Here is a 56,129-nt window from a genome sequence, read left to right on the forward strand (position 1 = left end):
CGCCACACGGTAGACGGTATTCCGGACGTTCTACTTCCGGTACCTGCCGGAACCGCTCTAATCTGCTCGGGTGCCGACCGAACTCAGCCCCACCGCGCGGGCCCTGCGCGCCATGGAGGTCCTCCGGCAGCGTCCCGGCGTGACGGCCGGGGAGCTGGCCGCGGCCCTGGGCGTGACCGAGCGCGCCGCCCGCCGGTACGTCGGGATCCTGCGGGAGGCCGGCATCCCCGTCGAGTCGGCCAGAGGCCCCTACGGCGGCTACCGGCTCGGCCGCGGCACCAGGCTGCCGCCGGTCGCCTTCACCGAGCCCGAGGCGCTGGCCCTGGTCATGGCGGTGTTCGACGGCCAGCCGGCCGCCACCGACCCCGACGACCTGGTGGGCACCGCCCTGTCCAAGGTCATCCGGGCCCTGCCGGAAGGCGTCGGACGGCAGGCCGCCGCGCTGCGGGAGCACGCCTCCGCCGCGCCCGACCGGTACGCGGCCCGTCCCGGCGTAGCCGTGACCAGCGCGCTGGTCGCCGCGTCCGCGGCCCGGCGGCGCGTCCGCATCGCCTACCGGAGCGGATCGGGCACGGAGTGGGAGGCCGAGGTCGATCCCTGGGCGGTCGTCGTCCGGTACGGGCGCTGGTACCTGCTGTGCCACTCCCACCGCGCCGGCGCGATCCGCACCTACCGGGTCGACCGCGTCCGGGCCGTCCACGAGACCGTCCACGGCTTCCGGCCGCCCGACGGGCTGGACCCGGTGGCGGCGCTGGAGGAGAACCTGGGCGCCGGATGGGCGTACGCGGCCCGCGTGGTCTTCGGCGCGCCCCTGGCCGAGGTGGCGCCCTGGGTGCACCCGCCCATGGGACGGCTCGAACCGCATGACGAGGGCTGCGTGCTGGTCGGCAGCACGGGCAACCCGGCCATGTACGCCCAGGAGTGGCTGCCGGCCGTGCCGTTCGCCTTCCGCGTCGAGGGCGGGCCGGAACTGCGCGCGGCGGTCGCCCGCCTGGCCGCCCGCCTGGCCGCCGCGCTGCCCGGCTAGGCCGCCGCCCGCCCGGCCGTGCGGTGCCGGCGGACGCGCGCGCCGAGGATCAGGGCGGCCAGCACGGACGCCGCCGCCGAGGCCAGCAGGATCGCGCCCTTGGCCTGCGTCAGGTGGGCCGGCTCGGTGTAGGAGAGCTCGGCGATCAGCAGCGAGACGGTGAAGCCGATGCCGCCCAGCACGCCCACCCCGGCGATGTCGCTCCAGCCCAGCCGCGGATTGAGATGGGCGCTGGTGAGGCGCGCGGTGAGCCAGGCGGCGCCGACGATGCCGAGCGGCTTGCCGGCCAGCAGCCCGGCCAGCACGCCCCACGTCACGGTCCCCGTCCAGAAGCCGCCCGCCCCCGACAGGGAGATCCCGGCCGACAGCAGCGCGAACACCGGCAGCACCACCCCGGCGCAGAACGGCCGCAACGCGTGCTCGGCGCGCTGCGAGGGCGGCTCCTGCTCGCCGGCGCGCGGGCTGGTGCGCATCAGCAGGCCCATCGCGACGCCGGCGATGGTGGCGTGCACCCCGCAGGCGTGCACCAGCGCCCAGATCAGCACGGCGAGCGGCCCGTACAGCAGCCACGCGGGCAGCGCGCGGCGCACGGCGGTGACCGCCCGGCCCCGCCCGTGCTGCAGGTACGCCCACACGCCCAGCGCGGCGGCGGCCCCGGCCAGGGCGGCGAGGTTCAGCCCCGAGGTGTGGCCGACGGCGATCACGACGACCGCGCACACGTCGTCCACGGTCGCCAGCGTCAGCAGGAACGTGCGCAGCGGGGCGGGCAGGCCGCGGCCCACGACGGCCAGGACGGCGAGCGCGAAGGCGATGTCGGTGGCCATCGGCACGCCCCAGCCGCGGGCCGCCTCGCCCGGCGCGGCGGCGTTCACCGCCAGGAACAGCAGCGCCGGGACCACCACGCCGCCGAGCGCGGCCACCACGGGCAGCGCGGCGCGGCGCGGGTCGCGCAGCTCGCCGTGCACGAGCTCCTGCTTGAGCTCGTTGCCGACGATGAAGAAGAACACCGCCAGCAGCCCGTCGGCGGCCCACGCCTGCGCGCTCAGGCGCAGGCCCAGCCACTCCGGGCCGAAGGTCCACGTGCGCAGGGCCTCGTAGGAGCCGGCGAGGGACGAGTTGGCCCAGGCCAGCGCGGTCAGGGCGGCGACGATGAGCAGGACGCCGCCGACCGCGTCGGAGCGCAGGGCAGTGATGATCCGCGAGGAGGCAGACATGAAGGGAGAACTCCAGGACGGTACGGGTGACGATCGGGCCGCCCGATGCGCGGCCCGGGCCTCATGGCGACCCGCGCACCCGGATCACGTACGGGGGCGGGCGCTCAGCGGCCCTGCGGCGGGCGGATGCCCGCGATCACGCCCCACGTGCTGACGTAGCCGTTCGTGCCGACCGGACGGAACTCCAGCGGGCGCAGCGGGCGGGCGTGCCGCTCGCGTGCGAGGCGGAGGCAGGAGCGGAAGTGGAGGCAGGAGCGGAATTCGCGCACCTTGCCTCCCTTTTGTCCAATCGTGTCCCCCTCCTACCCTACAAGTTCCCGCCGCCCCTTGAATCCGGTACCCGGGTACGGGGTTACCGTCGGGACATGACCGCAGACCTGCCCCTCTCCCCCGGCTGGACGCCGTCGGCCTGCACGCTGCCCACCGCCGGACGGCCGCTGCGGGTGGCCGAGTTCGACGAGCTGTTCGCGCGCTCGGTGCGCTCGGTGCGCCGCCCCGCGCCCGACCGGCTGGAACTCGACCTCGTCCCCGACGGCCCCGGCGCCGACGCCTCCGGCGTGGCCGCCCGTGCCGCCGGGCTGGCCGCCCGGGAGAACGCCTGCTGCTCCTTCTTCACCTTCACCCTCACCATCGGGGACGGCGGCCTGACGCTGGCGGCGACCGTGCCCCCGCGGCACACCGGCGTCCTGGACGCCCTCCAGGCCAGGGCCGGGGGACGGCCCGCGTGAGCCCCGAGGAGCCGTACCTGCGCAGCGGGCAGGTGGCCGCGCGGGCCGGGGTCAACCTCCAGACCCTGCGGTACTACGAGCGCCGCGGCCTGATCGCCGAGCCGCGGCGCAGCCCGGGCGGGCACCGCGCGTACCCGCCGGGGACCGTCGCGCTGCTCACCGTGATCAAGGCCGCCCAGCGGCTCGGCTTCACCCTCGACGAGATCGCCGCGCTGATCGGCGCCGGCCGCCGCGGCCACCCCACGGCCGGCCTGCGCGCCCACGCCCAGGCCAAGATCGACGAGATCGACGCGAGGATCGCCGACCTGGCCACCGTCCGGGAGTCGCTGACGCGGGTGGTCGCCGCCGGCTGCGACAGCCTGACCGGCTGCACCGGCCCCGGCTGCCCCCTGCCCGCCGCCGCCCTCGCGGATGCGGTGTACTGACCGTCATGACGATGATCCGCTCACTGCTGCTGTTCGCCCTGGCCGCGCTCGCCGAGATCGGCGGCGCGTGGCTGATCTGGCAGGGCGTGCGCGAGCAGCGCGGGCTGCTGTGGATCGGCGGCGGCGTCGTCGCCCTCGGCCTGTACGGCTTCGTCGCCACCCTCCAGCCGGACGCCAACTTCGGCCGCATCCTGGCCGCCTACGGCGGCGTCTTCGTCGCCGGGTCCCTGGTGTGGGGCATGGTCGCCGACGGGTTCCGCCCCGACCGCTGGGACGTCATCGGCGCCCTGATCTGCCTCGTCGGCGTCCTGGTCATCATGTACGCTCCCCGCGCCTGACCCCGGCCCCGGGGCGCGCGTCCGCCATGACACGGCGCATGTCGGCGACGGCCCGCAGTGTCCCGCGCAGGGTGCCGGTCACCTTCGAGCGGCCCGCGCGGGGCAGGTAGTCCACGTCCGTCTCGCCGATCCGCCAACCGGCCGCCGCGGCGCGCAGCACCGTCTCCAGCGGGTAGCCGAAGCGGCGGTCGGCCGTCCCGAGCGACAGCAGCGGCACGCGGGCGGCCGCCCGCATCGGCCCGAGGTCGCGCAGCGCCACGCCGGTGCGCCGGCGCAGGCTCCGGGCCAGGACGGCGTTGCCCAGCCGGGCGTGCGCGGGCCAGACGCCGGCGCCGCGCGGCCGCCGGCGTCCGAGCACGAGGTCGAGCTCCCCGCCGAGGACGGGCCCGGCCACCCGCGGCAGCTGGGCGGGATCGAGCGAGGCGTCGGCGTCCATGAAGCAGACCAGGTCGGCGGAGGAGGCCAGCAGCCCGGCGTGGCAGGCGGCCCCGAACCCGCGCACGGGCTCGGCGACCACCCGCGCCCCGAGCTCGCGGGCGACCCGCGCCGAGCCGTCGGTGGAGCCGTTGTCGACGACGATCGGGCGGTAGCCGGCGGGCATGCGGCCGAGCACCCAGGCGAGCGCGGCCTCCTCGTTCAGGCAGGGCAGGATCACGTCGATCGTCATGACCGGGCGAACTCCGCCATCCCGGACTCGAACCCGATCGCGGCGCGGAAGCCGAGCTCGGCCTCCGCCCGCCGGGGCGAGGCGACGATGTGCCGGACGTCGCCCAGCCGGTAGCCGCCGGTCACCCGCGGGCCGGGGCCGCCGCACCCGGCGGCGAGCACGCGGGCCATCTCGCCCACGGTGCGTGGCGTGCCGGAGGCGATGTTCCAGGCCCTCAGCCCGCCGGGCGGCAAGGACGCGGTCAGGGCCGCGAGGTTCGCCGTGGCCACGTCGCGCACGTGGACGAAGTCGCGGAGCTGGCGGCCGTCCTCGAACACCGCCGGCGCCCGGCCGGCCCGCAGCGCCGAGCGGAAGATCGCGGCGACCCCGGCGTACGGGGTGTCGCGCGGCATGCGGGGCCCGTAGACGTTGTGGTACCGCAGGGCCGCGACGGTCCCGCCGGTCTCCCTGGCCCAGTTGGCGGCCAGGTGTTCCTGGGCGAGTTTGCTGGTGGCGTAGGCGTTGCGCGGATCGGGCGGGGCGTCCTCCTCGACGGGCGCCCAGCGCAGGGGCTCGCCGCAGCGCGGGCAGGGCGGCTCGAACCGGCCGCCGTCCAGGTCGTCCGCGGTCCGCGGGCCGGGCCGGACGTCGCCGTGCGCGGCGCAGGCGTAACGTCCCTCGCCGTAGACGACCATCGAGGAGGCCAGCACCAGCCGGGTGATCCCGTGCCTGGCCATGGCGGCCAGCAGCACGGCGGTGCCGAAGACGTTGACGCAGGCGTAGGCGGGCAGGTCGGAGACGTCCACGCCCAGGCCCACCTTGGCCGCCTGGTGCACGACGGCCTCGACGCCGGGCAGCAGCGCGTCCAGGGCCTCGGCGTCGCGCACGTCCGCGCCGGTCCGCGTGTCGAGGCCGACGACGTCGTGACCCGCCGCCTCCAGTGCCTCGGCGACGTGGCCGCCGATGAAACCGGCCGAGCCGGTGACCATCACTCTCACGCCGCCGACGGTAACCGCCGGGCCGGGCGGACCGAAGCCGCGTTCGCGGTTCGTAAGGGTTCTTACGAACGACGAACGTGAACCGCCGCGGCGGCCCCGGACCGGCCTGCGGATGCGAGGCTGCCGCCGTGAACCGGAACACGACGGCGGCCGCCGGGACGCTCGCCGCCCTGGCGGCCGTGGTGCTGCGGCTGGTGACGGGCCCGCCCCACCTGGGCTGGTACCTGGCGGCCTGGGCGCTGTTCGCGGCCGCGCTGTGGCAGACCGCCCGGCTGCCGGAGCGGCGGACGGCCGTCCTGGTCCTGGCCGGCGGGATCACGCTCGCCGCGACCGGCCTGGCCGCCCCGCCGAGCAGCAGCACCGACTCCTTCCGGTACGCCTGGGACGGCCGGGTGCAGGCCGCCGGCATCTCGCCCTACGACCACCCGCCGGCCGACCCGGCGCTCGTCCGGCTGCGCGACGACTGGCTCTTCCCGGCCGCCTGCGACGCCCCGTCCCTGTGGCCCCTGCCCGGCGGCGGCTGCACCCGGATCAACCGTCCCACCGAGCCGACGATCTATCCGCCGGTCGCGCAGGGCTACTTCCTGCTGGTCCACTGGTTGTCGCCGGACGGGGTGCGGCACAAGGCGCTCCAGCTCGGCGGCTTCGCGGCGGCCGTGGCCGTGCTGGCGATCCTGTGCCGGGCGGCGGGGGCCCGGCGGGCGGCGTACTGGGCGTGGTGCCCGGCCGTGCCGGTGGAGGCGGTGAACAACGCGCACGTGGACATGCTGGGCGTGCTGCTGGTGGTGCTGGCCTTCACCGCCGTGCGGGGGCGCGGCGCGCTGCTCGGCGCGGCCGTGGCGGCCAAGCTGCTGCCCGTGACCGCGCTGCCCGGCGCGCTGTCCGGGGTGCTGTCCGGGGTGCTGCCCGGGGGCCCGGGTGGAGGCTCTGGTGGAGGTGTGGCCTGGCGGCGGGTGCTCGGCGTCGTCGGGCCCGCCGGGCTCGTGATCGCGCTGTCCTATCTGCCGTACGTGCTGGTCTCAGGCGCCTCGGTGGCGGGCTACCTGCCGGGTTACCTCAAGGAGGAGCGCTACGACGGGCCCGGCGGCGGGAACCGTTATGCCGTCCTGCGGCTGTTCGTGCCGGACGGGTGGGCGCCCTGGGCCGCGGTCGCGCTGCTCGGCCTGGTCGTCCTGGCCGTCCTGCGGTACGGCGACGCCGACCGGCCCTGGCGCGGCGCGCTGCTGGTCAGCGGCTCCCTCCTGCTGCTGTTCACCCCCGGCTACTCCTGGTACGCGCTGCTCGTCGTCGCCCTGGCCGCGCTGGACGGCCGGTGGGAGTGGCTGGGCGTCGCCCTGGCCGGCGCGGTCGCCTACACCGCCGGCCCGGCGGCCCCGGGCACCCCCGGCACCCCCGCGTACGCCGCGGCCGCCCTCGTCGTGCTGGCCGGCTGGGCCGTACGGCGGTCCCGCGGCGATCACCTGCTGTCATCGGCACGGAAGGACTGAGGAAGCTGAGTCGTCCCACGTTCGAGCATCTGCCGCAGATGGTCCTCATCGCCAAGGAGCCCGTGGCCGGGCGCGTCAAGACCCGGCTGACGCCCCCGTACAGTCCGGCCGAGGCCGCCGCGCTGGCCGAGGCCGCGCTCCGCGACAGCCTGCGCGCCGTCGCCGCGACCCCGGCCGCCCAGCGGGTCCTCGCTCTCGACGGCCTGCCGGGCCGCTGGCTGCCCCCCGGTTTCGTGGTGATCCCGCAACGCGGCGCCGGCCTGGACGAGCGCCTCGCGGCGGCCTTCGCCGACGCCCACCGGCTGCGGCCCGGGCCCGTCGTGCTCATCGGCATGGACACCCCGCAGGTCACGCCCGAGCTGCTGCGCGAGGCCGGGGAGGCGCTGGCCGACCACGACGCGGTGTACGGCCCGGCGGCCGACGGCGGCTTCTGGCTGCTGGGGCTCCGGCGGCCGGACCCGGCGCTGCTGCTCGGGGTGCCCATGTCGCACCCGGAGACGGGCAAGGTCCAGCTCGACCGGCTGGTCCGCGCCGGGCTGGCCGTCCACCACCTGCCCGAGCTGATCGACGTCGACACCGCCACCGCCGCGACCGAAGTGGCCTGCCAGACCCCCACCTCCTGCTTCGCCACCACCCTCAGAACGCTGCACCGGTGATCGGGGAGATCTACGCGGCCGCGCTCGCGGGTGAGCGCGCCGAGATCGAGTACCTGGACGGCACCCGCGCCGAGCTGGCGGCCGCGCGCTGGTTCGCGCCGATCGACGGCGACGAGGAGATCCTGAGCCGCTGCCGCAGCCCCACGCTGGACATCGGCTCCGGCCCCGGCCGGCTCACGGCGGCGCTGACCCGGCGCGGCGTCGCCTCGCTCGGCATCGACGTCACGCCGCACGCCGTCGCCCTGACCCGCCGGGCGGGCGGGTTCGCCCTCCTGCGGGACGTCTTCGACGACGTTCCGGGCACCGGCCAGTGGGCGACGGCGTTGCTCGCCGACGGCAACATCGGCATCGGCGGTGACCCCGCGGCGCTGCTACGGCGGGTCCGGCAGCTCGTACGGCCGGGCGGCACCGTCCTGGCCGAGCTCGCACCGCCGTGGACGCGCAGCCGGGTCGACCGGGTACGGCTGCGCGTGGGCGTGCGCGCCGGGGACTGGTTCGGCTGGGCGACCGTCTCGGCGGCCGACATCGCGCGCCTGGCCGCGAACGCCGGGTTCACGGCCGCCCACTGCCGGCCGACGCACGGCCGCTGGCTGGCCCACCTGCACTGACCTCCAGCCCTCACCGCCCACGTCCCACCGACACCGGCGTCCGACCAGCCGCCGCCCACGACCCATCGGGGCTGGCATCGGGCCAGGCCCCACCGCCCACCGTCCGCGGCCCGGCCGGCACCGGCGTCCGGCCGAGCCGCGGCCGCCCAGGGCGCGCCTGGATCAGCGTCCGGTCGGGACGGCCGGTCGGCGTCGCTCAGTCGTCGTCGCCGTCGTCGTCGCTGCCGGTCGTGCCGTGGTCGTCGGCGTCGTCGTCGCTCTTGGCGGTCTGGTCGTTGTTCTGGTCGGTCTTCTGGGCGTCCGTGCTGTCGTCCGAGCGGTCGTCGGCCTGGTCGTCAGCGTGGTCGTCGATCTCGTCGTCGGTCTCGTCGGCGAGGACGGTGCCCTTGGCGGCGTCCACGGTGATCTCGCGCTCGGTGCCGTCGGCGGCGTCGATGTCGATCTCCCAGACCTGGCCGGCGTCCTCGTTCTCCAGCTCGGCCGAGGTGACCTTGCCGCCCGGCACCTTCTCCAGCGCCGTCTTCTCGGCCTGCTCCCGGGAGATCGCCGGAGCGGGCGCGGACGTGCCGGCAGGGATGGGGGTGGAGGCGGTGGCGAAGGCGGTGCCGACGCCGGCGGCGAGCACGCCGGCCGTGGCCAGTCCAGCGATGATCATGGGCTTACGCATGCGGAATCACTCCGTCGTTCGGTCGTCGTCCTGACGCCTCCCAGAGTGGCCGCCGGGACGATAGCGACGAACTGCGGGAACCCTAACGTCCGGTTAAGACGCCGAACGGCCCCCACGACCCCGACGGACCTACTCGTAACGGGCGCGGCGGGCGATCTTCTCGAACCCGAGACCGCCGAAGAGCGCGGCCGAGGCCGGGTTGTTGACGTTGACGTCCAGGAAGACCTGACCGGCGCCGCCGTCGCGCATCCGTCCGAGCGCCGCGACGGCGAGCGCCCGCGCCAGCCCGCGCCGCCGCCACCCTGGCACGGCCCCGACCTGGATCAGGAACTCCTCCGCGCACGCCACGAAGCCGACGGCGACGTCGCCCTCGAACGCCACCAGCGAGCACCCCGGCAGGAACTCGTCATCGACCAGCCAGTCCACCCACTGCTCCCGCGTCCACCCGGGAAAGCCCGGACGGTCCGCGAAGGACGCGGAGTACGCCTGGTGGAAGGCCCCTTCGGTGAGTGGGGACCACTCCTCGACCGTCACCCGCGCCGGCATCGGGACGTCCGGCAGCGGCCGGGTCAGGTCGCGCCGGAAGACGTCCTCGGCGAACGCCTGGCGGAAGCCGCGCGCCAGGAAGAGCTCGTGCGCCTGCGGGGTCAGCGACTCGGTCTCCAGCCGCACCTTCCCGGGCTCGGCGGCCAGCCGGTCGAGCAGGCCCGCCCCCAGCCCCCGTCCCCGGTGGCCGGGGTCGACCAGGCCGGTCGCCGCCGACGTCTCGCCCACCGGCCGCACGGCCCCGCAGGCGACCAGCCGCCCCTCCATGAACGCGCCCACCGCGGTGTCCGTGACGTACCGGCGTTCCAGGAAGGAGGGCGACGCGGGGGCCGGGAGCCCGCCGTCGCGCGCCGCGCACCTGCCGGCCAGCTCGGCGATCGCCGGCAGGTCCGTGGCGGACAGCGCGGCCCATTCGATGGTCACCGTGGCCTCCTTCGCGTGCGGATGATCAAGTATGGCACCACGCGGAGCCGCACTGGAGAGGAGCCCGGTCAGCCGCTTCGGGGGACGCAGTCGAGGACGACGTTGCCGAGCGGCGTGTGACGCACCCCGGCCACGTCGAGCCCGGCCGCGTCGGCGAGCGTGGTGTAGTCGGCGACGGTGCGCTCCCGGCCTCCGCTGATCACGAGCATGCGCAGGTTCATCTCGGCGAACATGGCCGGATCGTCGCCGGCGCCGCCCCGGGACTCGATCACGACGACCCGTCCGTGCGGCCTGGCCGCGTCGGCGCAGCGCCGCAGGACGCGCTCGGCGTCGGCGTCGTCCCAGTCGTGGATCACGCGCCTGAGCACGTAGACGTCGCCGCCCGGGGGCAGCGGCTCGAAGAAGCTCTGGCCGGCGAACGCGCACCGCCCGTCCAGCCCGAGCCCGGTCAGGTACCGCCGGCCCCGCTCGAGCGTGTCCGGCAGGTCGACGAGCGTGGCCCGCAGCCCCGGGTGGGCGCTCAGCATCTCGGCGATCAGCGCGCCGGTGCCGCCGCCGACGTCGACCACGTGCCGTACGCCGGACCAGTCGTACCCCTCGGCCGCGTCGGTGAGGTCGTCGGCGCCGGCGGCCATCAGGGCGTCGAACGACTCGCCGACCTGCTGATGGGCGGCGAGATGGTGCCAGATCGGGGCGCCGTGGACGCTCTCCCACGCGGGCCGCCCGGTGCGGACGGTGTGCAGCAGGCCGGTGAACGCGACGTCCATCTGCCCGCCGAAGCCGTCGAGGTCGAGCCGGTCGCGCATCATGGAGGGGTGGCCGGCGGCCAGCAGCGCGGCGGGCTCGTTGACCGCGAACACGCCGGGCTCCCGTTCGGCGTAGACGCCGTGGCAGGAGAGGTGGCGCAGCAGCCGGCCCAGGGCGTCGGCGTCGGCGCCCGACCGGCGGGCCAGCTCCTCGACGGGCAGCTCGTCGCCGCCCATCAGATCGGTCAGGCGCAGGGTGGCCGCGACGCGCACGGCCATCGGGGTGACCATGTCCGTGACGGGGGCCAGCACCTCCCACGCCGCCTGCCACGCCGTCGGGTGGACGGTCTCGTCGCCGGTGCCTGTCACGGCCGCAGCCCCCTTCTCCCAAAGGATCAAGGCTCGCCCGCAACCTACCACGCGATCCCGGCCCCGTCCGGTCCCGCGCGAAAAGCCCAGTAGGTCCCGCGCGCAAACCCAGCCGGTCCCATGCGGAAACCCCGGCCCGTCCCGCGCGTCCCCCGGCGGGGGGCGGCCTCCGGGGGGCGTCAGCCCAGGAGCCTGGAGAACAGGGCCCCGAGACCGAGGCCGCCCAGGAGCGACCTCGGCCGGTCCTGCTCGGTGGTCGCCGCCGACAGGGGCACGTCGGCAGCGGGGCAGGCCGCCGAGGGCCGGCCGGTCAGGACGTCCAGCGTCCTTCTGACGCCGAGCGCGTCGAGCAGCGACACCCGGGACGACGAGCTCGTGACCGACATGCCGTCGTCGCCGGCGCGGACGGTCGCGGTGCCGTCGGTGACGCACGTCTCGGGCCGGTTGACCAGCGCTTCGAGCACCGCCGTGGCTCCCGCGGCGTCCAGCAGGGACGCCGGCTCCGCCTCGGCCGACGAGCCGGCGTCCGGCAGCCCGGTCTCCGCCCAGCCGGTCCCCGACGCCCCGATGTCCGACGTGCCGGTGACAGACGTGCCGGTGTCCGACGTGTCGGCGGCCAGGGAGGTGGCGGCCGGGGAGGTGGTGGCCGGGGTGCAGTCCAGGGCGGCGGCGACGAGCGGTTCCAGGATCCGCCGGGCCAGGGTGTCGCCGTCCCCCGCGGCCGGCCCGGCCTCCTCCGTGCCGCTGTCCGGCCTGCTCACCCCGATCTCCTGCTCGACGTCGAGCAGGAAGGCGTCGAGCACGCCGGGGAACTCGGCGGCCTCGGCGAACGACGCGTCCGCCGACCGCGGGAGCGCCCCGGGCCGGTCCGCCGGGCGGACGAGCCCCTGCAGGAACGTCCGCACGGCCGAGGTGTCGAGCAGCGCGCCCGCCGCGACCGAGGGCCCGCCGGTGACCTCCAGCCGGGCGGCGACGCACGGAGCAGCGGCCCTGCTGCCGTCCTCGGCCGCCGCCGGGCCCGCCGCCGTCAGCAGCCCCGTTGCGGCCAGGCCGAGGACGGCGATCGTTCTCTTGCACATGGGTGTCTCCCTGCGACGTTACGTGATCATCCGCAGCGATCATTACCCATTGCAGTGGATCAACTACTCTATGAATGTTTCTAGCCCTCTTTACCCGCCGAAACCGGGTCACCGCGCATGCTCTACCGTCTGCTGAGCGAGCGACGTCGAGCGGAAGGACCCTCATGAGCCCCCTGAACGGCACCGGCCCGAGCGCCGAGGAGCTGACCGAGCGGGTGCACGCCCTGCTCGCCTCCCCCCGGCCCTGGTCGGTCACCCAGATCGGCGACCCCGTGCTGCGCCGGACCGCCGAGCCGTACGACGGCCAGCTCTCCGACGCCCTCCTGCGCGACCTGCTCGACGCGATGTTCCGACACCTGCCGGGCGTGGGCGTGGGCCTGGCCGCGCCGCAGGTCGGCATCCCGCTGGCGCTGGCGGTCATCGAGGACCCGGCCGAGCTGCCGCCCGACCTGGCCGCCGAGCGCGAACGCGTTCCGCAGCCGCCCCTGGAGCTGGTCAACCCCGTCGTGACGCCCCTCGGCCCCGGCTTCCGGGCGTTCTACGAGGGGTGTCTCAGCGTGGAGGGGCTGACCGCCGTCGTGCCCAGGCACGCGCGGGTACGGCTGTCGGCCCTCGACGGGGACGGCCGCCCGTACGAGAAGGAGCTGTCCGGCTGGCCGGCCCGCATCGCGCAGCACGAGACCGACCACCTGAACGGCGCGATCTACCTGGACCGCGCCGACCTCCGCTCGTTGTCGACCACCGCCAACCACGAACGGCTCCTGGCCCCCCGCCCCTGACGCCGCCGGGTCACACGCTCCCGGTCACACGCTGCGGATCACCGAGACCACGATCCCCAGCACCACGGCGCGGTCGCCGTCGATGACGTCGTAGCGGGGGTTGCGCGGTTCGAGCAGGACGTGCCCGTCGCGCCGCCGGTAGACCTTCACGGTGGCCTCGCCGTCGATCATGGCGGCGACGATCTGCCCCGAGTGCGCCTCGGGCTGCTGCCGCACCACCACGATGTCGCCGTCGCAGATGGCCGCCTCGACCATCGAGTCGCCGCGCACCCGCAGGCCGAACACGGTGCCGCGGCCGGTGAGGTCGCGGGGCAGGGTCAGGGTGTCGTCGAGGTGCTCGTCGGCGAGGATGGGCGCGCCCGCGGCGATGTCGCCGACCACGGGGACGCTCACCAGCTCGGCGGGCGGCTCGGCCGACGGCGGCCGCAGGAACAGGCGCACGTCGATCGGGCGGGTCATCGTCGCGCCGCGGCTGAGGAAGCCCTGCTCCTCCAGGCTCCTCAGGTGTTTCGAGACCGACGAGGGCGAGCGCAGCCCGACCGCCTGGGCCAGCTCGCGGGTGCTCGGCGGGTATCCGCGTCTGACCACCCAGTCGCGGATCGTGGCCAGGATCCGCTGCTGTCGTTGCGGCAGGGCCGAGACGTTCAGGTGCTCGAACGTGTCATGGTCGTCGTAGGTGGTCACAGGGGAATGCTAGAGGCCGGCCGGCCGGTGCGGTGGCGGCCGCCGGCGGAACGGGCGATCCCGGCCGCGAGGGCGCAGGCCGCCGTGCCCGCCAGGACGAACAGCCCGGTGTCGCCGGCCAGGTACTCGGCCACCACCACGGGCCGGTCGGTGACGACGGCGTGCTCCAGCAGCAGGGCGAACGTCGCGTTGTGCGCGAAGTGGGCCAGCACGGCCGGCCACACGCTGCCGGACATGACCCGCAGGTACCCGAAGAGGAACGAGAACGCGATCACCGACCCGCCGAACAGCGGCAGCACGACGGCCCGCGCCCCCTCGGCGTGGTAGTACGGCGTGAACAGGATGTACGGCAGATGCCAGGCGATCCACACCACCCCGGCGACGAGCATGGACGTGCGCTCCCCCAGCCAGGCGAGCCGGGGCTGCAGGTAACCCCGCCAGCCGATCTCCTCGGCGAAGGCCAGGATCGGCCCGGTGACGAGCACGGCCGCCACCGACTGCGCCCAGTCGCCCCGCGGCGCGGTGAACCGCCCGAACCCCAGGACGACCGCGCCCGCCGTGGCCAGCAGGCACACCCCGGCGGTGGCGGCGACGGCGGCCGGCCAGGCGCGCAGCCCGGCCCGCCCGAGGCCGAGGCGGCGCAGCCCGTCCCTGGAGAACCCCTCCCGGGTGACGACGAACAGCAGCACCAGCACGGTGAGCAGCGGCGACAGGGCCAGGACGAGCCCCTCCGCGACGCGCGCGGTGCCGGCCGAGACGGCGAGCACGAGGACGATGTAGACGATCGACGTGACGCGGTCGTCGAGCTGTCGGAACACGGGCGGACCTTCCTCCGGGGGCGGGCTCCGCCAAGTGTTCAGGAGCCTGCTCCCGCCGCCCATCGGCCGAAGATCCGAATCGCCGCCCCGCCTCTGCCACCCGGGGACTACGACCACCGGCTGAGAGCCGGTAATCGCGTTGCGCCCGCGCCGGGGCGCGTGTCAGGGTCGTGGCTTCCTGGCAGGCAGTGATGACGGCGCTGGTGGTGCGGCATGAGGTATGCGGGGCTCGCGCTCGCGTTCGGGTCCTCGTCGTGTTTCGCGTTCTCGGGGCCGATGGCCAAGTACCTCGTCGCGGCCGGGCTGACGCCGATCGAGGCCGTGTGGGCGCGGATGGCGGCGGCCGGGCTCCTGCTGCTGGGCGTGCTGGCCGTGGTCCGGCCCGCGGCGTTGCGCATCCCGCGGGCCAGGTGGCCGTTCTTCGCGTTGTACGCGGTCGTGGCGGTGGCCGGGGTGCAGTCGCTGTACTTCGCGGCGATCACCCGTCTGCCCGTGGGGGTCGCCCTGCTGCTGGTCTACATGGCCCCGGTCATGGTGGCGGCCTGGGTGCGGCTGGTCCGGAAGGTCCGGCTGCCCCGGGCGGCCTACGCCGGGGCGCTCGTCGCCCTGGCCGGCCTCGGGATCGTCGCCGAGGTCTGGCACGACCTGCGGCTGGACGCGCTGGGCCTGGCCCTCGGCCTGCTGGCCGCGGCCTGCTCCGCCGGATACTTCCTGATGAACGACAGCTTCGGGGACGACGTCGACCCGCTCGGGCTGGTCGCCTGGGGCATGGCGGGCGCGGCCGTCGCGCTGGTCCCGGTCGCCCGCCCGTGGGCGCTGCGGTGGGAGGCGTTCACGACGTCCGCCACTCCCGCGCCCGGCGCCCTGACGCTGCCCGTGCCGGTGGCCTTCGCGTGGATGGTGGTGGTCGCCAGCGTGGTGGCCTACATCCTCGGGGTGAACGCGGTGCGGCGGTTGTCGGCCGCCGTGGGCGCCACGGTGGCGTCGCTGGAGGTCATCGGCGGCGCGCTGGCGGCCTGGGGGGTGCTCGGCGAGGGCCTGGGCGGGCTGCAGATCGCGGGCGGCGTGATCGTGCTGTCCGGCGCGCTCCTCGCCCAGACCGCGACCCGCCGCACACGACCATCCCGGGCGACGGGGCTGGACGGCGACAAAGAGGTGACCTCGGGAGCAATGAAGTGCTGACACTACTGTAAGTAGTTAATTCACTACAACGGGTATTTACAAGGGGAAGCAACGACTGTCCCATCCCCGTCCCGAGGAAGGAGGTGGAGCCTTGCGTGTCCTGATCCAGCTCCGCCCCGCCCGTGAAACCGTCGAAGCCGTCCTCGACCCCGGTGTGACCGCCACGGTCGCCGACGTGGCAGGAGAGCTGCCGGGAATCGTCCTGGACCAGGCGTTCGCCCCGGTGGCCCTGCCGCGCGCGCTGCCCGCCCCGCATTCGGGCGGCCTGCTGTCGTCGCTCAACCGGCCGCTGGGCTTCTCCCTGTCGGCCGAGCACGCCAGCGTGCTCGTGCGCGGCGAGCTCTCCGACGACGACGTGCCGTCCAGGCTGGCGTTGTTGTCGTCGTCCGTACGCGAGGTCGTCGGCGTGTTCGCCGACCCGTCCATCCATCCGAACCTGACCTGCGCCGACACCGGCCCGGTCGGCGACTGGCACGACGTCGAACGGCTGCTGCACGCCTCCGACCTGCGCGCGGCCGGCTACGACGGCCACGGCGTCAACCTGGCGGTGGTGGACGGCGGCGTCAACGCCGACCACGTGAGCACCAAGCTCGGCCGCCAGGTCACCCTGGACGCCGGGCACAGCTGGGCACCGCCCGGCGTCACGCCCACGCCGGGGCGCTACCCGGTGGAGCACGGCAGCCTGTGCGCCTTCAACACCCAGCTCGCCGCCCCGCGCTCGACGCTGCTCGACATCGCCGTCCTGCAGAGCAGGAAGGGCACGGTCGAGGGCATGCTGTCCGACGCCGTGGCCGCCTACACCCACCTGCGCGGGCTCCTGGAGGCCATGCCGGCCGAGTCCCGCTCGCTGGTCGTCAGCAACAGCTGGGGCCTGTACAACCCGGAGCAGGACTTCCCGCCCGGCCACCCCGGCAACTACTCCGACAACCCGATGCACCCGTTCAACGTCATGATCTCCAGCCTGGAGCACGCCGGGGCCGACATCGTGTTCGCGGCGGGCAACTGCGGGCGCGACTGCCCGGCGGCGAGCTGCGGGTTCACCGACATCGTGGGCGGCAACGGCCATCCGAAGGTGGTCACGGTGGCCGGGGTCGACACCCACGGGGAGCGCGTCGGCTACTCCTCGCAGGGGCCGGCCCGGCTGGGCGACCACAAGCCCGACCTGGCCGCCTACACCCACTACGCCGGCTCCGAGGCCAGCGGCCCCGGCACGCCCGACACCGGCACCTCCACCTCCTGCCCCGTGGTGGCCGGCGTCATCGCCGCCCTGCGCACCCGCCACCCGTCCACCAAGTTGTCGCCCGCGCAGCTTCGCACGCTGCTCAACCGCACCGCCGAGGACCGCAGCACGGTCGGCTTCGACCACGACTACGGGTACGGCATCGTCAACCCCGCCGGCGTCCTGGCCGCGCTCCGCTCGCACCGCACCAGGGCCGCCTGAACCGCGACGGCGCCGCGCACCCGTGGGTACGCGGCGCCGCCGTCCGCCGGGGAGGGCCGGTGGACGAAGGGTCAGCCGTGGTTCCAGACCGAGGAGATCCGGTCGTTCCACCCGCTGGGGACGAGGTTCGGGATGTCGGAGAAGGGCGGCACGATCAGCGAGCTGCCGCCGAAGTTGATGTGCTCGTAGTAGCGGACCGTGCAGTTCGTCCCGCCCATGGAGCTGATGACGTCGTTCCAGTCGTGCAGGTGCAGCGGGCCGTGGTGGACGTCGGTCAGGTCGTTGTAGGCCTGGCGGGCCGGGCACCAGAACCAGTCGCCGGCGTACTCGACGTGCTCGAACATCTGCACCTCGCCCCGCGTGGCCGGACGCGGGTCGCGCAGCAGCGCCGCGGCCCACAGCGCGCCGTTGACCGCGGTGTCGTCGGTGACCGCCGTCAGGCGCTCGGGGTGGTAGAGGTAGGTCAGCGGGCGGCCGTCGAACCGGGTCAGGTCCGCCGGGTCGTGCTCGACGCCGTCCACGACCACCGCCATGGCGGGCGCGGGGTGGGTGATGGGCGCGTTGGCGAGCGCCGCCGCGGCCCGGGGCCGGGCCAGGGCGCGGGCGGGGTCCGCCGGCACGGGCTTGGCCGAGCGCGGCGCCCTGACCGCCTTGGCGACGAGCTGCTCCAGCGTGGTGATGTCGTGGTCGCGCAGGAGGGCCAGCACGTCGGCCTCCTCCAGGCCCCCGACGTGGTCGGAGAAGTCCAGGAAGCGCTCGACCTGGCGGCGGGCGGGGGTTGAGATCTGGGTCACGGGTGCCTCCCCTTGGTAGTGCTGCGTACTCCCTCATGGTCGGGCGGGGCGGCGGCGCGGGCAGCCCCCCAGTGTTGGGGATGGCGGTCAGGCGGTGAAGGCGGCCATGAGCTCGTCCCGGCCGCTCGCGCCGGTCTTGCGGAAGATCGCTTTGAGGTGGTCGTGCACGGTGTGCCCGGACAGGTCGAGCAGCCGGGCGATCTGCTTCGGCGCGGCTCCGGCGCACAGCAGGTCGAGGACGCCGCGTTCGCGCGGGGTGAGGGCGTACCAGTCGCAGAACGAGGGCAGCAGCAGGCCGCCGGTCGCCGCCTGGATCACCACGGCCACCTCGCCCGTGCCGTCCTCGTCCAGGGTCTGGCCCTCGACGGCGAGCCAGCGGCCGTACCGGGCCGCCGGGGCGCAGATGATCGGCCGGCCGGCGTCCGTGCCGCGCGCGTGCTCGGCGGCGTCGGCGGCCAGGGCGGTGACGAACGTGTCGGCCAGCCAGGCGTGCGGGCCGTGCCGGTCGGGGCGGCGCAGCCGGTCGAGCCACGCGTGGGCCTGCGGCGTCACGGCGCGGACGCCGCGGTCGGGGCCGACGACGATCACCCCGGCGGGCAGGGCGGGCACGGTGGGGGCGAGCGGGGCGGCGGTGACGTACCTGCGCAGCGCGGTCATCAGGGCCGGGGCGAGCAGCGTCGCCCCGCGCCGGTCCTCCTCGGTGAACGGCACGGCGTCGCAGGCGCGGACCAGCCCGAGCAGGCCCCACACGCCGCCGCGCCCGTCACGCAGCAGCAGCCGCAGCTCGCAGGAGGCGCCGCAGGCCGCGAACGCCCGCCGCGCCCCCTCCGCGGCGCCGGCCACCGCGACCGGCACCCGCAGCCGGGCCAGCGACGCGGGCCGGCACGGGTCGCCGTGGGCGCGGCGGTGGGCGAGCAGGGAGACGGCCAGCTCGCGTTCGTAGCGGTGCCAGAAGCTGAACGAGCCCTGCCCGAGCCCGGTCGCCGGGCTGGTGCCGACCAGCCTCAGCGCGTCGTGCGGCAGCAGCGGGGCGATGGCGGCGGACACGGCGGCGCCGACGTGCTCGGCCGCGACGCCCCGGTCCATCAAGGTGCGCACCTCGTGGAGCACGCGGTCCTGGCATGAGCTCACGCGGCCAGGTCAGCACGCCACGACCCTGCCCGGCAAGCACAGGGTAGCCATTCGGCTACGTCAGGTCACATTCAGCCGCCGCAGCTCGTCCTCGGTCAGTTTCAGGGCCGTCGCCTCCGCCGACGCCCGCACCGACTCCGGCCGGGTGGCGCCCGGGATGGGGACGACGTGCTCGGAGTGGGCCAGGTGCCAGGCCAGGCAGACCTGCTGCGGGGTGCGTCCGCGTTCCTCGGCCACCTCGTGGAAGGGGGTGCGGGGCGGGGCGGCGCCGGGGCCGTCCAGGGCGCTGCGGGCGATGCCGCCGAGGGGGCTCCACGGCAGGAAGGCGATGCCGAGGCGGTCGCACAGCCGCAGCTCGGGCAGGCTGTCGCGGTGTTGAGGGCTGTAGCGGTTCTGCACGGAGACCAGGGAGTCACCGAGGACGGCCCTGGCCTCGTGGATCTGCTCGCAGGTCACGTTGGAGACGCCGGCCGCGCGGATGAGGCCCGCGTCGAGGAGGTCGCGCAGCGCGCCCACCGACTCCGCCCACGGGACGTCCGGGTCGGGCTTGTGCAGCTGGTAGAGGCCGATCGCCTCGACGCGCAGGCGGCGCAGGGAGCCCTCGCAGGCGGCCCTGAGGCGGTCGGGACGGCCGTCGACCGTCCAGGAGCCGTCGCCGGGACGGCCGCGCCCGCCCTTCGTGGCGACCAGCACGCCGGAGGCGTCGCCGGACCAGGTGGCCAGGGCCTCGGCGACGAGCTCCTCGTTGTGGCCGCGCTCGCCGGCGTGCCAGTGGTAGGAGTCGGCCGTGTCGATCAGGGTGAGGCCGGCGTCGAGGGCGGCGTGCACGGTGGCGATCGCGCGGACGCGGTCTGGGCGGCCCTCGATGGACAGCGGCATGGCGCCCAGGCCGACGGCGCCGACCTCGGCGGTTCCGACGCGGCGGGTGATCATGGTCGGTCAGCCTTCCGGGAGGAGGTCGGCGACGGCTCGCGGCAGCCAGGCCGCGACGTCGGTGAACGTGAAACCGAGCGCGGCGGCCCGGCCGGCGTCGATGGCGTAGGAGCGGTCGAAGGAGAACGGCGAGGCGGGCTCGCCGCCGGTCACCACGCGGTGGACGGGCGCCGGCGAGCCGGTCGCGGCGGCGACGGCCGCGCACAGGCCGGTGACGGTCAGCGTGTCGGGCGAGGCGGCGTTGAGCGCGCCGGTGACGTCGGTGCCCGTCGCCGCCCAGTGCAGGAACGCGGCGATCTCCGCGTGGTGGACGAACGACGTGGGGGCCGGGTCGCGGTGCACGGCGACCGGCAGCCCGGCGCGTACGCGGTCCACGTAGTGGCGCAGCCGTCCGGTGAAGTCGGCGTCCCCGCCGCCGAGCACGTGGGCGCTGCGCACGGCGAGGAACGGGAAGGCCGGGTCCCGGGCGAACACGGCCTCGGCCTGGCGTTTGCCCTCGGCGTACGCGGCCGCCTCGCCGAGCAGCCGGGACAGGGCGTCCGGCGATCCCCACGGCAGGCCGCGGTCCACCGGCCAGGACGCGGCCTCGACCGTCTCCTCGCGGACCGGGGCCGCGGCCGGGGGCAGCGGGGACGGCGAGGTGGCCGGGTCGTAGACCTCCATGGTGGAGGTCATCACGTAGCGGGCGGTGCGGCCGGCGAAGACCCGGCGGGCGACGTCGGCGTGCGAGGGCGTGTAGCAGACCTGGTCCACGACGGCGTCGAAGGCCCGGCCGTCCAGGGCGCGGGCGAGCGCCGCCGCGTCCGCCCGGTCGGCGACGACGTGCTCGGCCCCGGTCGGCGGCGCGGCCGAGCCCCGGTTGACCACGGTCACGCGGTCCCCGCCGGCCAGCAGCAGGCGGATCAGGCGGCGGCCGAAGTAGCGGTTGCCGCCGATGACGCAGATGTGTCGCATGCGGCCAAGACTGGCCCGGACGGCGTCAGCAGTGGTAGTGGTGACTTGCTGGCCTCGTGTTAAGGAGAACTGTTGATCGACGCCCATCGGCTCAGGGTGCTGCGGGAGGTGGCCGCGCACGGCAGCTTCAACCGGGCGGCGGCCGCGATGCTGCTCACGCCGTCCGCCGTCTCGCAGCAGATCGCCGCGCTGGAACGGCAGCTCGGCACCCCGGTCGTCACCCGCAGCACCCGCGGCGTGGCCCTCACCGAGCCGGGCCGGCTGCTGGTGGAGACGGCCGAGACGATCGCGGCCGAGCTGCGGCACGCCCGGGAGCGGATCGACGAGCTGGCCTCGGGGCGCCGGCGGCTGACCGTGGCCACCTTCACCAGCGGCGGCCGCGCGTTGCTGCCCGGCGTGCTGGCGCGGTTCGTCGCCGCCCATCCCGACGTCGCGACGAACGTGGTCGAGCGGGAGCCGGAGGACAGCCTGCCGCTGGTCCGGCGCGGCGAGGCGGACCTGGCCATCGCCTACCACTTCGACGGGCCGCTGCCGGTGCTGCCCGGCGACCGCACGGGGCTGGCCTGGACGCCGCTGGCCGAGGACCCGCTGTCGGTGGCGCTGCCGGCCGCCCATCCGCTGGCCGGCCGGGCGTCGCTGGACCTGACCGAGCTGGCCGAGCAGCCGTGGGTGATCGGCTGCTCCAAGACCGAGGCGTTCCTGCGCGGGTACGCCGCCGCGGCCGGGTTCGAGCTGCGGGTCAGCGGCTCCACCACCGACTACCACCTGGCGCAGGCGCTCACGGCGGCCGGGCTGGGCGTCAGCCTGGTGCCGTCCATCTGCCTGGCGCGCGACACGCCCGGCCTGGCCGTCGTGCCGCTGAACCCGCCGCGCCCGGCCCGCTACCTCGGGATCGCCACCGCCCCGCGGCGCGACCACCCGCTGGTGCCGACGCTGGTCGAGTGGCTGCGCGAGGAGGCCGCGGCATTGGGACGGCAGCGGACCGATCCTGTCCGCCGGTGATGTCACAGTGTCCCGGGGAACCTTTCCCGCACCGAACGGAGTGATTCATATGAGCCGCCATGTCCAGATCACCTTCGACGCCCACGACCCGAAGGCGCTGTCGACGTTCTGGCGTGACGCGCTGGGCTACGTCCACCCCGGCCCGCCCGGGGTCGAGCTGCCGCAGGGCGCCGACCCGCTGGCCGCCTGGGACGACTTCCTGGCCGGGATGGGCGTCCCCGAGGAGGAGCGCGACACGCGATCGGCCATCGAGGACCCCGAGGGCCGGGGCCCCCGGGTGTTCTTCCAGCGGGTGCCGGAGGGCAAGGCCGCCAAGAACCGCGTGCACCTCGACGTCCGGGCGGCTCCCGGGCTGCGCGGCGAGGAGCGCATGGCGGCGCTGGAGGCCGAGTGCGAGCGGCTGGTCGGGCTGGGCGCGACGCGGGTGCGGCGACACGAGCCCGAGCCCCCGTTCGCCGCCGGCCACATCGTGATGACCGACCCCGAGGGCAACGAGTTCTGCCTCGACTGACCGTCCAGGACGTCCGGCTGACGAATCAGTCGTCGGCACATCTGCATGGCACGATGACCAGCGTGCCCGCTTCGATGTGGGTCACCTTCTTCGAGCCGAGGCAGAATCGGCATTTCAGCGTCTCGGCGATCCATGGGTCGGACCATACGTTGTGCTGCCAGGCCGGCGGCGGCCCGTCCGGGGGCGGTTCCGCGCCGCGCCCGGCGGGCTCGTTCTCGCCGCCCACCTGGCCGAGGCCGCCGCAGTGCGCAGGCTGTCTGTCGCCTGACGGATCTGGTTGCGCTCACCTCAGTCGCGGGGGGAAAGCAGAAGGCGAGTGCTGCGAGAATGGCCGCATGGCCAAGCTGACCGGAGCTCAGATCGCACAGGAGGGGCCGGCGGGGTGGGCGTACCTGCTCGGCAGCCTGCACACCCGACTCCACACCGGCACGTTCGCCGCCGGGCTCGCGCTCGTCGACGCCATCGGGGCGGCGGCCGAGGAGATGGACCACCATCCCGACCTCGACCTGCGCTACACCCATGTCGACGTCCGGCTGTCCAGTCACGACGCGGGCGGCGTCACCGAGCGCGACCTGCGGCTGGCGCGCGCGGTCACGACGCTCGCCGCCGACGCCGGGGTGCGCCTCGACCCGGCGTCCGTCTCGGTGCTCGAACTCGGCCTCGACACCCCCGCGCGGGACACGGTCCGGCCGTTCTGGGCGGCGGTGCTGGCGGTGCCCGCCGACGACCGGGGCGAGCTGCAGGACCCGGCCGGCGCGCTGCCGGGCGTGTGGTTCCAGCCGTCCGGCGACGAGGAGCCCCGCCAGCGCTGGCACTTCGACGTGTGGGTGGAGCCCGCGCAGGTCCAGCCGCGGATCGACGCGGCGCTGGCGGCGGGCGGGCGGCTGGTGCGCGCCGACGGGGCGCCGCGGTTCTGGGTGCTGGCCGACCCCGAGGGCAACCACGTCTGCCTGTGCACCTGGCAGGAGCGCGACTGAGCCGCGGCGGCGGTCAGCGCGGCCGTCGGGCAGCCCGGCGCGTGGTCAGCGAGGCCCGTCGGGCAGCCCGGCGCGTGCCTGGGCGAGCAGTTCGCGGGTGCGCGGCAGGCCGGCCAGGCGGGCGGCCAGCGCGTCCAGCGTGACGGCCAGCACCCGGGCCGGCACGCCGCGCGCCGTCAGCACGTGCGCCATCCAGCTGACGAAGGACGTGAACAGGCCGGGGTCGTCGACGTAGGCGGCGGCCTTGAGGTAGTCGACGACGTAGGCGACGTCCTCGGCGGTGTGGCCGGTCGGCTCCTCGCCCGCGGTGACGGGCACGTGCTCGTCCAGCTCCTGCATCACGCCCCTGACCAGCTCGGGGGCCCGGTCGGTGAGCGCCGTGTACTCGGGGCCGGCCAGGTGCGGCGGCCGTCCGGGGCTCAGCCCGGTCGCGGCCCGGCGCGGCGGCGGCCCGGCGTCGAGCAGGTCGGCGGCGGCCCGCGCGTCGGGCGCCCAGGCGTCGGCCCCGAGCAGACGGGCGTAGCGGCCGTCGGGCCCGAAGGCGGCGCCGCCGACGAGCACGGGCGCGCCCGCCGCCTGGCAGGCGCTGATGGCCGCGTGCGCGGCGGGCAGCCGGGTGGCGATCGACCCGGACAGCGCGACCGCGGCCGGGGCGGTCCTGTGCACGTGCACGACCAGGTGCGCGGTCGGTACGTGCGCGCCCAGGTAGTCCACCTGCCAGCCGCGCAGCCGGAGCACCTCGGCCAGCAGCCGGGCCGGGAAGGTGTGCCACTCGCCGTCCACGCACGCCACGCTCACCCGCCCCCTGGCCGGGCCGGTGCGGTGGCCGCGCGCGCCCGGCTCGTGAGCCAGCACGGCCAGCACCCGCTCGTGGACGGCGGTCGCCGTGTGCTCCTGGGCGACGGTGAGCCGGTTGGCCGCCCAGTCCAGGCCCACGCGGGCCTGCGCGACGGCGACGACGTCCAGGAGCATGGTCTCCAGGGGCACGCCGGCGTCGAGACCGGCCCGCGCGGCGTCGATCGCGGCGTACTCGTCGCCGGACGTCGCCGCCGTCCGCAGCGCCTCGACGCAGCGCTCGATCTCCTCCCGCGGGCCGGGGGCGCTCACGCCGGAAGACCTCCGTCCGGGCCGTCCGGGCCGTCGGGGGCGTCGGGGGCGTCGGGGGCGTCGGGGGTCTCGCGCGGCGCGCCGATGGCGACGATGGCGATGTCGTCGCGCTCCCGCTCGCCCGCCCACTGGGAGGCGAGCATCTGGACGCGTTCGGCCAGCGCGGCGGCCGGCATGCCGGCGCACTGCCGCAGCTCCTCGCGCAGCCGGTCGTCGCCGAACATCTCGTCGCCCAGCGGGCCTCCCCTGGCCTCGATGACGCCGTCGCTGTAGAGCAGGCACGTCTCGCCGGGGGCCAGGAGCACCGTCTCGGTGACGCTGTTGATCTGGTCGAGCAGGCCGATCAGGGTGCCGCGGGTGCGGGCGTCCTCCACCCGGCCGTCATTGCGGACGATCATCGGCGGCGGATGGCCGGCGCTGGTCAGCCGCAGCTCCAGCCGGTGGCCGCGGCGCTCGACCCCGGCCAGCACCAGCGTGACGTAACGCGGGCTGGGACCGGCGAGCAGCACCTCGTTGAGCCGTTCCAGCACGCGCTGGTGGTCGTCGGCCAGCGGCAGCAGGGCGCGCAGCGTGTTGCGGATCTTGCCGGTCAGCACGGCGGCCTCCAGGCCCTTGCCGGAGACGTCGCCGAGCACCACCAGCGCCGCCCCGCCCGATCCGGCGACCGGGTGCACGTCGTAGAAGTCCCCGCCGACCAGCGCGCCGTGGCCCGCCGCCCGGTAGCGGGCCGCCACGTCGGCGACGTCGAGGTACGGCGTCATCGGCGGCAGCAGGTCGGCCATCAGCGTCTCGGCGATGGCCCCCTGCTCGGCGTACACGCGGGCGATGGAGATCGCGGTGCCGGCCCGGGCCACGAACAGCCGGGCGAACGCCTCCTCGGCGGCGGAGAAGCCGGCCGAGGAGCGCAGCAGGATCAGCGCGCCCGCGGGCAGGCCGTAGCCGGGCAGCGAGATCACCACCACGGAACGCGTGTCGTCCCGCCCCTCGCCCAGCACCCAGCCGGGCGCCTGCCCGGGGTCCACCCAGCGGGCGGGCACCGGCGGGAAGGCCCGCAGCGCCTCGGCCAGCCCCGGCATGGAGCGCGGGTCGATGTCCAGGTTCCGGCGCACGGACGCGCCGCCGGCCTCGTGGTAGGCGACCTCGTAGCGGCGCGGGCCCAGCGGCACGACGGCCCGGGCGGCGTGGGCGAGGTGCCGCACGGCCAGGCGGGCGACCGCCTCCAGGCAGCGGTCGAGGTTGAGCGAGGACAGCAGCTCGGTGGCCGCCGCCACCATGGACGCGGCCGAGTCCCGCTCGCCTCGCAGCACCTCCATGGCCCGTTCCGACGCGGTGACGTCGACCAGCCACCAGGTGACGCGGTCGCGCCCGGCGCGCACGGGATGGGCCTCGAACACCCGCTCCCCGACCGGCCCCCGGACGGGCTCCGGCCTGCTCCCGGCGTCGGGTGACGCGGCCAGACGGGCGCACAGGTCGTGGTGGGCGCGGGCCAGCCAGTCCGGCGCGATCCGCGTCGCGTCGCCCAGCAGCGACCGGGCGGCGGCGTTCGCCCGCTCGACGGCGCCCGACGCGTCGGCGACCAGCATCGGGTACGGCGTGTCCTCCCCCAGCATGCCGATCGCGCCCCGTTCGTGAACACCTACGAGATTTTCACTCTACTGACGTGACCTGCACGGCTTTCCCGACGCCGAATCGTCTTTGTCGCATTTTTAGCCGCGTTACCTTCGGCGCACGCTCCCGCCCCCGTCTGCGGACGCGTGTGCCGGAGCGGTGGCCGGGTGGTCTACCGTCTGATCGTGCTCGCCTCACACCATGTCCCCCGCCCGGCCGCGCACGGCGGGGGCGCGCCATGAGAAGCCTGCGGCTGACGGGCGCCTTCCTGTCCCGGTTCCACCATCCGGCGCAGGTCATCGCGACCGGGTTCGCGGCCCTCATCCTGACCGGCACGGCCCTGCTGACCTCGCCCATGGCCACGGCCACGGGCGAGTCGGCCGGCTGGCTGACCGCGCTGTTCACCGCGACGTCCGCGGCCTGCGTGACCGGCCTGGTCGTGGTGGACACCGCCACCCACTGGTCGGTGGCCGGGGAGGTGGTGATCGCCATGCTGGCCCAGGTGGGCGGGCTGGGCATCATGACGATGGCGACGCTGTTCACCGTCCTGGTCGCGGGCCGGCTGGGGCTGCGCGCCCGCATGTTCGCCCAGGCCGAGACCAAGACGCTGAGCATGTCCGACGTCCGGCGCGTGGTGCGCAACGTGGTCATCTTCAGCCTCGTCTCCGAGCTGATCGTCGGCGCCGTGCTCACCGCGCGCTTCGTCACGGGTTACGGCGAGCCGCTGGGCCGGGCGATGTACCTGGGCTGGTTCCACGCGGTGTCGGCGTTCAACAACGCCGGGTTCGCGCTGTGGCCGGACAATCTGATGCGCTTCGTCACCGACGCGTGGATCTGCCTGCCGATCGCGTTCGCGGTGATCGCGGGCGGGCTGGGCTTCCCGGTGGTGTTCGAGCTGGCCCGCGCCTGGCGCCGGCCCAGCCGATGGTCGGTGCTCACCCGGGTCACCGTCGGGGTGACGCTCGTCCTGCTCGCGGTGGGGACGCTGGTCTTCCTGGTGACCGAGTGGCGCAACCCCAGGACGCTCGGCGGGCTCGACGACTCCGGCAAGCTGCTGGCCGCGTTCTTCACCGGGGTCATGCCGCGGTCGGGCGGGTTCAACAGCCTCGACATCGGCCAGCTCTACCCGAGCAGCCTGCTCGCCACCGACCTGCTGATGTTCATCGGCGGCGGCAGCGCCGGCACGGCGGGCGGCATCAAGGTCACCACGTTCGGGCTGCTGGCGTTCATCATCTGGGCCGAGCTGCGGGGCGAGCCCCGGGTGAACATCGGCCACCGGCGCCTGGCCGAGTCCGCGCAGCGCCAGGTCATCTCGATCACCATGATCGGCGTCGTGCTGGTCGCCGTCTCCACCTACCTGCTGCTCGCCCTCACGCCCCACAGCCTGGACCAGGTGCTGTTCGAGGTGGTCTCGGCGTTCGGCACGAACGGGCTGTCCACCGGCATCACCGCCGACGCCACGCCCGCCGGGCACCTGCTGCTGGCGGCGCTGATGTTCATCGGGCGCATCGGCCCGCTCACGCTGGGTTCCGCGCTCGCCCTGAAGGAGCGCACCCGTCGCTACGAACTACCCGAGGAACGTGTCATCGTTGGCTGACAAGAAGACAGACCCCGTCGTGGTCATCGGCCTGGGCCGGTTCGGCACCTCGCTCGCCCTGGAGCTCACCCGGCGCGGCACCGAGGTCCTGGCCATCGACAACCGGCCCAAGGTCGCCCAGAGCCTGGCCGGGCAGATCACGCACATCGCCACCGCCGACTCCACCGACCTGGAGACGCTGCGGCAGCTCGGCGTGCCCGACTTCTACCGGGCGGTGGTGGCCATCGGCGGCGACCTGGAGGCCAGCATCCTGACCACGTCGCTGCTGATCGAGCTGGAGATCGACGACATCTGGGCCAAGGCCGTCAGCCGCCAGCACGGCCGGATCCTCGGGCGCATCGGCGCCCATCACGTCGTCTTCCCCGAGCACGACATGGGCGAGCGGGTGGCCCACATGGTGACCGGCCGGATGCTGGACTTCATGCAGGTGGACGAGAACTTCGCGATGGCCAAGACCCGGCCGCCCAAGGAGTACATCGGGGTGCCGCTCGGCCGGTCCAACCTGCGCCGCAAGCACGGCGTCACCGTGGTGGCGGTCAAGAGCGCGGAGGAGGAGTTCACCTACGCCGGTTCCGACACCGAGCTGGGGTACGGCGACGTGATCATCGTCTCCGGCCGCACCGAGGACGTCGAACGCTTCGCCGACCTCACCTAGCCGGAGGGTCGTCGGCGGGGCCCAACGGGGCGGGCCGATGTTGGCCGGGGCGACAGGCCCGTCCGGGTCGTGGTTGACGATGATGGGCGGTCCGTCCGACCGGAGGCAGCCACCATGACACCACGTCGTACCCCGTCCGACCGGGCCCGCGAGGCCGCGATGATCGCCGACATCGAGCGGCTCGTACGCTGCGAGTCGCCGTCCGGCGACCTGGCCGCGGTCGCCCGCAGCGCCACGGCCGTGGCCGAGCTGGGCGCCGCCCACCTGGGGGCCGAGGCGGAGCGCGTCGTCATCGACGGGTGCACCCACCTGCGGTGGCGGTTCGGCGGCGAGCCCAGGGTGCTGCTGCTCGGCCACCACGACACGGTGTGGCCGGTCGGCTCGCTGGAGCGGCACCCGTTCGAGGTGCGCGACGGGATGCTGCGCGGGCCGGGCTGCTTCGACATGAAGGCCGGGCTGGTGATGGCCTTCCACGCGCTGGCGGCGCTGGACGACCTGGACGGCGTGACCGTGCTGGTCACCGGCGACGAGGAGCCCGGGTCGCCCACCTCGCGGCGGCTGGTCGAGGACGAGGCGCGCGGCTGCGCGGCGGCGCTGGTCCTGGAGGCGGCCGGTCCCGGCGGGGCGCTCAAGACCGAGCGCAAGGGCGTCTCCCGGTACGAGGTGCAGGTGCGGGGCCGGGCCGCGCACGCCGGGCTGGAGCCGGAACGCGGCGTGAACGCGACGGTCGAGGTGACCCACCAGGTCGCGGCCGTGGCGGCGCTGGCCGATCCCGCGCTGGGCACGACCGTCACCCCGACCCGCCTGGAGTCGGGCACCACGGTCAACACGGTGCCCGCGCGGGCCCGCTTCGACGTGGACGTACGGGTGAGGGACGCCCGCGAGCAGGACCGGGTGGACGCGGCGATGCGCGGGCTGCGTCCGGTGCTGCCCGGCGCGGACGTCACGGTCGGCGGCGGGCCCAACCGGCCGCCGCTCCCTGCGTCGGCGTCGAAGGGCCTGTTCGAGCGGGCGTGCCGGCTCGCCGGCGTCCTCGGGATCGGCCCGCTGACCTCGGTCGCCGTGGGCGGGGCCTCCGACGGCAACTTCACCGCCGGGACGGGCACCCCCACCCTGGACGGCCTGGGCGCGGTCGGCGGCGGCGCGCACGCCGACGACGAGCACGTGCTGGTCGCGGAGCTGCCGGGCCGCACCCGGCTGCTGACGGCCCTGGTCGCCGACCTGCTGGCCGCAGCGCGGTGACCGCCCCTCACAAGGGGGCCCTGGACGCTGTTGTCCGGGCGGACGAACCGGACGCCGCCGCCCGGTGCTCGCCGACCAGCTACGGGACGAAGGCGGCTGCGACCATGACCGGCGTGACTGATCTCATCCGTGACCGTCGCGACTCCCGGCCCGTCGAGGCCGCGTGCGCCGCGGCGCAGGCCGCCGCCGACGGCGCGGGCATCGACATCCGCCCCCTGGACAGCGTCGGCGAGCTGGAAGCCGTCCGCCGCCTGTACGAGCACATCTGGCGCACCGGCGAGAACAACCCCCCGGTGACGGCCGACATGCTGCGCGCGTTGTCGAAGGCGGGCAGCTACGTGAGCGGCGCCTTCGACGGCGACCGGATGGTGGGCGCGTGCTTCGGCTTCTTCTCGCCTCCGGCGCGCGCCGCCCTGCACAGTCACATCGCCGGCGTGCTGGCGGGCATGCAGGGCCGCAACGTCGGGTTCGCCATGAAGCTGCACCAGCGGGCCTGGGCGATGCTGCGCGGCGTCGGCGAGATCTGCTGGACCTACGACCCGCTGGTGCGCCGCAACGCCTACTTCAACCTGGCCAAGCTGGGCGCCGACCCGGCCGAGTACCTGCCGGACTTCTACGGCCCCATGGACGACGACATCAACCGCGCCGACGCCACCGACCGCGTCCTGGTCCGCTGGCGGCTGGGGACGCCCGTCGTCGAGGCGGCCTGCGCGGGCCGTCCGGCCGTGGCGGACGCGGCGGCGGCCAGGGCGGCGGGCGCGGCCGTAACGCTGGAGGCGTCGGCGGCGGGCGGGCCGCTGGTCCGGTACGCCCGCGCGGCCACCGTCCTGGTCGGCGTGCCCGGCGACGTCGAGGCGATGCGCGAGAGCGACCCGGCCCGCGCCGCCGACTGGCGCAGGGCGCTGCGGGACGTGCTGGGCGAGCTGCTCGAACAAGGCGGCCGGGTACGCGGCTTCGACCGGACAGGCTGGTACATCGTGGACAGACAGGAGACGGAGTGAAGATCACCGGTGTGGAGGTCCGCACGGTCGAGATGCCGCTCGTGACGCCGTTCCGCACGTCGTTCGGCACCGAGACGGTACGGCGGGCGGTGCTGGTGCGGGTCGTCACCGGCGAGGCCGAGGGCTGGGGCGAGTGCGGCGCGGGCACGGCGCCCCTGTACTCCTCGGAGTACACCGACGCCGCCGCCGACGCGCTGACCCGGTTCCTGGTCCCGGCGCTGGCCGGCGTGGCGGACCTGGACGCGCACAAGGTCGCCCCGGCGCTGGCGGCGTTCAAGGGGCACCGGATGGCCAAGGCCGCGCTGGAGACGGCGGTCCTGGACGCGGACCTGCGCGCCCGCGGCGTCCCGCTGGCCCACGCGCTCGGGGCGGTGCGCGACAGCGTGCCGTGCGGGGTGTCGGTGGGCATCACCGGGTCGATCCCGGCGCTGCTGGACGCCGTCGCCGAGTACCTGGACGCGGGCTACCTGCGGATCAAGCTGAAGATCGAGCCCGGCTGGGACGTCGAGCCGGTCCGGGCCGTGCGCGAGCGGTTCGGCGACGTCCCGCTCCAGGTGGACGCCAACACCGCCTACGGGCGCGGCGACGCCCGGCACCTGGCCGGGCTGGACCCGTTCGGCCTGCTGCTGATCGAGCAGCCGTTCGCGCAGGACGACCTGCTCGGGCACGCCCGGCTGGCCGAGCGGATCACGACGCCGATCTGCCTGGACGAGTCGATCGTCTCGGCCCGCGCCGCCGCCGACGCGATCGCGCTCGGGGCCTGCCAGGTGGTCAACATCAAGCCGGGCCGGGTCGGCGGCCATCTGGAGGCCCGGCGCATCCACGACGTGTGCGCCGCGCACGACGTCCCGGTGTGGTGCGGCGGCATGCTGGAGACCGGCGTGGGCCGGGCCGCCAACGTGGCGCTCGCCGCGCTGCCCGGGTTCCTGCTGCCCGGCGACACCTCGGCCTCCGACCGCTACTACCGGACCGACCTGACGCCGCCGTTCCGCCTGGAGGACGGCCACCTCGCCGTGCCGACCGGCCCGGGGATCGGCGTCGCCCCGATCCCGGAGGTGCTGGAGGAGGTCACCGTCGCGACGACGTGGGTGCCGATGCCGTCCTGATCTGTTGGTCGGTTCCGACAGGTCGGCCGGTGGCATTTCGTCGTCCCGGACGAACGATGTGCCACCAGGGCGGCGCTAGCGTCGGGAGCGTGCTCGTCCCCGTGACCGGCCTCCCGCGTGCCAGCCTGGGCCGCGTCCTGGAGGAACTCGGTACCACCCTGCTCCAGGCCGTCTGCGGCGACGCCGGGCTCGCCCGCGACATCGGCGGCGTCGTCATCCACGACCCGCTCGACGAGCCCGAGCTGCCCGCCGACGCGCTCGTCCTCGGTGTCGGCCTGCACGACCCGGCCGAGATCGCGCAGGTCGTGACCCGGCTCGGGCGGCACGGCGCCGCCGCGCTGGTCGTCCGCGCGCCCGTCGTCGCCGACGAACGGCTGGTCGCGGCGGCGGGCCGGGCGGGGGTGGCGGTGCTGGCCTTCGCCCGCGGCGCGTCCTGGACGCACCTGGCCGGCATGCTGCGCGAGCTGACCTCCGACGGCGGCCGGCTCGGCCCCGACGCCCACGCCTCGGGCCGGATCGGGTCCGGCGACCTGTTCGCCGTGGCCAACGCCATCGCCGCGCTGCTCGACGCGCCCGTCACCATCGAGGACCGCCACTCGCGGCTGCTGGCCTTCTCCAGCCGCCAGGAGGACACCGACACCTCCCGCGTACGGACGATCCTGGGCCGCCAGGTCCCCGAGCAGTACACCCGCATCCTGGAGGAACGCGGCGTCTTCCAGGCGATCTACCGCAGCGACCGGCCCGTCTTCGTGGCGCCCCTGCCCGACCCCGAGGGCCGGCAGCCGCCCGCGCTGCCCCGGGTGGCGATCGCGGTGCGCGCCGGCGACGAGATCCTCGGCACGATCTGGGTCGTCGTCCCCGAGGCGCTGGGCGAGGAGCGCAGCCAGGCGCTCTACGAGGCGTCCAAGCTGGTCGCGATGCACATGGTGTGGCAGCGCGCCGACGCCGACATGGAACGGCGGCTGCGGGCCGAGCTGCTGGGCACCGCGCTGGAGAGCGGGCCCGGCTCCCTGGAGGCCGCCCGCCGCCTGGGGCTGAAGGACGAGCCCGCGGTCGTCCTGGCGCTCACCGTCGTCGGCCCGGCGGGCGAGAGCCCGCTGCCCGCCCAGCTCGCCGCCGAGCGCAAGCGGCTCGCCGACGCCTTCGCCATGCACCTGTCGGCCGTGCACCCGCGGGCCGCCGCCGCGCTGGTCGGCGACGTCGCCTACGGCATCCTGCCGCTGCCGCAGAACCGGCAGGACGCCGACGAGCGCGCGGTCCTGGTGGCCACCGAGTTCCTGGCCCGGGTCGGCTCCCGGCTGCGCCCGCTGGTCGGGGTGGGCCGGCCGGCCGGGGACAACTCGGCCCTGGCCCGCTCGCGTTCGGGCGCCGACCGGGCGCTGCGCGTGCTGCGCTCGGGCGGCGCCGGGCGGCAGGTGGCCCGCCTGGACGACGTGCACGTGGACGCGCTGCTGCTGGAGCTGGCCGACCTCGTGCCGCGCGGCGACGTCCCCAGCGGGCCGATCGCCCGGGTCGTCGCCTACGACAAGGAGCACCAGACCAGCCTGGTCGAGACGCTGGACGCCTGGCTCGACGCCTTCGGCGACGTCTCGGTGGCCGCCGCCGCGATGTTCGTGCATCCCAACACGTTCCGCTACCGGCTGCGGCGCGCGGCCGAGGTGGGCCGGATCGACCTCGGCTCCCCGGACGCGCGCCTGTCGGCCATGCTGCAGCTGCGCCTGATGTCGATCAGGTCCGCGCCGGACGACTGACCGGGCCGCGCAGGCCGAGCGTGCCGATGAGGAAGGCCAGCCATTCGGCGTCCTGGGCGACCGCCACGTCGTGGGGGGTGGCCGCGCCGTGCCCGGCGTCGTCGAAGACGTGCAGCAGGACGGGCTCGTCCCCCTGCTGGGCAGCCTGGAGGCGGGCGGCGAACTTGCGCGCGTGCCAGGGACGGCAGCGCGGGTCCGTCGCCCCTGCCTGGAGGTAGACCGCGGGGAAGACGCCGGGGCGCACCCGCTCGTACGGCGACATCCGCAGCAGCCGCCGGACCTCCTCGGGGTCGTCCGGGTCGGCCCACGCCTTGCGGATGACGAAGTCGAGGTACGGGTCGCGGGTGCCGCCGATCAGGTCCAGCAGCGGCGCCCGCGGCAGGACGGCCCGCCACAGCTCGGGCCGGCTGGTGACGGCGATCCCGCACATGAGCCCGCCGTCGGAGCCGCCGGTCAGCGCCAGCCGGTCGGCGGCCGTCACGCCCTCGGCGATCAGGTGCTCGGCGACGGCCACCAGGTCGGAGTCGCGGACGTGCCGCCGCTCCCGGTGCGCGGCCCGGTACCAGTCCCCGCCGAACTCGCCGCCGCCGCGCAGGTACGCCTGCACCAGCACGCCCCCGGCGGCGACGAAGGCGGCCAGGTCCGGCTGGTACTGGGGAAGCAGGGGCACGTTGGCCGCCCCGTACGCCGAGACGAGCACCGGCGCGGGCCGCGCCGGGTCGAGACCGGCCGGGCGCACCACGTGGTACGGCACCGCGACCCCGTCGGCCGCCACCGCCTGCCCCTCTTCCACCTCGGCGTCGAGCGTGACCGCCGGGGCCGACAGGGTGTGCGGCGCGCCCTGGCCGGGCCGGTGCCGGTAGACGCCCCAGGAGCTGGTCAGCGTGGAGAAGGCGAAGACGAAGTCGGCCGCGGGCACGCCGGTGGCCAGGGCGGTCAGGGCGAAGAAGGGGGCGGCGAGCGCGCCCCGGCCGGGCAGCGGCACCTCCCCGGCGACGGCGCCCGCGCGGTCGAGGATCCGCACCCGGGCGAACGTCCGGTCGAACTCGCTGAGGTACAGGTGCTCGCCGACGGGCGTGAGCGAGCGCAGCACGGTCTCGCCCTCGGGGACCAGCTCCGTCCATCCCGACGGGTCGTCCGGGTCGGCGGCGTCGAGCGGGATGGCGACCACCCGGCCGCGCGGCGCGCCGACGTCGGTCACCGCCACGTAGCGGTCGCCGACGACGTGACCGGCGACCGTGCCGGCGCAGCGGGTGACGAAGGACCGCCACGCGGACCCGGGCACGGACAGGTCGCGGACGGCGCACGGGATCGGGCTGCCCACCCGGTGCGCGGCCACGGCCCAGCGGCCGTCCGGGGAGAACTGGACGAGCGTGTACTCCCGCGAGCCCGCCGGGACCGGGATCGGCTCCACAACGGTCTCCCCCGGCGTCCCGAGGCGATGGCTGAACACGGCCTGCCGGAACTCCTCCGGGGGGCCGGTGAGCGCGAGGAAGGAGAAGCCGCCGCTGTCGGGCGTCCAGGAGACGCCGCCGGCCCACGCGCTGTGCAGGACCTGGCCGGGCTCGTCGAGCGTGCGGCCGGTGTCCACCTCGACGAGCCGGATGGTGTTGTGCTCGCTGCCGTCGGTGCACACGCCCAGGGCCAGGACGCGGCCGTCCGGGGAGGGCGCCAGCCAGGACAGCACCGCGTCCTGCGCGCCGCCGAACCGCGCCAGGTCGGCCACCGTCCGGCCGGGGCCGTAGGGCTCGTCGGCGACGACCACGGTGGACGCCGTCCCGCCGGGCGGGGTGACCGGGCGGAACCAGCGGCCGGCCGCGTGCCTGGGCAGGGCCGGGCGGGATCCGGCGTCGAAGGCCAGGATCAGGTCCCGGACGGCCGCCGGGTCCTGCCCGTCGTAGGCGACGGCGGCGGCCAGCTCGGCCTGCCGCCGCTGCCACCGCCGCACCTCGGGCGTCTCCTCCTCCAGCCACCGGTACGGATCGGGCACGCGGACGCCCGCGACGTCCTGGACGACCTCGACGGTGCGCGCGGGCGGATAGGAAAGGGTCACGACAACTCCGGCGATTCAGGACGGGCAGGACGGGCGGCGGCGAACTCGGCCTGGAGCCGTTCGAACGCGCCGGGGACCCGGCTGACCCGGCGGACGTGGATCAGGGCGTCGTAGGCGGCCGGGAAGTCGTCCACCGGGTCGAGGCCGCCGCCGGCAAGCGTGCCGTCGATCCCGTCGAACAGCTCGCCCGGCGCGCGGCGCAGGTCGACGACGGTCACGGGCGGGCCGAGCCGGTCCAGCGGCGCCTCGACGCAGTTCGGGGGCAGGGTGCGCGCCTCCAGCGAGACGTCGCAGTCGAACGGGCGCGGGGAGCGCTGCGTAAAGCGCACCTCCGGGCCGGAGCCGTAGGTCGTGCCGACGACGACCATGTCGTCTCCCAGGGACGCGGCGAGCAGGCCGCCCAGCGTCGGCCGGCCATGGAAGGGCGAGCGCCGGACGTGCGAGTTGTGGGCGCTGACGACGATCCGCTGCTCCCGTTCGAGCACCCATTCCACGGTCTCGGCCATGAACCGGTCCCGGGGATAGGGCGCGCCCGCCGGCCCGGCCTCCCCCGCCTCGGCCTCGTCGGCGAAGGCCTGGAGGGAGGCCGCGCACCGGCGCAGCACCGGGTCCGCCGACCCGAGCGCGCGCCCGGCCAGCTCGCGCAGCCCCGCGAGCAGGCGGGCCCGGCCCGCGGCGGGCATGGCCGCGTACCGGACCGCCGCCTCGGTACGGCCGCCGAGGTCGCTCAGGATCAGCAGCTCCTCGTCGCCCGGCCCGGCCGGCATGCGGTCCAGGCACGCGCGCACGGCCGGACCGGGCGAGGTGGACGAGCCGGGCAGGTCCATGCCGTAGAAGGAGACCCGCCCCGGGCCCGCCGAGTTGCGGCGGCGCATCCAGCGCAGCTGCCGCCGCATCGGCTCGCACTCGCCGAACCGGTAGGTGATGCCGTCGCGGGCGACCGTCGCGGCCGCGCCGGGCCCGCCGTGGACCCAGGCGTCCACGGCCAGCCCCTCGGCGAAGCCGGACTCCATCACGAACGCCGAGAACCCCAGCTCGCGGACGAGGATGCGGAACAGCCGGTCCTTGAGCCGGTAGAACTCGGTGACGTTGTGCGCCCCCTCGCCGACGGCCACCACGCGGGCGTCGCCGACCAGCTCGCGCAGCGTGCGGGCGTCCGCGACGGCGGCGGCGGCCGGGTCGAGGTGGCGCAGCGGCCGGGCGAAGGCGTCGCGCGTCATGCGTGGAAGTACCAGAGCTCGGGCGTGTACAGGTAGCTGAGCAGCGCCCGGAACGACGACTGCGGGCCGGACAGCGTGTCCTTCCACACGACCAGGGTGTGCGGGGTCGGGAAGAACAGCACGGGCAGCTCCTGGGCGATCTTGGTCACCTCGGCCGACAGGGCCCCGGCGTCGGCGCCGAAGGTCGAGGCGTCGATGAGCCGGTCCACCTCGTCGTCGCGGTAGCCGCCCAGGTTGAAGCTGCCCTTGGCGTTGAACACCGTGTTGCTGCTGGGGTAACCGGCCGCCAGGTAGAGCGGCCCGTAGTCCTGCATCGCCCACTCGTTCTTGTTCGCGGGCGCGAAGGTGTTGCCGTAGTTGGCGTACATGTAGGTGAGGGACTTGGTGACGATCTTGACCTCGACGCCGAGCTTCTTGGCCGCCGAGGCGAAGGCGACGTCCCGGGCGCCGACGTAGGCGGGGGTGTTCGCGGAGGCCAGGGTGAAGCTGATCTTCTGGCCGCGCGGGATGCCCGCGCCGCACTCGCCCGGCCCGGTGCCGGGCCGCACGCAGGTGGTGGCGCCGTTCGGGACCACCTGCCAGCCGTTGTCGGTGAGCAGCTTGGCCGCCGCCGCCGGGTCGTGCGGGTACGGCGGCGCGTCGCCGAACGCCGGCGGGTACGGCGAGCCGCTGCCCGCGGTGCTGTAGTTGGGCGAGCCGGCGCCGTTGTAGATGCCCCGGCCGGCGATGTAGCCCGGCTGGTCGATCAGGCGCTGGAGGGCCTGCCGGACGTACGGCTGCGCGACGATCTTGTCGAAGCCGTTGACGGTGTTGCCGAAGTTGATGGTCAGCGAGTCGAAGCGGGCGGGCGCGGGCGCGCCGTAGACGTTGAACCCCTTGGCCTTCAGCGCGCCGATCTGCGTGATGAAGCTGGAGTCGAGCGTGCCGACGGTCAGGTTCCCCGCCTTGAACTGGTTGAGCACCGCGGCGGCCGAGGTGAACGCCTTGAAGTCGACCTGGTCGAGCCGCGAGTCACCGGGCCCGCTGTAGGACTCGTTGGGCGCCAGCGAGAACGAGCCGGTCGTCGGGTCGAAGCTCTTGAGCCGGAACGGGCCGTTCACCACCTGCCACAGCGGGTTCGTGGCGAACGTGGACTGCGACTCCGACTCCTTGGTGAGGTACTTGTAGATCGCCGTGGCGTTCTTCGGCTTGGTGTAGTCGAGGTGCGGGCCGCCCGCGCGGTCGATGTCCCACGCCTTGGACGGCATCACGTACAGCAGCGTCAGCATCGACATCAGGTACGACGGGTTGTACGCCGTCTCCAGTTCGAGGGTCAGCGTGTCGGGCGCGGCGGCCTTGGCGGTGACCCCGTCGGGGAACTGGCCCGGGGTGTAGAAGCTCCAGTTGGCCGGGCTCTCCGCGAGCGCCGCCTTGAGCAGCGTCAGGGAGAAGACGACGTCACCGGCGGTGACCGGGTTGCCGTCGGACCACTTGTAGTCCTTCATCTTGATGGTCACGGTCTTGCGGTCGGTGCTGTAGGCGGGCGGCTCGGCCAGGCTCAGCTCGGCGTCGGCCACCTGGTCGCCCTCGCCGCTGGGCCGGTAGAGGGAGCGCCACATCAGGCCGCGGGCGATGACGGTCCCGTTGGCGGCGGCCGGCGGGTAGGGGTAGATGTAGTTCGGGCTGAGGCCGGGGGTCAGCGCGACGGTGACCGTGCCGCCGTCCTTGGGCTTGCCCGACTGCGCCGGCTGGCTGGCGTACTCCGCGGCGGGGTCCTTCGCGGCGCCCCCGCCGCCGGTGCACGCTGTGGCGAGCACCGCCACCGCGGCGGCGAGCGCCACCGCCAGGCGTGCTCGCTGCTTTCCGGACACGTGCGTCATTGCAGGCTCCCTACATGTGGGGGTGGAGATGTCAGTCGGCGTTCATCGGTCGGCGGACGTCAGTCGGCCCGGCGCCCGACGGCGTCGCGCAGGGCGTCGGCGAGCAGGTTGAGCGCCAGCACCGTCAGGACGATGCAGCCCCCGACCGGGTAGATCAGCCACCAGTAGTCGGCCGAGATGTAGGCGACGCCGCCGGCGAGCTGGCTGCCCCAGTCCTCGGTCGGGTACGTCAGCCCGAACCCGAGGAAGCCCAGCGCCGCCACGACCAGGATCGCGTCGGCGACCTGGAACGTGATGTTGACGATGATCACGCCGAGCGCGTTCGGGATCAGGTGGGTGAGGATGAGCCGCCGGCGGGAGGCGCCCATCACCCGCGCGGCCAGCACGAACTCCCGCACCCGCAGCGTCAGCACCTCGCCGCGGACCAGCCGGGCGGAGACCAGCCAGGAGAACCCGCCGATGACCAGGCTCAGCGACAGCGCGTCGGCGTGGAAGCGGGCCGACAGGATCAGGACGAAGAACAGGAACGGCACCGAGAGCATGACGTCGACCAGGCGCATGAGGAAGCCGTCCACGACGCCGCCGGCCAGGCCGGCGACCGCGCCGTACAGGGTGCCGATCGCGGTGGCGAACAGGGCGGCGAGCAGGCCGATCTGCAGCGACAGGCGGCCGCCGGCCATCAGCCGGCCGAGCACGTCGAAGCCGTTGGCGTCCGTGCCGAGCGGATGGCCGGGGCCGGGCGGCAGGGCCGCGTTGACCAGGTCCACGTCGATCTGGTTGGTGCGGTAGAGCAGCGGCCCGAGGAAGCAGAACCCGGCGATCAGCAGCAGGAGCAGGCCGCCGGTCAGGCCGAGCGGGCTGCGCCGCAGCCCGCGCAGCACCGAGCGCCGGCTCCGCGCCGGGACGGCCTCGGCCTCGGGCCGGGCCTCCACGTTCTGTGTGGTCATTTCGTCAGCTCGATTCGGCGGTCGGCGGCGGCGACCACGAGGTCGGCGACGAAGTTGCCGGCCACGGTCAGGACGCCCCCGACGAGGGTGTAGGCGAGCAGCACCGGATAGTCCTCGCGTTGCAGGCTGTTGAGGAACAACAGGCCGAGGCCGGGATAGTTGAACAGCGACTCGACGATCAGGTTGCCCGCCAGGAGGGTGGGGATGAGCGTGCCGACCAGGGTGACCAGCGGCAGGCAGGCGTTGCGCAGCAGGTGGCGCAGCAGGATCAGCCGCTCGGGCAGACCCTTGGCCCGCGCCACCCGGATGTAGTCCTGGCCGAGCTGGTCCAGGGCCGAGGAGCGCTGGTACTGCGCGAAGACCGCGACGCTCGCCGCGGCCAGCGTGATGACCGGCAGCGCCATCGCCCGCGGATCGGTGAGCACGACCCAGGGCGAGTGCGACTGGGACGCCTCCGCCGGGAAGATCGGCAGCGCCTGGCTGAAGACGGCGATGAGGATCAGCCCGAGCAGGAACGACGGCGTCGCGTAGAGCACGTACGAGACCGCCGTGAGCAGCCGGTCGGCGACGCTGTTGCGCCGGACCGCCTGCAGCACGCCGAGCGGCACGGCGATCACCAGCGCCACCGCCAGGCCGGCCGCCGAGAGCATCGCGCTGCGGCCGGCGTTCTGCCCGAGCAGGGTGGCCACGTTCTCGTTCAGCTTGTACGACCTGCCCAGGTCTCCCCGGGCGAGCTGGCCCAGGTAACCGACGTACTGGGCGAGGACCGGGCGGTCGTACCCGTGCTGCCGGTTGAAGTCGGCGACCGCCTCGGGCGAGGCGCGCTGCCCCAGGACCACCCGCCCGGGGCTGTCCGAGACGAGGTGCAGCAGCAGGAACACCACCGCGGAGATGCCGAGCAGGACGACGACCGAGATCGCCAGGCGCCGGACGACGTACCAGGTCATGACCGGGAGGCTCCCTTCAGCGGGGTGGCCGCGGGTTCGAGCGGCTGGAGCGGGTGGTGGCAGGCGACCTGGTGGCTGCCGGTGACCGGCCGCGGAAGGGGCTCGGCCTGGGCGCACAGGTCGTCGGCCAGGGCGCAGCGGGTGCGGAAGCGGCAGCCGCTGGGCGGGTCGATCGGGCTCGGCAGCTCGCCGCGCACGCGTTCGCCGCGCGGCTGCCGGGCCTGCGGGTCCGCGTCGGGGACGGCGGCCAGCAGGCCGGCGGTATAGGGGTGGGCGGGGGCGCCGTACACCTCTTCGGTGGTGCCGGTCTCGACCAGCTTGCCCAGGTACATGACGCCGACCCGGTCGGCCAGGTACCGCACGACGGCGAGGTCGTGCGAGATCACCACGCTGCTGAGGCCGCGTTCGAGCTGGATGGCGCGCATGAGGTTGAGCACCTGGGAGCGGATGGACACGTCCAGGGCGCTGACCGGCTCGTCGGCGACCAGCACCGCCGGGTCCAAGGCCAGGGCGCGGGCCAGGTTCACCCGCTGCCGCTGCCCGCCCGACAGCTCATGGGGGTAGCGGTCCATGACGCCCGCGGGAAGGCCGACGTCCCGCAGCAGCTCGCGGGCGCGGGCCGTGCGGTGGGCGCGGTCGCCCGCGCCCTGGATCGCCAGCGGCTCGCGCAGGATCGTGCCGATGCGCATGCGGGGGTCGAGGGCGGCACCGGAGTCCTGGAACATCATCTGCAGCCGGCTCCGGCGCGGGCCGAGCGCCCGCGCGCCCATCCGGCTGACCGGCTCGCCGTCGAAGATCACCTCGCCGGAGGTGGGCCGGTCGAGGGCGACCAGCATCCTGCCCAGGGTGGACTTCCCGCACCCCGACTCGCCGACCAGCCCGAACGTCTCCCCCGCCGCCACCTCGAAGCTCACGCCGGAGACCGCCTTGAGGGTGCGGCGCGCGCCGAACAGGCCCCTGCCGCCGACCGGGTACTCGCGCCTGAGGTCGACGACGCGCAACCGCGGCGCGCGCTCCGCAGCCGCCGCGGGCTCCACCGGGCGGGTGCGGAAGCGGCTCTGCACCCGGTCTGCCGGTCCGGTGGCCGGGTGGTGGCAGGCGTGGACGTGCCCGTCGTCTTCGACGGCGGGGGCCGGACGCTCCTCGCGGCACCGGTCGGTGGCGGCGTCGCAGCGCGGCGCGAACGGGCAACCGGGACCGGCCGCGGTCAGGTCGGGCGGCGCGCCGGGGATGCTGAACAGCCGCTCGTCCCGGTCGTGGGTGAGTGAGGGGATCGAGGCCAGCAGCGCGTGCGTGTAGCGGTGCCGGGTCCGGGCGAAGAGCACGGGGGTGGGGGCGGTCTCGGCCAGGCGGCCGGCGTACATGACGCCGACACGGTCGGCGTGCCGGGCGATGACGCCCATGTCGTGGGTGATGAGGATCATCGACATGCCGAGCCGGGAGCGCAGGCCGTCCAGGAGGTCGAGGATCTCGGCCTGGATGGTGACGTCGAGCGCCGTGGTGGGCTCGTCGGCGATGACGACCCGCGGCTCGCAGGCCAGCGCCATCGCGATCATCACGCGCTGCCGCATGCCGCCGGAGAGCTGGTGCGGGTAGTCGTCCATGCGCTCGGCCGGGCGGGGCAGGCCGACCAGGGCGAGCACCTCGGCGGCGCGGTCGCGGGCGGCCCGCCTGGAGGCGCCGTGGTGCAGCCGGACCGGCTCGGCGACCTGCTCGCCGATGCGCCGGGTCGGGTTCAGCGCCGTCAGCGAGTCCTGGAACACCATCGCGATCTCGTTGCCGCGCAGGGCCCGGTAGCGCGCGGCGGGCAGGCCGACCAGCTCCTCGCCGCCGAAGTCGATCGAGCCGCCGGTCACCCGGCCGCCGGCCGGCAGCATGCCCATGATCGCGAGACCGGTCATGGACTTGCCGGACCCGGTCTCGCCGACGATCCCCAGGGTCTCGCCGCGGTTCAGCACCAGACTGACGTCCGAGACCGGGCGGACGACCCTGTCGCCGCGCCGGATCTCGACCGACAGATCCCGGATCGCCAGCACGCGATCGCTCTCCAAATCCATCCGACGATAGTGGGACCCGCGTCCCCGGCGGTGTTCGTCGCGGACATCGAACGTTGGGGCGGGGGTTCGTCCGGGCGTACCAACTGATCAGCGCGGTGCGGGGACGGGGGCGGGCATGAGGACGGCCCGCCGGCGCTGTGCGCGGGCGGGCCGTCCTCGGTGCGGTGGTTCAGCCGGACGTGCGGCGGTCGGCGCGGCCGTCGTGCAGGTAGAGGGCGCGGCCGGTCCCGTCGTCGCCGAGGAAGGCGATCGGCGCGTGCGCGCCGCGCTCGGGTTCGAGGGGGATCAGCACGTCGTCGCGCCAGGCGGCCAGCTCGGTGCGGTACGGCACCTCGTCCAGGTCGGCGGTGATCCCCACGGGCGTCCGGCGCAGCCACAGCCGCCCGGCGCCGTCCAGGGTCACCTCCGTCTCGCAGGTGCTCGACGTGTACGTGCCGGCGTACCGGGCGGCGTTCGCGGGCGGGACGGGGGCCGGGCCGGGCGCCGGGGGCGCGGGCACCTCGACCCCGCCCAGCTCGCCCAGCACGCGGCCGGTGATCTCGGCGAACACGGGCCGCGTCCGGCCGCCGTTGGCGACGACGACCACGGCCACGTCGCGGCCCGGCGCCACGCGCAGGCACGCCGCCTGGCCGACGGTGCTGCCGTCGTGGCCGAAGACCGCGCCGCCGGGCCGGTCGAAGAGCTCCCAGCCCAGGCCCCAGGCCGTGCCCTGGGCGAAGTCGGGCAGCCTGACCTGCGGCCGCCGCATCTCCGCGACGCTCGCCGCGCTCAGCACACGGGCGCCGTTCGGGCCGGTGCCGCCGGCGAGGTGCATGCGGGCGAAGGCCAGCAGGTCACGCGGCGGCATCGCCAGCATCGACCCGGCGGGCGCGTTCGAGCGGGCCAGCGCCCACACCGGGGTCGGCCGGTACGGGCCGTCCGGCGTGCGCTGGACGTGGCCGACCGCCGTGCGGTGCACGATCGCCTCGTACGGGTCGCAGGCGGCGTGGGTCATGCCGAGCGGCGTGAGCAGGTGATCGCGCAGGCACGCGTCGAACGGCTTGCCCCGCACGACCTCGATGATCCGGCCCAGCACGCAGTAGCCGGCGTTGTTGTAGGAGAACATCTCGCCGGGCTCGAACAGCTGCGGCACGTCGTGCAGGACGTCCAGGAACCGTTCGACGCAGTCGTCGCCCTTGCCGGTGTCGGTGAAGACGTCCCCCTCGAAGCCCGCGACGTGGCACATGAGCTGGCGCGGGGTGATCCGCCGGGCGGCCCGCTCGTCGCCGATCCGGAACGCCGGGAGGCGGTCGCGCACGGGCGCGTCCAGGTCGAGCAGGCCCTCGTCGGCCAGTTGCATGGCCAGCGTCGCGGTCAGCACCTTGGTGATCGAGCCGATCTGGAACAGGGAGCCGGGGGTCGCCTCGACGCTCGTCGCCGTGCTCAGCGTCCCGGCCGCGACCTCGACCGTCCGGCCGCCCGCGTGGACCGCCACGGCGGCCCCGGGTACCTGGTTCTCGGCGAGCAGTCCCGCCAGCCGGTGACGCAGCCACGCATCGATCTCCTCCAGCTCCGGCACCGGTGTCCCCCCTGGTCGACTCCGCCCGACCCTAGAGCCGGCGGGGACCGCCCGGTTCGTCCACCGCCACTATGACGCCTCGGGTTCTTCGTCGGAACGACCCAGACCGATGTGATCTGTGACAGATATTTCAGTATTGCCTGACTCGCTGTCATATGCGATGTTCCGCTCACAAGCCGCATGAGCACAGCTCATGTCACCCCCGGAGAAAGGCGTTTCCATGCGTCGAATCTCAACCCTGTTAGCCCTGGCCTCCGGCGTCTGCCTGGCACTGTCCGGCTGGGCCACCGCCGCCGAGGCCGACTCCCCGGCCGCCGCCGACCAGCAGCGCTACATCGTCCAGCTCTCTGGCGTGTCGCGGGCGCAGGTGGCGAACGAGGCGCAGCAGCAGGTCACGGCGCACAAGGGCGTGCTGGTGGGAACCTACCGGTACGCCTTCAACGGCTACTCGGCCCTCTTCACCCCCGAGGAGGCCGCCAAGCTGAAGGGCGATCCCGGTGTGCTCACCGTCGAGCCCGACCACGAGGTGCACGCCTTCGCGCAGACCGTGCCGAGCGGCATCAAGCGCATCTACGCCGACCAGAACATCAACCTCGACATCGACGGCACCGACGACGTCCGCGTCGACGTGGACGCGGCGGTCGTGGACACCGGCGTCGACCTCGACCACCCCGACCTGAACGTGGTGGCCAGCACCAACTGCACCAGCGGCGTCTGCTCGGGCACCGGCGACGACGACAACGGGCACGGCAGCCACGTGGCCGGCACGATCGGCGCCATCGACAACTCCGTCGGCGCGGTCGGCGTCGCCCCCGGCGCCCGCATCCACGCCGTCAAGGTGCTCAACTCGGCGGGCTCGGGCACGCTGGCCGGCATCGCCGCCGGTCTCGACTGGGTCGTGGCCAGGGCGAGCACGATCGAGGTCATCAACCTGAGCCTCGGCTGCCAGGGCTGCAGCAGCTCGGCGATCAGCAACGCGATCACGAACGCCACCAACGCGGGCATCGTCGTCGTCGTGGCCGCCGGCAACAGCTCGGCCGACGCCTCCGGCTTCTTCCCCGCCAACCACCCCGACGTCGTCACCGTCTCGGCCGTGACCGACTTCGACGGCCAGCCCGGCGGCCTGGCCGGCACGATCACCGTGCCGTGCCGCACCGACGGCGCGACCGACACCGACGACACCCTCGCCTGGTTCTCCAACTACGGCACCACGGTCGAGGTCGCCGCCCCCGGCACCTGCATCTACTCCACGTGGATGAACGGCGGCTACAACACCATCAGCGGCACCTCCATGGCCAGCCCGCACGTCGCGGGCGCCGCGGCCGTGCTGACCAGCGGCTCGAACAAGCCCACCACCCGGGCGGGGGCGCTGGCCGTACGGGACAAGCTCAAGGCCACGGGCAACCTCAACTGGACCGACGACGCCGGCGACGGGGTCAAGGAGCCGCTGCTCGACGTGCACGACGCCACGCAGTACCCGCCGACGACCGGTGGCAACCAGCCGCCGGTGGCCGGCTTCACCCAGTCGTGCGACAACACCACGCGGGCGTGCTCGTTCAACGGCTCCGGCTCCAGCGACCCGGACGGGAGCATCGCCTCCTACGCGTGGACCTTCGGCGACGGCTCCACCGGCAGCGGCGCGACCGTGTCGCACACCTACGCCGCCGCGGGCACGTACACCGTGGCCCTCACCGTGACCGACAACGGCGGGGCCACGAACACCACCAGCAAGAGCATCACGGTCGGGACCACCCCCGGGAACTGCACCGGCTACCAGACGCCGTTCTCCGGCAACCTGACCAGCGGGCAGAACGTGTACTACCCGAACAGCTCCGGCTACACGGCCGCCGCCGGGACGCACCGGGCGTGCCTCGACGGGCCCTCCGGCGTGGACTTCGACCTGTACCTGCAGAAGCAGGGCATCCTCGGCTGGACCACGGTGGCCAGCAGCGCGGGCAGCGGGCCTGACGAGTCGCTGACCTACAACGGCACGGCGGGCACCTACCGCATCCGCGTGTACGCGTACAGCGGCAGCGGCGCCTACACGGGCGGCTACACCAAGCCGTAACCCCACACCTCCGCGACCCCGTGCCCCACACGGGGTCGCTCCCCTTTTCCGGCCCCCCGTGCCCCACGCGGGGTCGCCCCCCCTTTCCAGCCCCCGCGTTCCCCTGCACGGGGGTGGCCCCCGTTCTCCGGCCTCCCGCGTTCTCCCACACGGGATCGCGCTTCCCCATCCGCGTTTCGACCCGATCGCGGGCACGCCGCGTCCGGGGCCGCTACGGTCGCACACGAGCCGGGCTCGTCAAGGTCGCCGAACTGTGCCCGCCCCCGCCGTGAGCCGGGGTTCGAGCTCGGGGAAGGAGCCGTCGCCGAACAGGATCCGCGCGGCCAGCGCCCGGCCGGGACGGGTGCGCAGGACGGTCACCGCGGCCTCCGCCGCGACCGGTGACCGGATCCCCGCCGACAGCCGCCGCAGCAACAACCGCCCCCGGAACCGGGCCCGCAGCGCGGCCCCGTCGTACCGCTTCAGCACCTCTCGGTCACCGGTACGCAGATAGTCGGCGATCACCGACGCGGCCAGCTCGGACATCCGCAGGCAAGGGTCCAGCCCACCGGCCGTCAGGGGCGACACCGCGCCCGCCGCGTCCCCGACCAGCAGCCCGTCCGGGCACGCCAGCCGCCGCAGCACGCCCCCGACCGGGATCGGGCCTCCCCTGCGCTCGACCGGCCCGGCGGGCGTCGCGCGACCGGGCGCGTCGGAGGCGAAGGCGTCCAGCAGACGGCGGACGCCGGCCCGCATCGCCCCCGGCTCCCCCGCGACCCCCACGTGGGCGTGCCGCCCGTCGTCCAGCACCCACCCGAGGTACCCCGGAGCCACCCGGGGATCCAGCACGCAGTGGAACGCCGGAACGCCCGAACCCGGCGCGACGGCATGGACGATCTCGGCGCCGACGAGAAAGCGCCGGTTGACGTCGAGACCGAGATCACGCGCCACCCGCGACCGCGCCCCATCCGCCCCCACGACAAACCTGACCCCCACCACCTCCACCCCCACAACGCCGACCGCGCCCTCCGCGCCCTCCGCGCCGCTTGTGCGCTCCAGGCGTACGAGGCCCGATGAGCTGCCCGTGTACCGGACGCCCAGCAGGACCCGGGCGCCGGCCGACTCCGCCGCGCGGCGGGCGTGCTCGTAGACGGCGGCCATGTCGGCCACCCGGAACTCGTCCCGGTCGCTGGTGAGCCGGATCGGCGAGCGCCGCGACGGCGGATACAGCAGGACGTCCCGGACACCGGGCCCGAGCAGGTGGCCGGGCAGGTCGAAGTCGTCGAGCGTGCGGCGTACGAAGATCCCGGTGGTCCGCACGCCGGCCGCCAACGACCTGCGGCGATCGACGACCATGACGTCCAGCCTCCGCCGGGCCAGCAGGCGGGCGGTGCTCAACCCGGCCAGCCCCGCCCCCACCACCAGAACGTCTACTGTCTGCATATTCCGGGACGTTAGGCCCGAACCCCCACCTAAGGGGCAGTCTGCACGGTACCCGCCCCCAACCTGCACACCCCCACCACACCACCAGCGGCACGTTCACACAGAGGCCCGAGGCCGGCAGTCAGAGCCTCGCATCGCGCCCACGGGCGAGGGACGTCAGCGCACCGCGCCCACGGGCGTGGGACCTCAGCGCACCGCGCCCACGGGCGTGGGACCTCAGCGCACCGCGCCCACGGGCGTGGGACCTCAGCGCACCGCGCCCACGACCGCCTTGCCTTCGTGGGCCGCCGCCGCGTAGAACGGCGCCAGCGCCTCCAGCCCTTCGTACGTCCCGCCCGCGTGACCGGCGCCGAACCTCCACCCCTCCTCGGCCAGGCCCCGCGCGACCGCCGCCACCTGACCGGGATCCAGCACGAACGGCGGCCCGTAGCCGACCTCGCACCCCGCCACGTCGTTCGCGCCGTCCTCGCCGGTGGCCGACGCCAGCCAGGGGAAGCAGTGCCTCCATCGCGCGGTGCCGTGCTCGGCCTCGGCGCGTCCCTCGGCGATGGCGGTGAGCGAGCGGTGGTCGTCCGCGAACACGTCCGTCTCTGGAGGGAGACCGCGCGACCGGCCCTCAAGGACGGCCCCGATGAGGGCGGGGTCGGCCCGTACGGACTCCAGCAGCGCGGCCTCGATCTTCGCGAGGCTCAACCTCATCGACACGATCAGGAATCGTACGCGGCGCCCGGCACGTCCGGATGCTCCTGGAGTGCGGCGAACGGCCCCTGATCGACCACGATCACCTTATCTCCGGCGTACCCGTCCAGGTCAGCGGCGTTCCAGCTCTCGCCCGGCCTGATCTGGTGGAACCGGAACGTCGCGCTGGTCTCGTTCGCGGTCACGACGCAGCGCACCGGGCCGCGCGGGTGCAGGGCACGCGCGAGCCGGACGACCTCCAGGGCGAGCGCCACGCCGTGCAGCAGCAGGACGCGCTGGCCGTCGTCGCCGATCACCGGCGCGTGGTCGACGGTGACGACCTCGACCGGGACGAAGTCCTCCAGGTGCACGGAACTCCGGTCGCACTCCCAGCCGGTGAGGTCGTGGAAGGGCGCGGGGGCACGTTCGGCGCCGTCCGTCGAGACGGCCCAGCCGAGCACCTCACCCCGCCGGACGAGCCCCTGGGCCACCCGTTCCCGCAGGCCGGAAGCGAGGCCGCCCGGCGATGCCGGCAGAGCCGGGCCGCCCGGCACACCGAGCAGACCGGCCGCGGAGTCGTTCATCGTCACGCGCAACACACCGTCCATGATCCCGGCCACGGCGCCCCCGCGAGCAACCGGCCGACCATGCGGCCCGGAGGCCCGGGAGCCCGGAAGCCAAGGGACCGGGTGCCCGAGGTGCCCGAGGTGCCAAGGGATCAGGAGCCCGGGCCTGGGCCCGGGGCCGGGAACCGGGAACCGGGAACCGGGAACCGGGAACCGGGGGTTAGGGAAGCAGGTGGAGGAGTTCGGCTTCTTCGTCGGCGGTGAGGCCGGCACGGGTCACCCGGTGGCCGGAGGCGCGCAGCCAGGCGAGCGTGTCGCGGGCGGTGTCGGCGACCGGGCGGATGCGCAGCCCGGCGGCCAGCGTGGCGGAGGTGTCCCGGGCCATGAACCCGGCGTATTCCGGCAACGGCAACCACAACGGCAGCGAACGCGGCCCGGCCCAGGGCTCGACCTTGTGCCCGGTGAGGAACTCCTGGCCCGCCCAGACGAGCTCCGGCGCCACCGCCAGCCCCTCAGCGATGCCCGCCAGCATCTCCCCCCTGGTGAAGGGCATGGAGATGCCGTCGTAAGGGCCGGTCAGCCCGGCCTGGGCCGCGTCGAGCGTCCAGGCCGCGAGATCGCGTACGTCGACGAGCTGCACCAGATCGCCGGGCGAGCCGGGAGCCAGCACGCGGCCACCGCGCGCCAGGCGCTCGACCCAGTAGGTGAACCGGTCGGACTGGTCCTCGGGGCCGACGATCAGCCCGGCCCGTACGTGCAGCGCGCCGTCGCCGAGGATCTGCTCGCACGCCACCTTGGCCGGCCCGTAGTTCTCCGGGTCGCTCTCGTCGGCTCCGGCGGGCAACGGGTCGTGCAGGACCTGGCTGACCCGGGTCGCGTCGGAGTAGACGCTGCACGACGACACGAACGTGTAGTGTCCGGCCCGGCCCGCCAGCTCCGTGACCGCGCGCCGCACCTGGCTGGGCAGCCTGGCGACGTCGACGACCAGGTCGAACGACCCCTTCAGCGGCGCGAGCCCGCCGTCTTCGGCCCGGTCGACCCGGACGAACTCCACGCCCGAGGGCGGCTCGCCGGCCACGCCGCGCGCCGCGCACACCACCTCGTGCCCGCGGTCGCGGGCCTGCCGTGCGATCTCCCTGGACAGAAACATCGTGCCGCCGAGAACAAGTGTCCGCATGCCTGCCATCCTGGCCCACCCGGCCCGTCCGGACCCCCGCTCTTCACTTCCAGCGCAACACTCCGATCACCTTCAGCGGTCATGTATCCGCGGAGCGGCGGACATGCTCTCATAGGGGTGATTCGGGGACTCAGTTCAAGTCAGGCGAGGAGACATGCCCGAACCAGGCTCCCCAGCACCCGGCATTTCCGGCGACGGCTCCCGTCGTACGGCGCCGACCATCGAAGAGGCCGCCCGGACGATCCTGCTCGACGTGGCCCCCGAGGACGTGCGCTTCCTGCCCCTGGCCTGCGCGGACTTCTTCGGCAACCCGGCCGCCCGCAGACGCGCGGTCCGCGCCACGCTGCGCGGACGCGAACGCGACCAGCCCACCGGCTTCGACGCGGGCGAGGGCATGCAGCTCGTGCTCGGCGTGGTCCTGACCCTGCTCAACGGCGTGGCCTGCGAGGTGCTGACGGGCATGACCACCGAACGGGTCGACCGGCTGCGGGCCCGGTGGCGGGAGCGCCGCCGTCGCAGGGCGCTGACCTCGGCCGTCGCCCCGCAGGGCGAGCGCACGCCGTTGCCCAGGGTCAGCGCGGTCGAGGCGGCGGCGATCGGCGCGCAGGCGGCCGAGATCGTGCTGGCGGCGGGGATGCCCGAGGAGCTGGCCCAGCGCGTGAACACGCTGCTCGCCGCGGCCCTCATCGACCCGCGGCCCTGACCGTGGGCCCGCCCGCCGGCCCCTTCCGGCAGGCGACGGCGCGGGCCGGCACGCCCGCGACGCCGCCTCCTCCGCGGCTGGACCCGTTCGCGCTGCCGGCTGCGACCACGGCCCGCTTCCTGCTCATGATCGTCGTCGCGGTCACCAGCGCCGTCCACCTGTACCTGCTCCTGCTCGACCGGTACGCCGCCGGCAGCCCTGACCGCGGCTATCGTGCCTGCGCCCTGGCCGCCGGATCCGGCGCGGGCCGGATCCCCGACGGCGTCCTGGTCTCGGCCTACATCGACTGTGTCCAGCGGTGTTCGGCGCGCACCGGGTGGAGCGTGATCGGCATGGTGGCCGGGCTGCTGGCGGTGGCCGTCGTGATCCACCTCCTGCATCCGCGCCTGGTCATGCTCTCCGGCCCCCGACCGCTGGCCCAGTTCGCGGTGGACGAGGGCATGGCCGCCGTGGTGCGGCGCGTCGAGGACACCGTACGGGCCCTGGCCCCGGGGACGGAGGTGTACGTCGCGACCCTGCGCGCGAGCGCGAGCGGCCGGGCCTTCGGCCGTCGTCCCCGGTACCGGATCATCCTCGACCTCGGGCTGCTGCGCGCGGCCGACGCCGACCCCGGGCAACTCGACACCGTCCTCGCCCACGAGCTGGCCCATCTGCGCAACAAGGACGTCGGCCTGACCACGTTCGCCTTCGCGGTCTGGTGGGCGTACCTGCTGGTCGTCGCGCTACCGCTGCTGGTGCTCGCGGCGGTCGAGCCGGGCCTGCTCACCGTCCTGCCGTGGCGGCTGGCGGCCGTGCTGGCCCTGCTGTGGTTCGCCCGCACCTCGGTGCTCAGGACCAGGGAGTACTACGCCGACCTGCGCGGCTGCGCCACACCGGACGGCGAGCGGCTGATCCTGGCCACCCTGAGCCCGTCACGGCCGCACAACCGGCGGCGCCGACGGGACCGGGGGCCGTGGTCCTTCCACCCGGGCGACGAGGAGCGGGCCGGCGTCATCCGCGGCGCGCCCCGGCTGTTCCGGATCGGCGTGGTGGAGTCCGCTGCCGCCGGCGCGCTGCTCGGACTGGGGTACTCGCCGTGCGTCCAGCTCGTGGAGATGACCTTCACGGTGCCCGTGGCCTCCCTGTTCAGCCCGGAGCGCCTGGCCGTCGGGGTGCTGTTCGGGGCGCTGGCCACCGGGGCGGTCGCCGGCACCGTGTGGCGGGCCGGGCTGCTGGCGCAGGCCACGCACACGCGTCCGCCGTCCACGCTGCCCGCCGCGCTGGCGCTGACGGCGGGGATGGTGACCGGTCAGCTCGTCGCGCCACCGCTGGCGACCGCGGCCGGCTCGTGGGGCGACATCCTGGCCGGCTCCCCCGTGATCGCGGTCGTGCTGGCGGCGCTGCTCGCCGTCCTGTTCCAGCTCATGCTGAGGTGGGCGGTCCTGTGCGCGTCGGTGTGGCTGCCGCTGGCCCGGCGGGTCCGGACGGCCGCGCTGGCCGGCTCGGCGCTGTCGGCGGTGATCTTCGGGGCGTGGCTGAGCCACTGGTTCGACATGATCGCGTCGATGATCGACAGCGCGGCGAGCTGGGACATTCTCTGGTACGGCCTGTTCACCGCCGCTTTCAGCCCGGCGTTGCTGCTCTGCGTCGTGCTGGCCTGCGCCACCGCGTCGATCGGCTGGGCGGTGCGGCGTGGCCTGCCGCCCCGGCCCCTCGCGGCCGTCTGGCGGGACGCCCCGCCGAGCCGTCTTGCGGCCCCCCGCATGCCGCTGCCGGCGGTCAACGTCACCGCGCTGGCGATCTGCCTCGTCTACGCCGGGGTGATGATCCCCTTCTACGAGTGGCTGCGCTCGGCCTTCGGCGGCGTGCCGCTCACGGGGGCCGTGCCCATGGAGAGCGCGGCCACTCTCTTCGCCCCTCTGCTCGTCGTGGCGACCGCCGTGGCCTTGACCGGGGCGTTCTGCTTCGGTGTGGCGGCCGGGGGGCGGGGCGGCACCGCGCCGGTCGTGGCGGGCGCCGGGATCCTCATGCTGCTGACCGTGTTCGGCCTGGTGCCGCTCATCATGATCCACCTGGTCATCGCGGCGTGCGGCGCCGAGAACCTGTGGTCCTGCATGGCTCCTCTGCCGCGCCTCGTCGCCCTGTCGCAGAGCGGGCCGTTCTTCTCGGTCGGGTTCGCCGGGCTGATCGTCGCGGGCACCGGCGCCGCGTGGCTGGGCAGCGCCCTGCGCGGCGCCGCGCAGGCGCTGTCCGCCGCGGGCCCCCGGCCTTGGGGAGCGCGTCCGTGGAACGGCGTCACCGGGCGGCCGGTCGGCGCCGTGTTGTCGCTCGTCCCCACCGCGCTCGCCACGGTGCTCTTCGGCTACCTGGCCGTCAACATGGTGGCCGCCGCGGGGGACAAGCCGGTGGCCGTCGATCGCGCGGCCGTGACCCGCGAGCTCGGCGCGGCTCCCCGGGGTCCGCTGCCGCCGGCCCGCGCCTGCTCGGCCGTCGGCGCGGTCAGCTCCGGACTGCTGTTCACCGACACCTTCGGCGACTTCTCCCGCGTCATCGCGGGCATGGCCAGGAGCGCCGGGTACGCCATGGCCGCGCGCGACCCGGCCGTCCAGGCCATGGGACGCGAGACGGCGGCCGCCCTGCTGGCCGGGGACTCCGCACGGGCGATCCGCGACCATGGCGCTCTGCGCCACCTGTGCGTGGTCACGGGCGTGCTGCCCTCGTGATCACTCCTCCGGCGCGGGGGGCAGCCGCAGGGCGATGACGGCGATGTCGTCGAGGCCGGTGCTGGGCAGGCCGCTGAGCACCTGGTCGCAGAAGCTCTCCAGCGGCTCGGCGGCGAGCGACTCCGCCACCCGGCGCAGCCGTTCGAGACCGAGGTCCAGGTGCTCGCCCGACCGTTCGATGAGCCCGTCGGTGTAGAGCAGCAGCGTGCTGCCCGGCGGCAGCGGCTCGGCCGCGGAGGCGCGGGTCTCGTCGTCGAAGAAGCCGAGCAGCGGGCTGACGGCTTCCTCCAGGAAACGTCCGTGGCCCTGGGCGGTGACCAGCAGGGGCGGCGGATGGCCGGCCACCGCGAACCGCAGCCGGTGGCCGCCGTTGCCCTCCTCCACGCGGGCGAACACGCACGTGGCCGTGACCTCGGAGGACAACGACTCCATCGCGACGTTGAGCCGGGTCAGGATCTCGCCGGGCGGCTCGCGGCGGTCCATCGCCAGCGCCCGCAGCATGTTGCGCAACTGGCTCATCAGGACGGCCGCCGACAGATCGTGCCCCGCCACGTCGCCGATGACCAGCGCCGGGACGCCGTCGGGCAGGACGAAGGAGTCGTACCAGTCGCCGCCCACCTCGGCGGCGCTGGGGCTGGCCCGGTAGCGGGCCACGATCCGCAGGCCGGGCAGACACGGCGGCTCGGCGAGCAGGCTGTACTGCAGGGCGAGCGCGACCTGCTGGGTGCGCTGGAAGCGGATGGCCCGGCTCAGCGCGTCGTGGGCATGGCCGAACATGTTGCCCAGCAGCGTGATGTCGGCCCGGTTGATCGCCGGACGATCCCCGCACGTCACCACCCCGACCACGGCGGGCACCGCGCCGTCGACCACGACCGGCAGGACCAGCATGCTGTTGGCGTCGTTGGCGGCCAGCCACGCGCGGGTGCTTTCCGGCGCCAGGTCGGGCGGCGGGCACCCGGCTGGGAACGTCTGGAGCACGGGCCGCCGCCGCCGGACGACCGCCACGAAGGCGTTGCCCTCGTCGAGCTGCTCCTCGCTGTACGGCGACAGCGGCGCCAGGCCGCGACGTGCCGCCGTGACCAGCCGCTCGACGACGAACGGCGCCTCGCCGCGCCGATCGCCGGTCAGGTCGGTGATGAGGTAGACGCTGCAGCCGTCGGCCAGCTCGGGCACGATGACGTCGGCCAGCGCGCCGAGCATCTCCTCAAGGCTGGTGAGCTGGGCCGTGGCCGCCGCGGCCCTGTCGAGCAGGCGCTGCCGCCGCTGCTCCTGCCACTGCTCCTCGATGTCGGTGCACGACCCCACCCACTCCACGACCTGGCCGTTCTCGCAGATGGGCACGGCGCGCAGCTGGAAGTGCCGGTAGGAGCCGTCGGCGGTGTGCAGCCGGTAGACGTGCTCCCAGGTCTCGGTGGCCCTGTTGACCGCCCGGGCCCACGACCTGATCGTGTCCTGGCGGTCGTCGGGATGGACCATCCTCAGCCAGCCCTGCCCGCGGTGCCCCTCCCACGGCTGCCCGGTGACCCGCTCCCAGCTCGGGCTGGGCTCCTTCACGTAGCCGTCGCGGGTGGTCACCCAGACGATCTGCGCGCTGACCTTCATCAGGCTCTCGTAGCGGCGCAGGATGCGGCGGCGCTCCTCGGCCAGGGCCTCGATCCGGCGGGCCGCGGTGACCTGCTCGGTCACCTCCATCACCACTTCGAGCACGCCGTAGTCCCCCGGCCCGAAGACCACGCGCGACAGGCTGGAGGTGAAGAACCGCGGCTCCTCGCACTGCGGCCCGACGACGTACTCCGGCTCCGCCGTGGTGACGAACGGCTCGCCGGTGGCATAGACGTGGTCGAACTGCGCGCGGAAGTGCACCTGGACGAACTCCGCGAACGCCTCCTCGATCGGCATCCCGGTGCGGCTGTCGGCGAACAGGGAGCGGTAGGCGGCGTTGGTGTAGACCAGGCGGTGGTCGGGGCCGCGCGCGACCGCCACGCCGACCGGCGCCGGTTCCAGCACCTCGAACGCCAGCCCGCTGCCCGCGGGCTCGCCGTCAGCCCCCATCGTGACCTCCCCCGACGGCCACAGCCTCCCTTCCCCCTACCCGCGCACGATCCGCCCCGAACGCGCGCCGCGGGGGCCGGTCAGCCGCCGGCGCCCGGCGGGACCAGGCCCGACCGCTCCTCCAGGTAGGCGATCGCCCCGACGCCCTCCTCGGCGAAGAACACCAGCTCGGTGAGGGGCAACGGCAGGAAGCCCTCCGCCTCCATGCGCTGGAACTGCTGCTTGAGCCCGTCGTAGAAGCCCGCGGTGTTCAGCAGCACGACCGGCTTGCTGTGCAGGCCGTGCTTGCGCAGCTCCAGGATCTCGGTGGCCTCGTCGAGCGTGCCGCTGCCGCCCACCATGATGACGAAGCCGTCGGCGCGGGACAGGAGCTGCGCCTTGCGCTCGGCCAGGTCGCGGGTGATCATCATCTCGTCGGCGCCCGGACGGGCCTTGTGCGCCAGGAACTCGACCGAGACGCCCACCAGGCGGCCGCCGGCCTCCTGCACGCCGTCGGCCATGACCTTCATCAGGCCGCTGTCGGAGCCGCCCCACACCAGGGTGTGCCCGCCCTTGCCGATGAGCTCGGCGAACTCGCGGGCGGGGCGGGTGTAACGCTCGTCGAGGTCGGCGGCGGAGCAGAAGACGCAGATGTTCACGCCGTCACTGTAGGCGAACCCGTCCAGGCCAGGGCACCTGGGAAGGATCTGCCCAAGATCCGTCGAGCCCGGTGCCCGTCCGTCACGGCGGGGGTACGTCCTGGTCCATGAAGAAAGCCATCAACGTCTGCTTCGGCGTGGACGTGGACGCCGTGGCGGGCTGGATCGGCTCGTACGGCGGCCAGGACTCGCCCAACGACATCCAGCGGGGCGTGTTCGCCGCCGAGGTCGGGACCCCGAGGCTGCTGCGCC

Annotated in this window: 53 protein-coding genes (1 of these 53 running past the window's edge); 23 read left to right on the forward strand and 30 right to left on the reverse strand. The window is 74.7% G+C overall.

Annotated features, from left to right (window positions below; genetic code table 11):
- The first annotated feature begins 70 nt into the window (after positions 1 to 70).
- A complete protein-coding gene (locus ACFYUV_RS19570) occupies positions 71 to 1,027 on the forward strand; it encodes a helix-turn-helix transcriptional regulator (RefSeq protein WP_387670102.1) in 957 nt (318 codons plus the stop codon).
- Here ACFYUV_RS19570 and nhaA read toward each other — a convergent pair.
- Both nhaA and ACFYUV_RS19580 read right to left on the reverse strand, forming a co-directional pair.
- Positions 1,024 to 2,241, reverse strand: coding sequence for a Na+/H+ antiporter NhaA (nhaA, locus tag ACFYUV_RS19575; RefSeq protein WP_387670105.1), 1,218 nt, complete (start codon positions 2,239 to 2,241; stop codon positions 1,024 to 1,026). The genes ACFYUV_RS19570 and nhaA overlap by 4 nt on opposite strands.
- A 104-nt stretch (positions 2,242 to 2,345) precedes the next feature.
- Positions 2,346 to 2,510: a hypothetical protein gene (locus tag ACFYUV_RS19580; RefSeq protein ID WP_387670108.1), complete on the reverse strand. Its 165-nt coding sequence runs from the start codon at positions 2,508 to 2,510 to the stop codon at positions 2,346 to 2,348.
- A 96-nt stretch (positions 2,511 to 2,606) separates the two neighbouring features.
- Between ACFYUV_RS19580 and ACFYUV_RS19585 the strand changes: the two genes are divergently transcribed.
- Genes ACFYUV_RS19585 through ACFYUV_RS19595 form a run of 3 tightly spaced genes read left to right on the forward strand, consistent with a single transcriptional unit; the run spans position 2,607 to position 3,732 of the window.
- Complete coding sequence (locus ACFYUV_RS19585; RefSeq protein ID WP_387670111.1) at positions 2,607 to 2,969, forward strand: hypothetical protein; 363 nt, start codon at positions 2,607 to 2,609, stop codon at positions 2,967 to 2,969.
- Positions 2,966 to 3,394, forward strand: a complete 429-nt coding sequence (locus tag ACFYUV_RS19590) for a MerR family transcriptional regulator (RefSeq protein WP_387670114.1) — start codon at positions 2,966 to 2,968, stop codon at positions 3,392 to 3,394. Before ACFYUV_RS19585 ends, ACFYUV_RS19590 begins: the two co-directional genes overlap by 4 nt.
- 5 nt (positions 3,395 to 3,399) lie before the next feature.
- Positions 3,400 to 3,732, forward strand: a complete 333-nt coding sequence (locus ACFYUV_RS19595) for a YnfA family protein (RefSeq protein WP_352353939.1) — start codon at positions 3,400 to 3,402, stop codon at positions 3,730 to 3,732.
- On the opposite strand, the gene ACFYUV_RS19600 is transcribed toward ACFYUV_RS19595, so the two are convergent.
- Both ACFYUV_RS19600 and ACFYUV_RS19605 read right to left on the reverse strand, forming a co-directional pair.
- Positions 3,710 to 4,399: a glycosyltransferase family 2 protein gene (locus tag ACFYUV_RS19600; protein ID WP_387670118.1), complete on the reverse strand. Its 690-nt coding sequence runs from the start codon at positions 4,397 to 4,399 to the stop codon at positions 3,710 to 3,712. The two genes, ACFYUV_RS19595 and ACFYUV_RS19600, sit on opposite strands and share 23 nt — an antisense overlap.
- Positions 4,396 to 5,376 (reverse strand): NAD-dependent epimerase/dehydratase family protein, encoded by a 981-nt coding sequence (locus tag ACFYUV_RS19605; protein ID WP_387670120.1) that lies wholly within the window; start codon positions 5,374 to 5,376, stop codon positions 4,396 to 4,398. The genes ACFYUV_RS19600 and ACFYUV_RS19605 overlap by 4 nt, the downstream gene beginning before the upstream one ends.
- A gap of 128 nt (positions 5,377 to 5,504) precedes the next feature.
- Here ACFYUV_RS19605 and ACFYUV_RS19610 point away from each other — a divergent pair, with 128 nt between their 5' ends.
- Genes ACFYUV_RS19610 through ACFYUV_RS19620 form a run of 3 tightly spaced genes read left to right on the forward strand, consistent with a single transcriptional unit; the run spans position 5,505 to position 8,127 of the window.
- Positions 5,505 to 6,863: a glycosyltransferase 87 family protein gene (locus ACFYUV_RS19610; RefSeq protein WP_387670122.1), complete on the forward strand. Its 1,359-nt coding sequence runs from the start codon at positions 5,505 to 5,507 to the stop codon at positions 6,861 to 6,863.
- Between the two features lie 38 nt (positions 6,864 to 6,901).
- Positions 6,902 to 7,519, forward strand: a complete 618-nt coding sequence (locus ACFYUV_RS19615) for a TIGR04282 family arsenosugar biosynthesis glycosyltransferase (protein WP_387670123.1) — start codon at positions 6,902 to 6,904, stop codon at positions 7,517 to 7,519.
- Positions 7,516 to 8,127 carry a class I SAM-dependent methyltransferase gene (locus ACFYUV_RS19620; protein ID WP_387670125.1) on the forward strand — a complete coding sequence of 204 codons (612 nt, stop codon included), beginning with the start codon at positions 7,516 to 7,518 and terminating at the stop codon, positions 8,125 to 8,127. Before ACFYUV_RS19615 ends, ACFYUV_RS19620 begins: the two co-directional genes overlap by 4 nt.
- A gap of 196 nt (positions 8,128 to 8,323) precedes the next feature.
- On the opposite strand, the gene ACFYUV_RS19625 is transcribed toward ACFYUV_RS19620, so the two are convergent.
- From ACFYUV_RS19625 to ACFYUV_RS19640, 4 genes are all read right to left on the reverse strand, one after another.
- Positions 8,324 to 8,794, reverse strand: a complete 471-nt coding sequence (locus ACFYUV_RS19625; protein ID WP_387670127.1) for a PepSY domain-containing protein — start codon at positions 8,792 to 8,794, stop codon at positions 8,324 to 8,326.
- Positions 8,795 to 8,923: 129 nt separating this feature from the next.
- Complete coding sequence (locus ACFYUV_RS19630; protein WP_387670129.1) at positions 8,924 to 9,763, reverse strand: GNAT family N-acetyltransferase; 840 nt, start codon at positions 9,761 to 9,763, stop codon at positions 8,924 to 8,926.
- A gap of 68 nt (positions 9,764 to 9,831) precedes the next feature.
- The gene (locus ACFYUV_RS19635; protein WP_387670131.1) at positions 9,832 to 10,878 is read right to left on the reverse strand and encodes a methyltransferase; all 1,047 of its coding nucleotides are present in this window, start codon (positions 10,876 to 10,878) and stop codon (positions 9,832 to 9,834) included.
- A 179-nt stretch (positions 10,879 to 11,057) separates the two neighbouring features.
- On the reverse strand, positions 11,058 to 11,957 hold the full coding sequence (locus tag ACFYUV_RS19640) for a hypothetical protein (RefSeq protein WP_387670133.1): 900 nt from the start codon (positions 11,955 to 11,957) through the stop codon (positions 11,058 to 11,060).
- Positions 11,958 to 12,121: 164 nt separating this feature from the next.
- Here ACFYUV_RS19640 and ACFYUV_RS19645 point away from each other — a divergent pair, with 164 nt between their 5' ends.
- Entirely contained in the window at positions 12,122 to 12,736 is a 615-nt protein-coding gene (locus ACFYUV_RS19645) for a peptide deformylase (protein ID WP_387670134.1), read from the forward strand.
- A 24-nt stretch (positions 12,737 to 12,760) separates the two neighbouring features.
- Here ACFYUV_RS19645 and lexA read toward each other — a convergent pair whose 3' ends face one another.
- Positions 12,761 to 13,420, reverse strand: coding sequence for a transcriptional repressor LexA (gene lexA, locus ACFYUV_RS19650; protein ID WP_387670136.1), 660 nt, complete (start codon positions 13,418 to 13,420; stop codon positions 12,761 to 12,763).
- Positions 13,417 to 14,238, reverse strand: a complete 822-nt coding sequence (locus ACFYUV_RS19655; RefSeq protein ID WP_387670138.1) for a CPBP family intramembrane glutamic endopeptidase — start codon at positions 14,236 to 14,238, stop codon at positions 13,417 to 13,419. Before ACFYUV_RS19655 ends, lexA begins: the two co-directional genes overlap by 4 nt.
- Positions 14,239 to 14,451: 213 nt before the next feature.
- Here ACFYUV_RS19655 and ACFYUV_RS19660 point away from each other — a divergent pair, with 213 nt between their 5' ends.
- Positions 14,452 to 15,420 carry a DMT family transporter gene (locus tag ACFYUV_RS19660; protein WP_387670140.1) on the forward strand — a complete coding sequence of 323 codons (969 nt, stop codon included), beginning with the start codon at positions 14,452 to 14,454 and terminating at the stop codon, positions 15,418 to 15,420.
- Positions 15,421 to 15,511: 91 nt separating this feature from the next.
- Positions 15,512 to 16,861: a S8 family serine peptidase gene (locus ACFYUV_RS19665; RefSeq protein ID WP_387670142.1), complete on the forward strand. Its 1,350-nt coding sequence runs from the start codon at positions 15,512 to 15,514 to the stop codon at positions 16,859 to 16,861.
- 71 nt (positions 16,862 to 16,932) lie between these two features.
- On the opposite strand, the gene ACFYUV_RS19670 is transcribed toward ACFYUV_RS19665, so the two are convergent.
- The 4 genes from ACFYUV_RS19670 to ACFYUV_RS19685 all read right to left on the reverse strand — a co-directional run bounded on the left by ACFYUV_RS19670 (position 16,933) and on the right by ACFYUV_RS19685 (position 20,673).
- The gene (locus ACFYUV_RS19670) at positions 16,933 to 17,655 is read right to left on the reverse strand and encodes a hypothetical protein (RefSeq protein WP_387670144.1); all 723 of its coding nucleotides are present in this window, start codon (positions 17,653 to 17,655) and stop codon (positions 16,933 to 16,935) included.
- Between the two features lie 87 nt (positions 17,656 to 17,742).
- Entirely contained in the window at positions 17,743 to 18,786 is a 1,044-nt protein-coding gene (locus ACFYUV_RS19675; protein WP_387670146.1) for a response regulator transcription factor, read from the reverse strand.
- 60 nt (positions 18,787 to 18,846) lie between these two features.
- Positions 18,847 to 19,719, reverse strand: coding sequence for an aldo/keto reductase (locus ACFYUV_RS19680; RefSeq protein ID WP_387670148.1), 873 nt, complete (start codon positions 19,717 to 19,719; stop codon positions 18,847 to 18,849).
- 6 nt (positions 19,720 to 19,725) lie between these two features.
- Positions 19,726 to 20,673 carry an NAD-dependent epimerase/dehydratase family protein gene (locus tag ACFYUV_RS19685; RefSeq protein WP_387670150.1) on the reverse strand — a complete coding sequence of 316 codons (948 nt, stop codon included), beginning with the start codon at positions 20,671 to 20,673 and terminating at the stop codon, positions 19,726 to 19,728.
- A 72-nt stretch (positions 20,674 to 20,745) separates the two neighbouring features.
- Between ACFYUV_RS19685 and ACFYUV_RS19690 the strand changes: the two genes are divergently transcribed.
- Both ACFYUV_RS19690 and ACFYUV_RS19695 read left to right on the forward strand, forming a co-directional pair.
- Positions 20,746 to 21,675 (forward strand): LysR family transcriptional regulator, encoded by a 930-nt coding sequence (locus tag ACFYUV_RS19690; protein WP_387670152.1) that lies wholly within the window; start codon positions 20,746 to 20,748, stop codon positions 21,673 to 21,675.
- 49 nt (positions 21,676 to 21,724) lie between these two features.
- Entirely contained in the window at positions 21,725 to 22,186 is a 462-nt protein-coding gene (locus tag ACFYUV_RS19695) for a VOC family protein (protein WP_387670154.1), read from the forward strand.
- 25 nt (positions 22,187 to 22,211) lie between these two features.
- On the opposite strand, the gene ACFYUV_RS19700 is transcribed toward ACFYUV_RS19695, so the two are convergent.
- A complete protein-coding gene (locus tag ACFYUV_RS19700) occupies positions 22,212 to 22,412 on the reverse strand; it encodes a hypothetical protein (RefSeq protein WP_387670156.1) in 201 nt (66 codons plus the stop codon).
- A 109-nt stretch (positions 22,413 to 22,521) separates the two neighbouring features.
- Between ACFYUV_RS19700 and ACFYUV_RS19705 the strand changes: the two genes are divergently transcribed.
- Positions 22,522 to 23,163 carry a 4a-hydroxytetrahydrobiopterin dehydratase gene (locus ACFYUV_RS19705; protein ID WP_387670158.1) on the forward strand — a complete coding sequence of 214 codons (642 nt, stop codon included), beginning with the start codon at positions 22,522 to 22,524 and terminating at the stop codon, positions 23,161 to 23,163.
- A gap of 45 nt (positions 23,164 to 23,208) precedes the next feature.
- Here ACFYUV_RS19705 and ACFYUV_RS19710 read toward each other — a convergent pair whose 3' ends face one another.
- Together ACFYUV_RS19710 and ACFYUV_RS19715 are read right to left on the reverse strand one after the other, a co-directional pair.
- Complete coding sequence (locus ACFYUV_RS19710; protein ID WP_387670160.1) at positions 23,209 to 24,270, reverse strand: B12-binding domain-containing protein; 1,062 nt, start codon at positions 24,268 to 24,270, stop codon at positions 23,209 to 23,211.
- Positions 24,267 to 25,880: a PP2C family protein-serine/threonine phosphatase gene (locus ACFYUV_RS19715; protein ID WP_387670162.1), complete on the reverse strand. Its 1,614-nt coding sequence runs from the start codon at positions 25,878 to 25,880 to the stop codon at positions 24,267 to 24,269. Before ACFYUV_RS19715 ends, ACFYUV_RS19710 begins: the two co-directional genes overlap by 4 nt.
- Positions 25,881 to 26,116: 236 nt before the next feature.
- Here ACFYUV_RS19715 and ACFYUV_RS19720 point away from each other — a divergent pair, with 236 nt between their 5' ends.
- The 6 genes from ACFYUV_RS19720 (at position 26,117) to ACFYUV_RS19745 (ending at position 33,230) form a co-directional block, all read left to right on the forward strand.
- Entirely contained in the window at positions 26,117 to 27,475 is a 1,359-nt protein-coding gene (locus ACFYUV_RS19720; RefSeq protein WP_387670163.1) for a TrkH family potassium uptake protein, read from the forward strand.
- Positions 27,468 to 28,130 (forward strand): TrkA family potassium uptake protein, encoded by a 663-nt coding sequence (locus ACFYUV_RS19725; protein WP_352326306.1) that lies wholly within the window; start codon positions 27,468 to 27,470, stop codon positions 28,128 to 28,130. The genes ACFYUV_RS19720 and ACFYUV_RS19725 overlap by 8 nt, the downstream gene beginning before the upstream one ends.
- Positions 28,131 to 28,244: 114 nt before the next feature.
- On the forward strand, positions 28,245 to 29,372 hold the full coding sequence (locus ACFYUV_RS19730; protein ID WP_387670165.1) for a M20 family metallopeptidase: 1,128 nt from the start codon (positions 28,245 to 28,247) through the stop codon (positions 29,370 to 29,372).
- A gap of 113 nt (positions 29,373 to 29,485) precedes the next feature.
- Positions 29,486 to 30,373 (forward strand): GNAT family N-acetyltransferase, encoded by an 888-nt coding sequence (locus ACFYUV_RS19735; RefSeq protein WP_387670167.1) that lies wholly within the window; start codon positions 29,486 to 29,488, stop codon positions 30,371 to 30,373.
- Complete coding sequence (menC, locus tag ACFYUV_RS19740) at positions 30,370 to 31,479, forward strand: o-succinylbenzoate synthase (protein WP_387670169.1); 1,110 nt, start codon at positions 30,370 to 30,372, stop codon at positions 31,477 to 31,479. Before ACFYUV_RS19735 ends, menC begins: the two co-directional genes overlap by 4 nt.
- 89 nt (positions 31,480 to 31,568) lie before the next feature.
- Positions 31,569 to 33,230, forward strand: coding sequence for a PucR family transcriptional regulator (locus ACFYUV_RS19745; protein ID WP_387670171.1), 1,662 nt, complete (start codon positions 31,569 to 31,571; stop codon positions 33,228 to 33,230).
- On the opposite strand, the gene ACFYUV_RS19750 is transcribed toward ACFYUV_RS19745, so the two are convergent.
- The 7 genes from ACFYUV_RS19750 to ACFYUV_RS19780 form a co-directional block, all read right to left on the reverse strand.
- Complete coding sequence (locus tag ACFYUV_RS19750; RefSeq protein WP_387670173.1) at positions 33,208 to 35,283, reverse strand: prolyl oligopeptidase family serine peptidase; 2,076 nt, start codon at positions 35,281 to 35,283, stop codon at positions 33,208 to 33,210. The two genes, ACFYUV_RS19745 and ACFYUV_RS19750, sit on opposite strands and share 23 nt — an antisense overlap.
- Positions 35,280 to 36,503 carry an erythromycin esterase family protein gene (locus ACFYUV_RS19755; protein ID WP_387670175.1) on the reverse strand — a complete coding sequence of 408 codons (1,224 nt, stop codon included), beginning with the start codon at positions 36,501 to 36,503 and terminating at the stop codon, positions 35,280 to 35,282. The genes ACFYUV_RS19750 and ACFYUV_RS19755 overlap by 4 nt, the downstream gene beginning before the upstream one ends.
- On the reverse strand, positions 36,500 to 38,362 hold the full coding sequence (locus tag ACFYUV_RS19760; RefSeq protein ID WP_387670177.1) for an ABC transporter substrate-binding protein: 1,863 nt from the start codon (positions 38,360 to 38,362) through the stop codon (positions 36,500 to 36,502). The genes ACFYUV_RS19755 and ACFYUV_RS19760 overlap by 4 nt, the downstream gene beginning before the upstream one ends.
- 59 nt (positions 38,363 to 38,421) lie before the next feature.
- Positions 38,422 to 39,309, reverse strand: coding sequence for an ABC transporter permease (locus ACFYUV_RS19765; protein ID WP_352353874.1), 888 nt, complete (start codon positions 39,307 to 39,309; stop codon positions 38,422 to 38,424).
- The gene (locus ACFYUV_RS19770) at positions 39,306 to 40,256 is read right to left on the reverse strand and encodes an ABC transporter permease (protein ID WP_358293491.1); all 951 of its coding nucleotides are present in this window, start codon (positions 40,254 to 40,256) and stop codon (positions 39,306 to 39,308) included. Before ACFYUV_RS19770 ends, ACFYUV_RS19765 begins: the two co-directional genes overlap by 4 nt.
- Entirely contained in the window at positions 40,253 to 42,313 is a 2,061-nt protein-coding gene (locus ACFYUV_RS19775) for a dipeptide ABC transporter ATP-binding protein (protein WP_387670180.1), read from the reverse strand. Before ACFYUV_RS19775 ends, ACFYUV_RS19770 begins: the two co-directional genes overlap by 4 nt.
- Before the next feature lie 169 nt (positions 42,314 to 42,482).
- Positions 42,483 to 43,871, reverse strand: coding sequence for a serine hydrolase domain-containing protein (locus ACFYUV_RS19780; protein ID WP_387670182.1), 1,389 nt, complete (start codon positions 43,869 to 43,871; stop codon positions 42,483 to 42,485).
- Between the two features lie 220 nt (positions 43,872 to 44,091).
- Here ACFYUV_RS19780 and ACFYUV_RS19785 point away from each other — a divergent pair, with 220 nt between their 5' ends.
- Positions 44,092 to 45,939 carry a S8 family serine peptidase gene (locus ACFYUV_RS19785; protein ID WP_387670184.1) on the forward strand — a complete coding sequence of 616 codons (1,848 nt, stop codon included), beginning with the start codon at positions 44,092 to 44,094 and terminating at the stop codon, positions 45,937 to 45,939.
- A gap of 237 nt (positions 45,940 to 46,176) precedes the next feature.
- Here the strand turns inward: ACFYUV_RS19785 and ACFYUV_RS19790 are convergent, their stop codons facing one another.
- From ACFYUV_RS19790 to ACFYUV_RS19805, 4 genes are all read right to left on the reverse strand, one after another.
- On the reverse strand, positions 46,177 to 47,361 hold the full coding sequence (locus tag ACFYUV_RS19790) for an FAD-dependent oxidoreductase (protein WP_387670186.1): 1,185 nt from the start codon (positions 47,359 to 47,361) through the stop codon (positions 46,177 to 46,179).
- Positions 47,362 to 47,607: 246 nt separating this feature from the next.
- A complete protein-coding gene (locus tag ACFYUV_RS19795) occupies positions 47,608 to 48,066 on the reverse strand; it encodes a hypothetical protein (RefSeq protein ID WP_387670188.1) in 459 nt (152 codons plus the stop codon).
- A gap of 2 nt (positions 48,067 to 48,068) precedes the next feature.
- Positions 48,069 to 48,638: a hypothetical protein gene (locus ACFYUV_RS19800; RefSeq protein ID WP_387670190.1), complete on the reverse strand. Its 570-nt coding sequence runs from the start codon at positions 48,636 to 48,638 to the stop codon at positions 48,069 to 48,071.
- Positions 48,639 to 48,825: 187 nt separating this feature from the next.
- Positions 48,826 to 49,782 (reverse strand): NAD-dependent epimerase/dehydratase family protein, encoded by a 957-nt coding sequence (locus tag ACFYUV_RS19805; RefSeq protein ID WP_387670191.1) that lies wholly within the window; start codon positions 49,780 to 49,782, stop codon positions 48,826 to 48,828.
- 154 nt (positions 49,783 to 49,936) lie between these two features.
- On the opposite strand from ACFYUV_RS19805, the gene ACFYUV_RS19810 reads away from it, so the two are divergent.
- Both ACFYUV_RS19810 and ACFYUV_RS19815 read left to right on the forward strand, forming a co-directional pair.
- On the forward strand, positions 49,937 to 50,485 hold the full coding sequence (locus ACFYUV_RS19810; protein ID WP_387670193.1) for a hypothetical protein: 549 nt from the start codon (positions 49,937 to 49,939) through the stop codon (positions 50,483 to 50,485).
- A gap of 2 nt (positions 50,486 to 50,487) precedes the next feature.
- Positions 50,488 to 53,187 carry a M48 family metalloprotease gene (locus ACFYUV_RS19815; protein ID WP_387670195.1) on the forward strand — a complete coding sequence of 900 codons (2,700 nt, stop codon included), beginning with the start codon at positions 50,488 to 50,490 and terminating at the stop codon, positions 53,185 to 53,187.
- Here ACFYUV_RS19815 and ACFYUV_RS19820 read toward each other — a convergent pair whose 3' ends face one another.
- Together ACFYUV_RS19820 and ACFYUV_RS19825 are read right to left on the reverse strand one after the other, a co-directional pair.
- On the reverse strand, positions 53,188 to 55,239 hold the full coding sequence (locus tag ACFYUV_RS19820) for a SpoIIE family protein phosphatase (protein WP_387670197.1): 2,052 nt from the start codon (positions 55,237 to 55,239) through the stop codon (positions 53,188 to 53,190).
- Positions 55,240 to 55,319: 80 nt separating this feature from the next.
- Positions 55,320 to 55,877, reverse strand: coding sequence for a TIGR00730 family Rossman fold protein (locus tag ACFYUV_RS19825; RefSeq protein ID WP_387670199.1), 558 nt, complete (start codon positions 55,875 to 55,877; stop codon positions 55,320 to 55,322).
- Between the two features lie 107 nt (positions 55,878 to 55,984).
- Between ACFYUV_RS19825 and ACFYUV_RS19830 the strand changes: the two genes are divergently transcribed.
- A protein-coding gene (locus ACFYUV_RS19830) for a polysaccharide deacetylase (RefSeq protein WP_364389603.1) crosses the window boundary here: on the forward strand, positions 55,985 to 56,129 show its start. Its footprint extends 761 nt past the window's final position; the window shows 145 of its 906 coding nt (coding positions 1-145); it begins with the start codon at positions 55,985 to 55,987; its stop codon lies off the right edge, out of view.

The organism is Nonomuraea sp. NPDC003560 (assembly GCF_042878785.1).
GTDB lineage: Bacteria > Actinomycetota > Actinomycetes > Streptosporangiales > Streptosporangiaceae > Nonomuraea.

Bases quoted from the DNA above. Each gene is read 5' to 3' on its own strand.
- nhaA (WP_387670105.1), bottom strand. From the start codon at position 2,241: ATGTCTGCCTCCTCGCGGATCATCACTGCCCTGCGCTCCGACGCGGTC.
- ACFYUV_RS19585 (WP_387670111.1), top strand. From the start codon at position 2,607: ATGACCGCAGACCTGCCCCTCTCCCCCGGCTGGACGCCGTCGGCCTGC.
- ACFYUV_RS19595 (WP_352353939.1), top strand. From the start codon at position 3,400: ATGACGATGATCCGCTCACTGCTGCTGTTCGCCCTGGCCGCGCTCGCC.
- ACFYUV_RS19600 (WP_387670118.1), bottom strand. From the start codon at position 4,399: ATGACGATCGACGTGATCCTGCCCTGCCTGAACGAGGAGGCCGCGCTC.
- ACFYUV_RS19615 (WP_387670123.1), top strand. From the start codon at position 6,902: ATGGTCCTCATCGCCAAGGAGCCCGTGGCCGGGCGCGTCAAGACCCGG.
- ACFYUV_RS19625 (WP_387670127.1), bottom strand. From the start codon at position 8,794: ATGCGTAAGCCCATGATCATCGCTGGACTGGCCACGGCCGGCGTGCTC.
- ACFYUV_RS19640 (WP_387670133.1), bottom strand. From the start codon at position 11,957: ATGTGCAAGAGAACGATCGCCGTCCTCGGCCTGGCCGCAACGGGGCTG.
- ACFYUV_RS19645 (WP_387670134.1), top strand. From the start codon at position 12,122: ATGAGCCCCCTGAACGGCACCGGCCCGAGCGCCGAGGAGCTGACCGAG.
- ACFYUV_RS19660 (WP_387670140.1), top strand. From the start codon at position 14,452: ATGAGGTATGCGGGGCTCGCGCTCGCGTTCGGGTCCTCGTCGTGTTTC.
- ACFYUV_RS19680 (WP_387670148.1), bottom strand. From the start codon at position 19,719: ATGATCACCCGCCGCGTCGGAACCGCCGAGGTCGGCGCCGTCGGCCTG.
- ACFYUV_RS19685 (WP_387670150.1), bottom strand. From the start codon at position 20,673: ATGCGACACATCTGCGTCATCGGCGGCAACCGCTACTTCGGCCGCCGC.
- ACFYUV_RS19695 (WP_387670154.1), top strand. From the start codon at position 21,725: ATGAGCCGCCATGTCCAGATCACCTTCGACGCCCACGACCCGAAGGCG.
- ACFYUV_RS19705 (WP_387670158.1), top strand. From the start codon at position 22,522: ATGGCCAAGCTGACCGGAGCTCAGATCGCACAGGAGGGGCCGGCGGGG.
- ACFYUV_RS19715 (WP_387670162.1), bottom strand. From the start codon at position 25,880: ATGCTGGGGGAGGACACGCCGTACCCGATGCTGGTCGCCGACGCGTCG.
- ACFYUV_RS19720 (WP_387670163.1), top strand. From the start codon at position 26,117: ATGAGAAGCCTGCGGCTGACGGGCGCCTTCCTGTCCCGGTTCCACCAT.
- ACFYUV_RS19730 (WP_387670165.1), top strand. From the start codon at position 28,245: ATGACACCACGTCGTACCCCGTCCGACCGGGCCCGCGAGGCCGCGATG.
- ACFYUV_RS19755 (WP_387670175.1), bottom strand. From the start codon at position 36,503: ATGACGCGCGACGCCTTCGCCCGGCCGCTGCGCCACCTCGACCCGGCC.
- ACFYUV_RS19760 (WP_387670177.1), bottom strand. From the start codon at position 38,362: ATGACGCACGTGTCCGGAAAGCAGCGAGCACGCCTGGCGGTGGCGCTC.
- ACFYUV_RS19765 (WP_352353874.1), bottom strand. From the start codon at position 39,309: ATGACCACACAGAACGTGGAGGCCCGGCCCGAGGCCGAGGCCGTCCCG.
- ACFYUV_RS19770 (WP_358293491.1), bottom strand. From the start codon at position 40,256: ATGACCTGGTACGTCGTCCGGCGCCTGGCGATCTCGGTCGTCGTCCTG.
- ACFYUV_RS19775 (WP_387670180.1), bottom strand. From the start codon at position 42,313: ATGGATTTGGAGAGCGATCGCGTGCTGGCGATCCGGGATCTGTCGGTC.
- ACFYUV_RS19785 (WP_387670184.1), top strand. From the start codon at position 44,092: ATGCGTCGAATCTCAACCCTGTTAGCCCTGGCCTCCGGCGTCTGCCTG.
- ACFYUV_RS19790 (WP_387670186.1), bottom strand. From the start codon at position 47,361: ATGCAGACAGTAGACGTTCTGGTGGTGGGGGCGGGGCTGGCCGGGTTG.
- ACFYUV_RS19805 (WP_387670191.1), bottom strand. From the start codon at position 49,782: ATGCGGACACTTGTTCTCGGCGGCACGATGTTTCTGTCCAGGGAGATC.
- ACFYUV_RS19810 (WP_387670193.1), top strand. From the start codon at position 49,937: ATGCCCGAACCAGGCTCCCCAGCACCCGGCATTTCCGGCGACGGCTCC.
- ACFYUV_RS19820 (WP_387670197.1), bottom strand. From the start codon at position 55,239: ATGGGGGCTGACGGCGAGCCCGCGGGCAGCGGGCTGGCGTTCGAGGTG.